This window comes from Pseudomonas sp. NPDC089534 (assembly GCF_044749305.1).
Classification (GTDB): domain Bacteria; phylum Pseudomonadota; class Gammaproteobacteria; order Pseudomonadales; family Pseudomonadaceae; genus Aquipseudomonas; species Aquipseudomonas ekonensis.
The window spans coordinates 1-45,145 of record NZ_JBIVHR010000050.1; the positions used below are offsets into that span (position 1 = coordinate 1).

The window sequence follows — 45,145 nt, forward strand, 5'->3', positions numbered from 1 at the left end:
CGGTCCACCAGCAGGCTGGCCGGGCGATGGAAGGGCCCGGCCCAGATGCACTCCCGTTTGATTTCCGGATCCAGGGCAAAGTACGAGCGGGACGGCTCGGGCAGGCCCAGCGCGATCGAATAACCGAAGTCCTCCCCGGCGAACCCCAGGCGCAGGCGTTTGACGCCCTGGCGCACCGTGGGCTCGATGGCCACCTCGCCGTTGCGCATGCGTCGGCTGAGGGTTTGCGGCCCGGCCCAGAAGGTCGAGTCCAGTCCGCCCTCGCGGGCCAGCGCGTTGACCACGCCACCCTGCGCGGTCTCCGCCAGCAGGCGCAGGGCCCGGTAGAGGTTGGACTTGCCGCTGCCGTTGGGGCCGGTGATGAGGTTCAGGCGGCCCAGCGGGATCACCAGTTTGTTGATTGAGCGGTAATTGGCCACCGCCAGGGTCTTGAGCATGGGCGTTTCCTTCTGCCGGGGCCGGCCAGTTTGCCTGAATGCCGTGTCGCCGTGTGCCTGCGCACGCTTCGTGCGGTAAAGCCGTGCAATGGTCAAAGGCTGTTCTAAGCTCTCAGTCGTATCGTCTCTGTCACGTCAGAAAAAGCCAAGGAGTCTGCATGGCGGGTCCCGGATATAAAGTGGCATTGGCCCTGAGCGCCGTCGCTTTGCTGAGCGCCTGCGGCGAGAAGAAAGCGTCCGAGGAGTACCTGCCCAGGGTGCTGGTGCTCGACGTGAAGTCCGCCGACTACGCTGCCGCCGTGACCCTCACCGGCGATGTGCAGGCGCGGGTGCAGACCCAACTGTCGTTCCGCGTCGGCGGCAAGATCATCCAGCGGCTGGTCGAGGTCGGCGACCGGGTCAGCGCCAAGCAGGTGCTGGCCCGCCTCGACCCCAAGGACCTGCAGACCAACGTCGACTCCGCCCAGGCCCAGGTGCTGGCCGAACAGGCGCGGGTGAAGCAGAGCGCGGCGGCCTTCGTGCGCCAGCAGAAACTGCTGCCCAAGGGCTACACCAGCCAGAGCGAATACGATTCGGCCCAGGCCGCCCTGCGCAGCAGCCAGAGCGCCTTGAGCGCCGCCCAGGCGCAGCTGGCCAACGCCAAGGACCAACTGAGCTACACCGCCCTGGTGGCCGATGCGCCGGGGGTCATCACCGAGCGCCAGGCCGAGGTCGGCCAGGTGGTGCAGGCGACGATGCCGATCTTCAGCCTGGCCCGTGACGGCGACCGCGATGCGGTGTTCAACGTCTACGAATCGCTGCTGGCCGAGCGGCCGTCGGACCGCTCGATCGTGGTGAGCCTGCTCGACGACCCGGCGGTCAAGACCACCGGCACCGTGCGCGAGATCACCCCGTCGGTGTCGGCGCAGTCCGGCACGGTGCAGGTCAAGATCGCCCTCGACGGCCTGCCGCCGGGCATGCAATTGGGCTCGGTGGTCAGCGCCACGGCCAAGGGCACCGGCAAGTCGGCGGTGGAGCTGCCGTGGTCGGCGCTGACCAAGAACGTCAGCGAACCCGCCGTGTGGCTGGTGGACGACAAGGGCGAGGCGCAATTGCACACGGTGACCGTGGGCCGCTACCTGACGGGCAAGGTCGTCGTCAGCGAAGGCCTCAAGGGCGGGGAGAAGGTCATCATCGCCGGCGGCCAGCTGCTGCACCCGGGCATGAAGGTCGAGATCGCCGACTACACCTACAAGGATCTGAAAATGGAAGCGCAGCCATGAAGCGCCTGGGACTGCTGTCCATCGGGTTACTGCTCGCCGCGTGTTCCAAGAGCGAAGCGCCGCCGGAGCCGGTGCGTCCGGTGCTGTCGGTCAAGGTGCGGGCGCTCAGCGAAGAGAGCCTGGGGCGGTTCGCCGGCAGCATCCAGGCGCGCTACGAGAGCAACACCGGCTTTCGCGTGGCGGGGCGCATCGCCAGCCGCAACGTCGATGTGGGCGCCGAGGTCGGCAAGGGCACGCTGCTGGCCACCCTCGACCCGTCCGATCAGCAGAACCAGCTGCGTTCGGCCCAGGGCGACCTGGCCAAGATCGAGGCGCAACTGATCAACGCCCAGGCCAACGCCCGTCGCCAGCAGGCGCTGTTCGACCGCGGGGTCGGCGCCCAGGCGCAGCTGGACATCGCCCAGACCGACCTGAAGACCACCCAGGCTTCGCTGGACCAGGCCCGGGCGGCGGTCAGCCAGAGCAAGGACCAGCTGGGCTACACCGAACTGCGGTCGGACCACAAGGCCGTGGTCACCGGCTGGAGCGCCGAGGCCGGCCAGGTGGTGACCGCCGGCCAGCAAGTGGTGACCCTGGCGCAGCCGGACATCAAGGAAGCGGTCATCGACCTGCCGGACACCCTGGTCGATCAGTTGCCCAAGGACGTGGTGTTCCAGGTGGCGGCCCAGCTCGACCCCGGCATCAACACCACGGCGGTGATCCGCGAGATCGAACCCCAGGCCCAGAGCGCCACCCGTACCCGCCGCGCGCGCCTGACCCTGGCCGAGACGCCGGCGGGCTTTCGCCTCGGCACGGCGATCAGCGTGACCTTGAAGAGCGCGATCAAGCCGCGCATCGAACTGCCGGCGGCGGCCTTGCAGGAGGTCGACGGCAAGCCGCGCATCTGGGTGATCAACCCCCAGGACAAGACCGTGGCGCCCCGCGACGTCAGCCTGCTCAGCCGCACCGACAGCACCGTGGTGCTGGACGGCGGGGTGCGTAACGGCGAGCGGGTCATCAGCGCCGGGGTCAACAGCCTCAAGCCCGGACAAACCGTGAAATTTGACGAGGACAGTCAATGAAAGGGTCTTTCAACCTCTCCGAATGGGCCCTCAAGCATCAGTCGTTCGTCTGGTACCTGATGTTCGTCGGGTTGCTGATGGGGGTGTTCTCGTACTTCAACCTGGGACGCGAGGAAGACCCGTCCTTCACCATCAAGACCATGGTGATCCAGACCCGGTGGCCCGGAGCGACCCAGGAGGAGACGCTCAAGCAGGTCACCGACCGCATCGAGAAGAAGCTCGAAGAGCTCGACTCCCTCGACTACGTGAAGAGCTACACCCGCCCCGGCGAATCCACGGTGTACGTGTACCTGCGCGACACCACCCAGGCCAAGGACATCCCGGAAATCTGGTACCAGGTGCGCAAGAAGATCGGCGACATCCGTGGCCAGTTTCCCCAGGGGATCCAGGGGCCGGGGTTCAACGATGAGTTCGGCGACGTGTACGGCTCGGTGTACGCCTTCACCGCCGACGGCCTGACGATGCGCCAGCTGCGCGACTACGTGGAGCAGGCGCGGGCCGAGATCCGCGGCGTGCCGGGGCTGGGCAAGATCGAGATGATCGGCCAGCAGGACGAAGTGCTGTACCTGAACTTCTCCACCCGCAAACTGGCGGCGCTGGGCATCGACCAGCGTCAGGTCGTGCAGAGCCTGCAGCAGCAGAACGCCGTGACGCCGGCCGGGGTCATCGAGGCCGGGCCCGAGCGGATCTCGGTGCGCACCTCGGGGCAGTTCGCCTCGGAAAAGGATCTGGCCGAGGTCAACCTCAAGCTCAACGACCGCTTCTACCGGCTGGCGGACATCGCCGACATCACCCGCGGCTACGTCGACCCGGCCACCCCGGAGTTCCGCTTCAACGGCACGCCGGCCATCGGCCTGGCCATCGCGATGCAGAAGGGCGGCAACGTCCAGGCGTTCGGCAAGGCCCTGCACGAGCGCATCAACGAAATCATCGCCGACCTGCCGGTGGGCGTCGGCGTGCACAACGTGTCCGACCAGGCGGTGGTGGTGGAGGAGGCCGTCGGCGGGTTCACCAGCGCGCTGTTCGAAGCCGTGGTGATCGTGCTGGTGGTCAGCTTCGTCAGCCTCGGGATGCGCGCCGGGCTGGTGGTGGCGTGCTCGATCCCCTTGGTGCTGGCGATGGTGTTCGTCTACATGGAGTACAGCGGCATCACCATGCAGCGGATCTCCCTCGGCGCGCTGATCATCGCCCTGGGCCTGCTGGTGGACGACGCGATGATCACGGTGGAGATGATGGTCACGCGCCTGGAGATGGGCGAGACCAAGGAGCAGGCGGCGACGTTCGCCTACACCTCCACGGCGTTCCCGATGCTCACCGGCACGCTGGTGACCGTGGCGGGCTTCGTGCCCATCGGCCTCAACGCCAGTTCCGCCGGCGAATACACCTACACCCTGTTTGCGGTGATCGCCGTGGCGATGCTGGTGTCGTGGGTGGTGGCGGTGCTGTTCGCGCCGGTGATCGGCGTGCACATCCTGAGCGCCAACGTGAAGCCCCATGAGGCGGAGCCAGGCCGCATCGGGCGCGCGTTCAACCATGGCCTGCTGTGGTGCATGCGCAACCGCTGGTGGGCCATCGCCATCACCGTGCTGTGCTTCGTCCTGTCGGTGGTCGGCATGCGCTTCGTGCAGAACCAGTTCTTCCCGTCCTCGGACCGCCCGGAAATCCTGGTGGACCTGAACCTGCCGCAGAACGCCTCCATCGACGAGACCCGCAAGGCGGTGGACAAGCTTGAGGCCACGCTCAAGGGCGACCCGGACATCGTGCGCTGGAGCACCTACATCGGCCAGGGCGCGATCCGGTTCTACCTGCCGTTGGACCAGCAGCTGCAGAACCCCTACTACGCCCAACTGGTGATCGTCAGCAAGGACTTCGAGTCCCGCGAGGCGCTGAGCCAGCGGATCCGCGACCGCCTGCGCAAGGACTTCGTCGGCATCGGCGGCTACGTGCAGGCCCTGGAGATGGGCCCGCCGGTGGGCCGGCCGATCCAGTACCGGGTCAGCGGCAAGGACATCGACCAGGTGCGCAAGCACGCCATCGACCTGGCCACCGAACTGGACAAGAACGAGCACATCGGCGAGATCATCTACGACTGGAACGAGCCGGGCAAAGTCCTGCGCATCGACATCGCCCAGGACAAGGCGCGTCAGCTCGGGCTGTCGTCCGAAGACGTGGCGAGCCTGATGAACAGCATCGTCAGCGGTTCGACGCTGACCCAGGTCGACGACGACATCTACCTGATCAACGTGGTCGGCCGGGCGGTGGACTCCGAGCGCGGCACGCCGGAAACCCTGCAGAACCTGCAGATCGTCACGCCCAACGGCACCTCGATCCCGCTGCTGGCGTTCGCCACCGTGCGCTACGAACTGGAGCAGCCGCTGGTGTGGCGCCGCGACCGCTTGCCGACCATCACCATCAAGGCGGCGCTGCGCGGCGACATCCAGCCCACGGACCTGGTGAAGGTGCTCAAGCCGTCCATCGACGCGTTCGCCGCCAAGCTGCCGCCGGGCTACCGGGTCGCCACCGGCGGTACGGTGGAGGAGAGCGGCAAGGCCCAGGGGCCGATCGCCAAGGTCATTCCGCTGATGCTGTTTCTGATGGCGACCTTCTTGATGATCCAGCTGCACAGCGTGCAGAAGCTGTTCCTGGTGGCCAGCGTCGCGCCGCTGGGGCTGATCGGCGTGGTGCTGGCGCTGGTGCCCACCGGCATCCCGATGGGCTTCGTGGCGATCCTGGGGATCCTGGCGCTGATCGGCATCATCATCCGCAACTCGGTGATCCTGGTGACCCAGATCGAGGAGTACGAGCAAAAGGGCTATACGCCGTGGGACGCGGTGGTGGAGGCCACCGAGCACCGGCGCCGGCCGATCCTGCTGACGGCGGCGGCCGCGAGCCTGGGCATGATCCCGATCGCCCGCGAGGTGTTCTGGGGGCCGATGGCCTACGCGATGATCGGCGGGATCATCGTGGCGACCTTGCTGACGTTGCTGTTCCTGCCGGCGCTGTATGTGGCCTGGTACAGGATCCGCGAGCCGAAGAAGGACGCGCAATAAAGCAAAAGGGCGGGCGCTGCGCGCCCGTCGCCGGCAGGCTGGCTCCCGCAGGGGGCGTCAGTGCCGTTCAACTGTGGGAGCCGGCCTGCCGGCGATGGCGTCCTACCCGATCTTGCGCCAGACGCTGGCCAGCCAGGGCTGTTGCTCCCGCGGCAGGCCCGCCGGCCGGTAGTAGTGCTCCAGCTCCGCGAACCCGGCGGCGGTCAGCAACCGGCGCCACGCTTCGAGGTCGTGGTACGAGCCGTAGCGCGGGCCGTTCCAGCCTTCGCGGTTGTCCCCGCGCGGGTTGGAGCTGAACAGCACGCCGCCCGGCTTGAGCGTGGCGTGCAGTTGCCCGAGCACGCGGGGCAGTTCCTGCAACGGCACATGGAACAGCACCGCGTTGGCGAAAATCCCGTCGAAGCGCCCGGCCGGCAGGTCGAGCTTGAGGAAGTCCTGCCGCCAGACTTCGCAGCCGCTGTCCTCCCGGGCCATCCGCGCAAACGCTTCCGAGCCGTCGAGGCCGATGGCGGTGTGGCCCAGGCGGGTGAAGGTCTGCAGGTCGCGGCCCGGGCCGCAGCCGAAGTCCAGAATGCTGAAGGGCGCCGGGCCCTGAATGTGGCGCAGCAGGGCGTCGATGTTCTGGCTGACGTCGTGGTCGCGGGTGCCTTCGCGAAAGTCTTCCGCCACCGAGTCGTAGTGGCCCAGGGTGGTGGAGGTGATCTGTTCCAGATCGGAGGGGGTCTGTTTCATGGTCGGCTGCGCAGGTCATTCGGATGCGACGACTATACGCCTGTGGCGAGGGAGCTTGCTCCCGCTGGGCTGCATGGCAGCCCCGACGGCCGGCCAACCGATACGCGGGGACATCGGCTGGCGATTGCTGCGCAATCGGGCGGGAGCAAGCTCCCTCGCCACAGAGAGGTGTCAGGCTTGCTTCGGTCAGCGCTTGTTCAAGCCCCGCGCCAAGCGGTCGCCGCCCAGCTGGATCACCGCCACCAGCGCCACCAGCAGCACGATCACCGTCAGCATGATCTGGCTGTCGAACCGCTGGTAGCCGTAGCGGTAGGCGATGTCGCCCAAGCCCCCGGCGCCGATGGCTCCGGCCATGGCCGAGGAGTTGATCATGGTCACCAGGGTGATGGTGAAGCCGCCGACGATCCCCGGCAGCGCCTCCGGCAGCAGCACGTGCCAGACGATGTGCCAGCGCCGGCAACCCATGGCCTGGGCCGCTTCGATCAGGCCGTGGTCGACCTCGCGCAGGCTCACCTCGGCGATCCGCGCGAAGAACGGCGTGGCGGCGATGGTCAGCGGCACGACCGCCGCCCACACGCCGTAGGTGGTGCCGACGATCAGCCGGGTGAACGGGATCAGCGCGACCATCAGGATCAGGAACGGGATCGAGCGGAACAGGTTGACGAACGCCCCCAGCGCCCGGTTCAGCGCCGGGGCCTGGTAGATGCCGCCCTTGTCGCTGGTGACCAGGATCACCGCCATCGGGATCCCCGCCACCAACGCGATCAGCGACGACACGCCGACCATCAGGAACGTGTCGATGAAGCCTTGCAGCAAACGGTCAAACCACATGGCCCAGCACCTCCACCCGTTGTGCCCATTGCCCGGCGCGGGCCTGCAACTGGGCGGCGTCCAGGGACGAACCGCTCACGGCCAGCAGCAGTTGCCCCAGCGCATGGCCCTGGATCCGCTCCACGCCGCCCTGCAGCAGCTTGACCCGCCCGCCGAGGGCGGCGAACAGCGCGGCCAGGTCCGGCTCGTCGGCGTCGCCGCCGGTGAACTGCAGACGCAACACCACAGCGGCCTCCGGTGACGGCGGCACGCCTTGCCCCAGGAGCTGCAAACGGCTTTGCAGCTCCTGGGGCAAGGCGTGCTGCAACGGTGCGAGCAGGGTCTGGCTGACCTCGTGCTGCGGGTCGCCGAACACTGCCCACACCGGCCCCTGTTCGACGATGCGCCCGTGCTCCAGCACCACGACGCGGTCGCAGATGTCGCGGATCACCGCCATTTCGTGGGTGATCAGGACGATGGTCAGGCCCAGGCGGGCGTTGATCTCGCGCAGCAGGCCGAGGATCGACTGGGTGGTTTCCGGGTCGAGCGCCGAGGTGGCCTCGTCGCACAGCAGGATGTCCGGGTCGTGCACCAGGGCCCGGGCGATGCCCACGCGCTGTTTCTGCCCGCCGGACAACTGCGCGGGATAAGCCGCGTGCTTGCCTTGCAGGCCCACCAGCTCCAGCAGTTCGCGCACCTTACTTTCGCGCTGTGCCTTCGGCACGCCGGCGACCTTGAGCGGCAGCTCGACGTTCTGCCACACGGTCTTGGCCGACATCAGGTTGAAGTGCTGGAAGATCATGCCGATCCGCCGGCGCAGGGCGACGAGGCGGTCCTCGTCGAACTCGCCGATGTCCACCTGATCGATCAGCACCCGTCCTGCGGTCGGCTGCTCCAGTCGGTTGATGGTGCGGATCAGCGACGACTTGCCGGCGCCGCTGCGGCCGATGATGCCGAACACCTCGCCGCGGCGGATCGACAGGTCGATGCCTTGCAGCGCCGCGACCGGGCCCTGGCGGCCTTCGTAGGTCTTGCCGACGCCGATGAAGCGCACATGGGCGCGGTTCAGCTCGGGGTGCAGTTCAGTGCGCTCGGCACTGGGTCGGGGCTCTGGAGTCTCCAGTCGCCGTTGGAGGGCGGCCGTCATGTCAGCTTTCCCAGCCGGCCTGGTACAGCTTGCCGTGGGCCTTGTCGAGCGCGGCGCGCACGGCGGGCGAGTGCTGGTAGATGTCGACGAACTTGATCAGGCGCGGGTCGGCCTTGCTCTTGGGCCGGATCACGAACTGGATCACGTATTCCTTGTGGTCGAGGCCGTCGAACAGCAGCGCGGAGCCGGCGTCGAAGGTCTTGGCCAGGCGGATGTAGGCCGGATAGCCCTGCACCAGGTCGGCGTCGTCATAGGCGCGCACCAGTTGCACGGCCTCGACCTGAAGGATCTTGATCTTTTTCGGGTTGGCGACGATGTCGTCCTCGGTGGCCTTGTAGCCGACGCCGGGCTTGAGCGTGATCAGGCCGGCCTTGGCCAGCAGCTGCAGGCCGCGCCCGCTGTTGATCGGGTCGTTGGCGATGGCGACGCTGGCGCCCTCGGGCAGCTCGGCGAAGCTCTTGTACTTCTTCGAGTAGAGGCCGACGTTGTTGATGATCCCCGGCGCGAACGGCACCAGGTCGAAGCCTGAGGCGGCCTTGGCGTTCTCCAGGAACGGGATGTGCTGGAAGTAGTTCACGTCGATGTCGCCGGCGGCGAGGCTGACGTTCGGTGCGATCCAGTCGGTGAACTCCACCAGCTCGACCTTCAGGCCTTGCTTGGAGGCCTCTTCGACGGCGGCTTCCAGGGGAATGGCGAAGGCGGCGGTGGTGCCGATCTTCAGCGGCGCATCGGCGGCGAACACCGCCGAGCTGAACAGGCCGAGGGCCAGGGCCAGTGCCTTGACCGGTTGGTGGAATAGGTTTTTTGTCATGGTGGGCATCCAGTCAAGGGTTATGGGTCATGCATGCTGCTGTGGCGAGGGAGCTTGCTCCCGCCGGGCTGCGCAGCAGCCCCGAATCTCTTTGGCTGCAGGGTTGCGGCGGCCGCGCAGCCGGACGGGAGCAAGCTCCCTCGCCACAGGTTCAACGGCGAAACGAGGATCCGGTGTGCTGCTGCGGCAATTGCGCCCCGGCGCGGAACAGCTTTTCCCGCAGGCTGCCGTCGTCGTAGGCGGTCTTGTACGACCCGCGCCGCTGCAGCTCCGGAATCACCAGATCGATGAAATCCACATAGCTTTCCGGGGTGACGATGCGGGTCAGGTTGAAGCCGTCCAGGCCGGTTTCGGCGATCCACGATTCCAGTTCGTCCGTCACCTGCTGCGGCGAGCCGACCACGGTGATGTAGCGCCCGCCGAGGGCGTGCTGCTCCAGCAACTTGCGCCGGGTCCAGTCGTTGTTCTGCAGGTTCTTGGTCGCGGACTGGATGGCGTTGCTCTTCACGTACTGGATCGGTTCGTCGAGGGCGTATTCGGAGAAGTCGATGCCGGTGGACGCCGAGAAATGCGCCACGCCGGCCTCGGCGCTGGCGTAGCTCAGGTACTCGGCGTGCTTGGCCCAGGCCGCCTCTTCGGTCTCGCCGACGATCACGTTCAGGCCCATGAACACCTTGATGTCCTCGGGGTTGCGCCCGGCCGCCACGGCGCTGGCGCGCACCTTGTCCACCTGGGCCTTGGTCGACGGCTTGTTCTGGCCGCTGATGAACACGCACTCGGCATGGCGCCCGGCGAACAGCAGGCCGCGGTCCGAGCTGCCGGCCTGGAACAGCACCGGCGTGCGCTGCGGCGACGGCTCGCACAGGTGATAGCCCTCGACCTGGTAGAACTCGCCCCGGTGCTCGACCTTGTGCACCTTGTCCGGGTGGGCGTAGATCCGCTGCTGCGGGTCGTTGACCACCGCGCCGTCTTCCCAGCTGCCTTCCCAGAGTTTGTAGAGGACTTCGAGGTACTCGTCGGCCTGGTCGTAGCGCCGGTCGTGCTCGGCCTGTTCGCGCAGGCCCATGGCCTTGGCGGCGCTGTCCAGGTAGCCGGTGACGATGTTCCAGCCCACCCGCCCGCGGCTCAGGTGGTCGAGGGTCGACAGGCGCCGGGCGAACAGGTACGGCGGCTCGTAGGTGAGGTTGGCGGTGAGGCCGAAGCCCAGGTGTTTGGTCACCGCGGCCATGGCCGAGACCAGCAGCAGCGGATCGTTGACCGGCAGTTGGATCGACTCCTTGAGCGTGACGTCCACCGACTGCTGATAGACGTCGTACACGCCGACGATGTCGGCGATGAACAGGCCGTCGAACAACCCTCGCTCCAGCAATTGCGCAAGCTCGGTCCAGTACTCGAGGGTGCTGTAGCGGGTCGAGGTGTCGCGCGGGTGCGTCCACAGGCCGTGGTTGATGTGGCCGATGCAGTTCATGTTGAACGCGTTGAGCAGAATCTTCTTTTTCCCGGCGGCCATCAGATCGTCCCCCGCAGCGGAGGCTTTTCGTCGTTGAGGTAATAGTTGCCCACCGCGTGGTACTTCCAGCGCACCGGGTCGTGCAGGGTGTGCACGCGGGCGTTGCGCCAGTGGCGGTCGAGGCCGTGTTCGCTCAGGGTGGCCTGGCTGCCGGCCAGCTCGAACAGGGTGCTGCCGGCGGCCAGGGAAATGTCGGTGCTGATCGCCCGGGCCTCGGCGACGGCGATCGACGCGGCGGCGACGGTGTCGGCGTTGCTGTCGGCCTGGGCGGCGTCGAGGACTTCACCCGCGCGCTCCAGCAGCGCTTCGGTGGCGTGCAGGCGGATGCTCAGGTGGCCGAAGCTCTTGAGGGTCAGCGGGTCTTCCGTGGCCTTGTCGATGCCCGAGTCGATCCACGGACGGGTCTTGCTGCGCACGAAGTGCAGCGCATCCTCGAAGGCGGCGCGGGCGATGCCGGTGTCGATGGCCGCATGGAGGATCTGCGCCAGCGGGCCGACCGTGGTCGGGCGTTCGAAGGCGGTCTGGAACGGCACCACGTCTTCGGCGGCGACGTACACGTCTTCGAACACCACCGAACCGCTGCCGGTGGTGCGCTGGCCGAAGCCGCTCCAGTCGTCGATCACCGTCAGGCCCTGGCTGTCGCGGTGGACGAACGCCAGTTGCTGCACGCCGCTTTCATCCACCACCAGGGTCGGGATGCGCTGGGCATAGATCGCGCCGGTGGCGTAGAACTTGCGGCCGTTGATGCGAAAGCCGTCGCCTTCGCGGGTCAGGCGGGTGACGCGGTCATGGGCGGTCTTGGTGCCCAGTTCCGCCAGCGCGTTGCCGAAGCGCCGGCCGGCCAGCGCCTCGGCGTACAGGCGTTGCTTCTGCGCAGGGCTGCCGTTCACCCGCAGCACTTCGAGGGCGTAGAAATGGTTCTGCGGAATCTGTCCGAGGGAGCCGTCGGCTTGGGCGATCAGGGCGATCACCTTGGCCAGGGTGACGTTGGAAACGCCGGCGCCGCCGTATTCCTTCGGCACGCTGATGCCCCACAGGCCGGAGCGGGAAAACACCTCCAGCTCCGCCAGCGGCAGGCGGCGTTCACGGTCGCGCAGGTGGCTGTCGCGCTTGAAGTCTTCGGCCAGGTCGCTGGCGACGATCAGGGCCTGTTCGTCGCTGGCGATGACCGCGACGGGATGGGAAAGGGTCATGTGCTTCTCCAGAGATCTGGTCAAAAGTGTGCTGGTCGTCAGATCCAGGAATGGCGGGCCGGCAGTTTGCCGTTGAGGCGATAGGCGCCGACCGCGTGGTATTTCCAGCGCACCGGGTCGTGCAGGGTGTGCACCCGGGCGTTGCGCCAGTGGCGGTCGAGGTTGAACTCGGCGAGGGTCGCGCGGCTGCCGGCCAGCTCGAACAGCTTTTCGCTGGCCAGCAGCGAAATCTCGGTGGTCAGCGCCTTGGCTTCGGCCACGGCGATCGAGGCGCGTGCGGCGGACTCGGCGGTGACCGGCGCGGCATGCACCTGATCCAGGACTTGCCCGGCCTTGCGCAGCAGCGCTTCGGCGGCGTGCAGTTCGATCTTCAGCTTGCCGATGTCGGCGATCACGTAGAGGTCATCGCTGGCGCGTTCGACCTTGGCCTCGATCCACGGGCGGGCGCGGGTCTTGACGAAGTCGATGGCGTCGTCGATGGCGCCGCGGGCGATGCCGGCGTCGATCGCGGCCTGGATCAGCTGCGACACCGCGCCCTGGGTGTTGGGCTTCTCGTTGATCTTCCAGTTGTCCACCACCAGGCCGGCTTCGACCCGCACGTTGTTCAAGAGGATCGTGCCGCTGGCGGTGGTGCGCTGGCCGAAGCCGGACCAGTCGTCGACGATGCGCAGGCCCGGCGTGCCGCGCCGGACGAAGGCCAGCACCTGCCGGCCGTCATCGTTGAGTGCCTTGACCGCGACCCAATGGGCGAACAGGGCGCCGGTGGAGTAGAACTTCTGGCCGTTGATGACGAAGTCGTCGCCGTCGGCGGTGATCCGCGCCTTCAGCTCCAGGGTGTCCTTGGTGCCGCGCTCGGGGCCTGCGTTGCCGATCCGCCAGCCTTCGAGCACGCTCTGGAACAGCTGGCGCTTCTGCGCCTCGGTGGCGCAGCCGAGCACCAGGTTGAGGATGCCGAACTGGTTTTGCGGGATCTGCCCCAACGCCGGGTCGGCCGCGGAAATGATCGCGAACACCTCGGCCAGGGTGACGAAGGACACTTGCGGCCCGCCGTATTCGCGGGGGATGGCGATGCTGCCCAAGCCGCTGCGGGTGAACTGTTCGATCTGGGTCCACGGCAGCTTGCGCTGGCGGTCGCGCCGGGCGGCGTCCACACGGGCGGCCTGGGCCAGTTCATGGGCGGCCTCGAGGGCCTGGGCGTCGTCGCGCAGGATGTGCGCGGGCAACAGCAACGGGGCGGTGTCCAGATCGGTCTGAACGTTTGCGTCTGCCAGACTGGACATCAGTGCCACTCCTTGGCTGCACGCAATGCCCTGGCGATCCGCACTGGGGTGATTGGGTTCCGGACCATGCTACCTACCTCACATCTCAAAAAAACGCCGCGAAATGCGGCGAACGAAAGAATGTCCGGTGGTCCGGTTCATATACCCTAAACGTGTATAAAAATTTTATGAACTAACTTTTAGCAATATGCATAGAAGGGGACATGGCCCGGTTGGTTAACAGGTTGCCGCAGCCGATCCGGAGCGTGCGGGGCGGGGCCCAGCGCGAGTTGTTGCCGACCCGGTCGAGAATGCAGTAGGTCACTTCCAGGCGCAGGTCCTCGCCGGCCTCGAGGATGACCGACGGCGGCACCCAGACCTGGATCGGGCGCCCGACATCGGCAGCGGCGAGCGGCGGCAGATCCATCCGGGCATCGCCCCAGCGCAGGGTGATGGCGTCACCCTCGGCCATGTTCAGGTAAGGCTTGACGGTCAGCGGCACGCCGCGCTTGACCTGGCCCGGGTTCACGCCCTGACGGAGGATGGTGTCGGGCAGCACGACTTGCGCCAGGTGCTGGTTTTCGTCGTTGCACAGCGGCGGAGGCTGTCCGCCGGGACAGTCCAGCTTCACCTCCACCGCCGCCGCGGCCGACAGCGCCGGGCCCTGGCCCACTTGCATGATCCGGTAATGGACATGGGTCGGGCCGTTGACGATGAAGCTCTCCGGCACCCGCAGCCTGACGGGCTCGCCGACTTCCTTGTCCGCGAGGGCACGGGAGGCGACGTAGCAGTCGTTCCAGAACAGCTCGACCAGGTCGCCGGCGTCCATGCCGGGGTACGGGGCGACCTCGACCAGCAAATGGGCGGCGGCGGCCAGGCCGATGCCGCCGTGGTGCGCCGACGTCAGGCTCGGCGCCGCCATTTCGGGGATGTGCGAAGTGAAGGGCATGGGGTTCTCTCCTTGAGACCTTGCAGCGAAGTCCGTTTCTGAAAGTGCGGGTGACTTGAATGCTCAGGTAATGAAACAGCGTGCGGCCGATAAGTTTTCGCATTGCCTTGGTGAAGTAACTGACCGCGGATGGAGACTAGATAAAAGTTCGCTGGAAGAGGTGTCAATAGAAGGGGTTGGCCAATTTAAAAATTACGGACTAATCAGAAAACTCCTACGCCAGCATCGCATTTTGCCTTGCTGATGGAGCGAATCTGGCCACAAGAATTAGCCATTTTGGCGGTTTCAATGCATGTCTGGCCGCATCCCTGCCGATAGGCGGGAAAGGGTTTCTGGCTCGGACAATTTGTTGCGGAACATACGCATGTACCGCATCGAAGTGATTTGTTTTGTTCTTCTGAAGACGGGGCAGGCGTGCAACTTCCATCCATGGAAGTTGGCGGTTGTTGCAAGGTCGGTGGGATCAGCCGTTGTTTCTGAACTTGCTGAGGAACTGCCGCGTGCGCTCTTCTTTCGGATCGGCGAACAGGGCCTTGGCCTCGCCTTGCTCGACGATCACGCCCTTGTCGAAGAACACCACACGGTTGGCCACGTCACGGGCGAAGGCCATTTCGTGGGTGACGATGACCATGGTGCGTTTTTCCTCGGCGAGGCCGCGGATGGTCGCCAGCACTTCGCCCACCAGTTCCGGGTCGAGGGCCGAGGTCGGCTCGTCGAACAGGATCACTTCCGGCTCCATCGCCAGCGCCCGGGCAATCGCCACGCGCTGTTGCTGGCCACCGGAAAGGCGCCGCGGATAGGCGTCTTCCTTGCCCGCCAGGCCGACCTTGGCCAGCAGTTTGCGGCCCAGGGCGACGGCCTCGGCGCGGGGCGTCTTCTTGACCACGGTCGGGCCTTCGATGACGTTCTCCAGGGCGGTGCGGTGGGGGAACAGGTTGAAGTTCTGGAACACGAAGCCCACGTGCTGGCGCAGGTTGCGCACCAGGCCTTGCTGCTGGTTCAGCGGGCGGCCGGTATCGATCTCGATGTCGCCGACCTTGATCCGGCCGCTGGTGGGTTGCTCAAGGAAGTTCAGGCAGCGCAGGAACGTGGTCTTGCCCGAGCCGCTGGGGCCGATGATCGCCACGACCTCGCCTTCCTTCACCTCCAGGTCGATGCCGTTGAGCACGGTCTGACCCTTGAACTGCTTTGTCAGTTTTTCCACGACAATCATGGGGATCAGGACTCCTGGTCGTGCCGGTTGACCCGCTCTTCCAGCTTGTTCTGCAGGTGCGACAGCACCGTGGCCAGAACCCAGTAGATCAGCGCGGCGGCAAGGTACATGGTGAACACTTCGAAGGTGCGGGCGGTGATCAGTTGCGCCTGGCGGAACAGCTCCGGCACCTGGATGGTGGCGGCCAGCGCGGTGTCCTTGACCAGCGAAATGAAGCTGTTGCCCAGCGGCGGCAACGCCGTGCGCATCGCCTGCGGCAGGATGGCCCGGCGCAGGGTCTGCGCGCGGGTCATGCCGATGCTGGCCGCCGCTTCCCACTGGCCGCGCTCGATCGAGCCGATGGCGGCGCGCAGGATCTCGCAGGCGTAGGCGGCCATGTTCAGCGAGAAGCCGATCAGGGCCGCCGGCAGCGGATCCAGTTCCACACCCAGTTGCGGCAAGCCGTAATAGATCACGAACAGCTGCACCAGCAACGGCGTGCCGCGAAAGAACGACACGTAGATGCGGGCCAGCCAGCTGACCGACTTGAAGCGCGACAGGCGCATCAGCGCCAGGCCGAAGCCCAGCAGCAGGCCGAAGAACATGCCGCCGAGGCTAAGGATGACCGTGTAGTACGCGCCCTTGAGCAGAAAGGGCGCGGAGTCCAGCGCGAGTTGGAAAGCTGCTTCCATTATTGGGTGACGTCAGCGTTGAAGTACTTTTCCGAGAGCTTCTTCAGCGTGCCGTCGGCGCGCAGGTCGTCGAGGGCCTTGTTCACCGCCGCCAGCAATTCCGGCTCGCCCTTGCGCAGCGCGATGCCCGATTCCTGACGGGAGAACGCCTGGCCTGCGGCCACGGTCTTCGGTGCCTTCTTGGCGTATTCCAGCGCAGCCAGACGGTCGATCAGGATGGCGTCGGTGCGGCCGTTGTTCAGGTCGGCGAACTTGGTCGGATCGTCGTCGTAGGTGCGCACGTCGGCGCCCGGCACGTTGGCCCGCACCCACTGCTCGTAGTTGGTGCCCAGGCCCACGCCGACCTTCTTGCCGGACAGGTCGGCGGCGGTCTTGATGTTGAGCGCCGCTTCCTTGTCCTTCAGCACCAGCGCCTGGATCCCGGACACGGTGTACGGCTCGGAGAAGTCGTATTTCTTCTTGCGCTCGTCGGAGATGGTCACCTGGTTGACCACGACGTCCAGACGCTTGGATTCCAGGGCCGCGAGGATGCCGTCCCACTTGGTCGGCTGGATCTTGGCCTTCACGCCCAGCTTCTGCGCCAGCGCTTCGGAGAGCTCGACCTCGAAGCCGGCCAGCTTGCCGTCGGGATCGACGAAGGAGAACGGTGGGTAGGTGCCTTCCAGGCCGACGTTGATGACGCCTTTGTCCTTGATCTGCTTCAGTTGCTCACCGGCGGCTGCGTGGCCGATCAGGCCGGCGCTCAGCGCCAGGCCCAGCGAACCCACCAGCAGGTTGCGACGTAGTGCGGAAAAATTCATGACATGCCCCTGTGTTTTCTTATGGAAGACGCTTAAGGAAAGTTGGCGAATCCGGGAATTGGACGACTGCGCTATCGTGCCCTAAAGCAGCTTATGCGTCTCCCGCGAAATTCGCCTGCGGGGAGACTATATGATTGCTCGCTTAGAATTGAAAATAATGGTTTTTATTTTTGTTATTTCCAATTTGAATATGTGCGCAGCCTCCTGCGGCGAGGGAGCCGGCCCCCTCGCCGCCGGACTTACAGGAAGTCCTTGTAGGCGAACAGCGCCGGCGCGCCGCCGGTGTGCAGGAAGATCACCGGACCGTCGTCGAAGCGCCCGCGGCCGATGCCGTCGAGCAGGCCGGCCATGGCCTTGCCGGTGTAGACCGGGTCGAGCAGCACGCCTTCCTGGCTGGCCAAGAGCTTCACCGCCGCCAGGGTGCCGGCGTTCGGTTCGCCGTAGCGCGGGCCGAAGTACTCGTCCCACAGGTGCACCTTGAAGCTGTCCGGCAATGCCACGCCCAGCAGGTCGGCGGTGCGTTCGGCCAGGCCCTGCACTTTCGGGCGTTGGTCCTCTTCGCTGCGCGAGACGGTCACGCCGATCACCGGCAGCGCCGGCAACGCTGCGTTCAGGGCCAGGGCCAGGCCGCTGTGGGTGCCGGCGCTGCCGGAGGCCAGCACCACGGCGGCGAAGCCCCGGCCGGTGTCCTTGATCTGCTCGGCCAGTTCCAGGCCGGCCCGTACGTAACCCAATGCGCCGAGGGCGTTGGAGCCGCCGATGGGCACCAGGTACGGCTTCTTGCCGTTGCTGCGCAGGCGCACCGCGAGGGACGCCAATTGTTCGTCGGCGTTGTCGAGGTTGTCGACCAGCTCGACCTTGGCGTCGAACAGATCCAGCAGCAGGCGGTTGCCGTTGCCGGTGTAGTTGCCGTCGTCGGTGCCCAGCGGATTTTCCAGCAGCGCCACGCAGCCCAGGCCCAGTCTGGCGGCGATCGCGGCGGTCTGGCGCACGTGGTTCGACTGCAGGGCGCCGGCGGTGATCAGGGTGTCGGCGCCCTGGGCGAGGGCGTCGGCGGCGAGGTATTCGAGCTTGCGCAGCTTGTTGCCGCCCATGGCCAGCGGGGTCAGGTCGTCGCGCTTGAAGTAGATGTCGCGGCCCAGCCAGGCGGAGAGGCGGTCGAGTTTTTCCAGGGGAGTAGGTTGGCCGAGCAGGTCGAGACGATGGAAGCGGTCCAGCTGTTGTTTGATCATGGGCCTGTACTGGCGGAGGAAGATCACAGGACTATAGGCATGGCGTTTTACCGGGGCAACCGCCAATCGCTTATAGCCAAACGTGCTTAGGCCAGCACTATCGGTTCTTAATTCGCGCTTGGGGCCATGCCGTAAAGTAGTCGCCGTTGAGGCGGCCCGACAGTCCGGCCGCCGGTGAGGAGTCTTTACCGTGAGCGAGCGTTCCAGCCATTGGCAACTGCAGACCATCGTCAGCCAACTGCGTACCGCGCGGGACCTGTGGCGTACCCGGAACGGCCGGGCCACCGGCGAACAGGGCGGGCGCGAACTGCCGTCCAGGGCGGCGATGGCGGAGATCCTCGAAGCCCTGTGCGGGGCGTTGTTCCCGATGCGCCTGGGGCCGGTGGACCTGCGTGAGGAAAGCGAAGACTTCTATGTCGGCCACACCCTCGACGTCGCCCTGAATGCCTTGCTCGTCCAGGCGCGGCTCGAGTTGCGCTACGTCGCCCGCCACAGCGCCCAGGCCGACACCGAGGTCGAGTCCCGCGCGATCCGGATCGTCCAGGACTTCGCCCTGGCCCTGCCGGGCCTGCGCAGCCTGCTCGACACCGACGTGCTGGCGGCCTACCACGGCGATCCGGCGGCGCGCAGCGTCGACGAGGTGCTGCTGTGCTACCCGGGCATCCTGGCGGTGATCCACCATCGCCTGGCCCATCACCTGTACCGCGCGGGCCTGCCGCTGCTGGCGCGGATCAGCTCGGAGATCGCCCACTCGGCCACCGGCATCGACATCCACCCCGGCGCGCAGATCGGCCCGAGCTTCTTCATCGACCACGGCACCGGCGTGGTGATCGGCGAAACCGCGATCATCGGCGAACGGGTGCGGATCTACCAGGCGGTGACCCTGGGCGCCAAGCGCTTCCCGGCGGACGAGGACGGCCAGTTGCAGAAGGGCCATCCGCGCCATCCGATCGTCGAGGACGACGTGGTGATCTACGCCGGGGCGACCATCCTGGGACGCATCACCATCGGCCAGGGCTCGACCATCGGCGGCAACGTGTGGCTGACCCGCAGCGTGCCGGCGGGCAGCAACCTGACCCAGGCCAACCTGCAGCACGACGACGGGACGCAGAAGTAAGCTTCAGGTTCCCTGTGGCGAGGGCGCTTGTCGAGTCGTCGCACCGTCCCGCCTAGGTGCGCGGCGCCCATGGCTTTTGGGGCCTGCTGCGCAGTCCAGCGGGAGCAAGCTCCCTCGCCACAAACCCTCCTTGAGCGGGCGCGCAAGAGCGACCGCTCGGCCTTGCGATTAGTCCTTAGCGTGCTATCCATGTTTAACTTGAACGTTCATTCAAGTTAAACCGGCAGTCCGCTGCCCGCTCACAACAGGAGGCTTGCCTTTGCTGAGTCCGATCATTTCAGCCACGTTCCACCCCTTCGAGGTGCACCGTCCATGAGTGCATCGTCCACCCCCGCCAGCGCCCCGGTGCGCATGAACCCGCCGGTGTTCTGGTTCGCCGCGACAGTCATCCTGCTGTTCGGCCTTGTCGTGATTTCCCTGCCGGAGGCGGCCGGCGCCTGGTTGCTGAAGGCCCAGGACTGGGCGGCCAACACGGTCGGCTGGTACTACATGCTGGCGATGACCCTGTATCTGGTCTTCGTGGTGGTCACCGCGCTGTCTGGCTACGGCAAGATCAAGCTCGGTGCCGACCACGACGAGCCCGAATTCAGTTACCTGTCCTGGGCCGGCATGCTGTTCGCCGCCGGGATCAGCATCACCCTGTTTTTCTTCTGCGTGTCGGAACCCCTGACCCACATGCTCCAGCCGCCCCAGGGCGAGGCCGGCACGGCGGACGCCGCGCGCCAGGCGATGCAGATCCTGTTCCTGCACTGGGGCCTGCACGGCTGGGGCGTGTTCGCGTTCGTCGGCATGGCGCTGGCGTACTTCGCCTACCGCCACAACCTGCCGCTGGCCCTGCGTTCGGCGCTGTATCCGCTGATCGGCAAACGCATCAACGGCCCCATCGGCTACGCGGTGGACGGCTTCGGCATCATCGCCACGGTGTTCGGCCTCGGCGCGGACATGGGCTTCGGCGTGCTGCACCTCAACTCCGGCCTGGACTACCTGTTCGGCATCGCCCACACCCAGTGGATCCAGGTCGGCCTGATCGTCCTGATGATGGGCGCGGCGATCACCGTCGCCGTGTCCGGGGTCGACAAGGGCGTGCGGGTGATGTCCGACATCAACATGCTGCTGGCCTGCGCGTTGCTGCTGTTCGTGCTGTTCGCCGGGCCCACCCAGCACCTGCTCAACACCCTGATCCAGAACCTGGGCGATTACCTCGGCGCGTTGCCGACCAAGAGCTTCGACCTCTACGCCTACGACAAGCCCAGCGACTGGCTCGGCGGCTGGACGGTGTTCTACTGGGCCTGGTGGATCGCCTGGTCGCCGTTCGTGGGCCTGTTCATCGCGCGGATTTCCCGTGGCCGCACCATCCGCGAATTCGTCTTCGGCGTACTGCTGATTCCGCTGGGCTTCACCCTGGCGTGGATGTCGATCTTCGGCAACAGCGCCATCGACCAGGTGCTCAGCCACGGCATGGACGCCCTCGGCCTGTCGGCCATCGAGGATCCGTCGATGACCCTCTACCTGCTGCTGGAGACTTACCCGTGGAGCAAGACCGTCATCGCGGTGACGGTGTTCATCAGCTTCGTGTTCTTCGTCACCTCCGCCGACTCCGGCACCGTGGTGCTCTCGACCCTGTCGGCCAGGGGCGGCAGCCCGGACGAAGACGGGCCGAAATGGCTGCGGGTGTTCTGGGGCGCGGTGACGGCGCTGATCACCAGTGCGCTGCTGTTCTCCGGCAGCATCGACGCGCTGAAGTCGGCGGTGGTGCTGACCTCGCTGCCGTTCTCGCTGATCCTGCTGCTGATGATGTGGGGGCTGCACAAGGCGTTCTATCTGGAGTCGCAGAAGCAGATCGCGCAATTGCATTCGCTGGCGCCGGTGTCCGGCTCGCGGCGCGGCAAGGGCGGCTGGCGGCAGCGCCTGAGCCAGGCGGTGCATTTCCCGTCGCGGGACGAGGTGTACCGGTTCATGGACAGCACCGTGAAGCCGGCCATCGAAGAAGTGACGGCGGTGTTCGCCGAGAAGGGGCTGCACGTGGTCACGCAGCCGGATCCGGCCCACGACAGCGTCAGCCTGGAGATCGGCCACGGCGAGCTGCATCCGTTCATCTACCAGGTGCAGATGCGCGGCTATTTCACGCCGTCGTTCGCCCGGGGCGGCATGGGCTCCAAGCAGCTCAACAACCGCCGCTACTACCGCGCCGAAGTGCACTTGAGCGAGGGCAGCCAGGACTATGACCTGGTCGGCTACACCAAGGAGCAGATCATCAACGACATCCTCGACCAGTACGAACGGCACATGCAGTTCCTGCACCTGGTGCGTTGAGCCCGGCGGGCGCCGGGGCGGCCTCAGGCCTCGGCGCTCAGCACCATGAACAGCACCATCGCCGCCACCGGCACGCCGAACACGGCGCTGCCGACCATCAGCTCGGTGCTCAGCGTCTGCTTGCCGTGCACCATGCCGACCGCGCCGTTGATCACCGTCAGCGCCAGCCACAGGGCGGCGAAGCCGTAGGCCAGGGTCTGGCGGGAAAAGCCGATGCGTTCGCCGATGTACAGCATCAGCGCCAGCAGGATCAGGCCGAAGGTGATGATGATGGTGGTGTGCATGGAGGGCTGCCTGTCGGTGTCGTTTCGCCTGGGCGGGGCCCATCGCCGGCAGGCCGGCTCCCACATCGGAACGCGTTCTTCTGCGGGAGCCGGCCTGCTGGCGATGGGGCCGCCGCGGGCCTGTTCAGAGCATAGTCAAACCAGCCCGCCGTTGGCCCGCAGGATCTGTCCGTTGACCCAGTCCGCCGCCGGGCTCGCCAGGAACGACACCACCCGGGCAATGTCCTCCGGCTGCCCCAGGCGCTCCAGCGGAGGCATCTTCGCGTAGGTCTGGATCTGCTCCTCGCTCTTGCCGTGCAGGAACAGCTCGGTGGCCACCGGCCCCGGCGCCACGGCGTTGACCGTGACGTTGCGCCCGCGCATTTCCTTGGCGAACACCTGGGTCAGCGATTCCACCGCCGCCTTGCTGGCGATGTACACCGCGTAGCCCGGCAGGTTGAGGCCGACGGTGCTGCTGGAGAAGTTGATGATCCGTCCGCCGTCGTTCAGCCGCGCCGCCGCCTCGCGCATTGTGTTGAAGGTGCCGCGGGCGTGGATGTTGAAGGTCTGCTCGAACAGCTCATCGCTGTGCTGCGCCAGCGGCAGCACTTTGAGGATGCCGGCGTTGTTCACCAGCACATCGACCTTGCCCAGGTGCGCTTCGGTCTCGTCGAACAGGCGCCGGACGTCGGCGGCGTCGGCCACGTCGCCCTGGATGGCCATGGCCCGGTGGCCGGCCTGGCGCAGCTCGACGACGAGCCGGGAGGCCTCGTCGGCGCTGTGGGCGTAATTGACGGCGACGGCGAAACCGTCCTCGGCCAACTGCTTGGCGATCACCGCGCCGATGCCGCGGGAGGCGCCGGTCACGAGGGCGACTTTCAAAGTGTGCTGGGTCATGGCTGTGTTCCTGTGTGCGGGGGAAGTGGGGGCCATTTCACCTGTTTGCCTGCGCTGGATAAATGCCGCAAAGTTGCCTTGACTGTTCAACATCCGCCAACAATCGAAGGCCGGGAGCCCGCCGTGGATCAAGTCAAAGCGATGAAGGCGTTCGTGCGGATCTACGAGCGCAGCAGCTTCACCCTGGCCGCCGCCGACCTGAACCTGCCCCGGGCCACCCTGACCCACACCCTCAACCAGTTCGAGGCCTGGCTCGGCACGCGCCTGCTGGAGCGCAGCACGCGCAAGGTGCGCCCGACCCTGGACGGCGAGGCCTACTACCAGCGTTGCGTGCAACTGCTCGCGGAACTGGAGGACGCCGAACTGGCGTTTCGCGGCGTGGCGCCGAAGGGGCGGCTGCGGGTCGACATGCAAGGCACGTTGGCCCGGCACTTCGTGATCCCGGCGTTGCCGCAGTTCATGGCGCGCTACCCGGACATCGAACTGTCGATCAGCGAGGCCGACCGCTTCGTCGACCTGATCGCCGAAGGCGTCGATTGCGTGCTGCGCGCCGGCACCCTCGGCGACTCGACGTTGATCGGCAAGCGCGTGGCCAGCCTGCGGCAGATCACCTGCGCCAGCCCCGCCTACCTGCGCAGGTTCGGCGAGCCCCGCAGCCTGGCCGAGCTGAAAGACCACCGCGCGGTGAACTATGTCTCGCGCAGCACCACCCGAGTGTTTCCCTTCGAGTTCATGGTCGACGGCGAACGCACGGAGGTCGCCATCGACGGGGCGGTCTCGGTGTCCGGCGCCGAGATCTACGCGGCCTCCGCCATCGCCGGCCTGGGCCTGATCCAGTGCCCGCACTACCGCATGCAGAGCCAGATCGACCAAGGCCTGATACGGGAAGTCCTGCCCGGCATGCCGCCGCCACCGATGCCGGTGTCGGTGCTGTACCCGCACAACCGGCACCTGTCGCCGCGGGTGCGGGTGTTCGTGGACTGGTTGAGCGAGGTCTTTGCGCAGGTTCCCCGTTAGGCCGTGGCCTTGAGGTGCCCCGGCGGGTCAGTCGAATCGGCGCTCCCGCCTTGTCTTGCAGCGGCCATCCATTCGGCATTCAACCCCAATCCCTGTGGGAGCCAGCCTGCTGGCGATGGCGTCATCCCAGCCGCCGCAGGGCAGGCTCAAGGCAGCCGCGCTGTCAGGTGCTTTCGCGCTCGATCACCGTGCAGCCCAGCAGGTTCAGGCGCTGCACGCTTTCGGCCGGCAGCACGCCCAGGCTCTCCAGCACCCGCGTCGCCGCCAGCACGCCGATCTCCAGCGCCGGCGGTTTTATGGTGCTCAGGCTCGGCAACAGCATGTCGGCGAAGGGGTAGTCGCCGAAGCCGAGCACGGCGCAGTCGGCGGGAATCTTCAGCCCGGCCCGCTGGCCGGCGAGCAGGCCGCCGGCGGCGAGGTTGTCGTTGGCGAAGATGATCGCGTCGGGGCGGGGCGAGGCGTTCATCAGCGCGTCCATCGCCTGCTTGCCGGCCTCGAACGGCGTGCGTTCGGCGTCCGGCGCGAACACCCAGGGCTCCAGCCCGGCCTCGCGCACGGTCGCGGCATAGCCGTCGCGCCGTTCCAGGGCGCTGAAGTCGCCCGGCGCGCTGTTCTGCACGAACGCGATGCGCCGGTAGCCCTTGCCGAGCAGGTGGTTCGCCGCGCTGACGCCGACTTCGAAGTGCGAGAAGCCGATCTGCATCGGTGCACGCTCCGGTTGGTAGTCCCAGGTCTCGATCAGGGGAATGTCCGCCTCGGCGAGCATCTTTTCCGTGCCGGCGGTGTGGAAATGGCTGGTCAGCACCAGCGCCGCCGGCGACCAGCCGAGAAAGGCGCGCACCGCGTTCTCTTCCTGTTCGGCGCTGAAATAGCTCGATGCCAGCAGCAACTGATAGCCGTGGCGGCTGAGGGTGTCGCTGAAGCCCTGGAGGGTGTCGGCGAAGATCGGCCCGGAGATGTTCGGGATCACCATGCCGACGATCTTGCCCCGCGCCGAGGCCAGCCCGCCGGCCACCAGGTTCGGCACATAGCCCAGTTCCGCGACCGCGGCGGCGATGCGTTCGCGGCGCTCGGGCGAAACCTGCTCCGGCTGGTTGAAGTAGCGCGACACGGTGATCGCCGACACCCCGGCCCGGCGCGCCACGGCGTTCAGCGTCACACGGCCGGCGCCACGGCGCTTGCGGGTTTTCTCTTGGCTCACGGCTCGATCCCTCTAAAAACCAAAAAGCATATAAACGTAATTTTTCAGTATTGGACGCTCTATATCGGGCTTGCCGATACTGCCGATGTTAGCGCTAACAACGCATCTTGTCCGCTACTCGCCCAAGCGAATGCCCAAGACACCGATTCAGGCGCTGCCGTCGCAGAACGGCAGCGGTTCAGGGCCATTTTCGAGCGGGCGACCATGCACAAGATTTCTGGGGCGACACACACACTGGCGCAGTCCGTCCGCACGGCGGGCTGGCTGTTCACCGGGCTGGCGGCACTGCCGCTGCCCACCGCTTTCGCGGCCGACGGCGACGGGCAGGAGCCGACGCTCAAGCCCGTCACGGTCACCGCCACCCGCCGCGAGGCGTCGCTGCAGCAGGTGCCGGTGGCGGTGTCGGTGATCGACGGCGAACAACTGGAGCGCGACAACCGCAACGGCGTGGCGGGCATCGTCCAGCAGGTGCCGTCGCTGAATTTCCGCACCGGCGCCTCGAACAAGGACACCTCGCTGTTCGTGCGCGGGGTGGGCACGATTTCCACCTCGCCGGGCGTCGAGCCGACGGTGGCCACGGTGATCGACGGCGTGGTCTACGCCCGGCCGGGCCAGGCCACCCTCGACCTGCTGGACCTTGCGCGCGTCGAAGTGCTGCGCGGTCCCCAGGGCACGCTGTTCGGCAAGAACGCCTCGGCCGGCGTGCTCAACATCACCAGCCAGGCGCCGACCCGCGAGACCCACGGCTACATCGACCAGGCCTACTACAGCGGCAACGAAAGCCGCACCCGCTTCGGCATCGGCGGCAGCCTGGTGCCGGACACGCTCAAGGGCTCGGTCAGCACGCTGTTCGGCACCTACGACGGCAACGTCGACAACAAACGCAACGGTCAGGAGGTCAACGGCTACAACCATCGCGGGGTGCGCGGCAAACTCGAGTTCACCCCGAACGACGACGTCACCTTCACCCTGATCGGCGACTACATGCAGTCCCACGACGACGGGCCCAACGGCGTGGTGACGAAAGCGCTGACCCCGGCCTTCGCCAACGCCTTGCGCCCGGTCGGCGCGAGCGACCACAACCGCGACATCAACACCGACACCCGCAGCCACGTCGAAGACATCAACAAAGGCCTCTCCGGCCAGCTCGACTGGCGCCTGGGCGACTACACCCTGACCTCGATCACCGCCTGGCGCGGCTGGGACAACACCCAGTACCAGGACGGCGACCGCCTCGGCACGGTGACGGCGGCGTTCCCCGGCACGGCGGACAAGGGCGACCTGGCCTTCGACCAGTATTCGCAGGAGCTGCGCCTGGCCTCGCCCAAAGGCGAATTCCTCGAATACGTCGGCGGCCTGTTCTACATGCACGGCAAGGACGAAGAGACTTACCGGCGCACGCTCACCACAACGACCCGCACCGACCGCGGCGTCGCCGACTACGGCACCACCAGCGACAGCTACGCGGTGTTCGGCGAGACCACGCTCAACTTCACGCCGGACTTTCGCGGCATCGCCGGCCTGCGCTACACCCACGACGATCTGGAGTACGACCACCGCCGGGTGTCCACTTCCGCAACGGCGGTCAGCGGCATCCAGCCGGGGACCGGCAGCTCCGGTTCGGTGGACGAGGACGGCTGGTCGGGCCGGCTCGGCGTGCAGTACGACCTGAGCGACGCCGTCACCACCTACCTGACCTACTCGCGCGGCTACAAGGGCCCGGCGTACAACGTGTTCTTCAACATGCAGCCGCGCGACACCGAAGCGCTCAAGCCGGAAACCTCCAACACCTGGGAGGCCGGGATCAAGGCCACGTCGTGGAACAACCGCCTGACCACCAACCTGGCGGTGTTCCACAGCGACTACGACAACTACCAGGCCAACTTCTTCGACACCGTCGCGGGCCAGGTGGTGACGCGCCTGATCAACGCCGGCAGCGTCAGCACCGAAGGCGTCGAGCTCGACTACGCCTTGCAGGCGACCCGGCAACTGAAGCTGTCCGGGGCATTTGCCTACACCCGTGCGCGCATCGACGAATTCGCCTGCCCGGCGGGCGCGGCGGCCTCGTGCAACGTCAACGGCAAGCCGCTGCCGTTCAGCCCGGACTGGAAAAGCTACGTGCGCGCCGACTACACCATCCCGCTGGACAACGGCCTGGATATCGAACTGGGCACCGACTACAGCTGGCAGAGCGAAGTGCAGTACGACATCAGCCAGAACGCCGACACGAAGCAGGGCGCCTACGGGATCTGGAACGCCAGCGTCGCCCTGGCCGACTACGCCAGCGGCTGGCGCGTGGCCCTGCTGGGCAAGAACCTCACCGACAAGTCCTACTCGCCGCTGCTCGCCAGCGGCGGCAACTACATCTACCGCGCCGTGCCCCGCGACGACGAGCGCTACTTCGGCGTGCAGCTGCGCAAGGATTTCTGACATGGGCAGACAGTTGAGCCTCGGCGCATTCCTCATGGCCACCGGACACCACGTCGCCGCCTGGCGGCATCCCGAGGTGCCGGCCGATGCCGGCCTGGATTTCGCCCGCTACAAGCATCTGGCGCAGATCGCCGAGGCGGCGAAGTTCGATGCGCTGTTCGTCGCCGACAGCGTGGCCGCTCCGACCCAGCCCATCGCCAGCCGCATGGCGCGCTCGGACCATTTCGAGCCGCTGACGCTGCTGTCGGCCCTGAGCGCGGTCACCGAGCGCATCGGCCTGATCGCCACCGCCACCACCAGCTACAACGAGCCGTACCACGTGGCGCGCAAGTTCGCCTCGCTCGATCACCTGTCCGGCGGCCGGGCGGGCTGGAACCTGGTGACCTCGGACAACGCCGCCGAAGCGCTGAACTTCGGCCGCGACGAACACCTCGGCCATGCCGAACGCTACCGCCGCGCCCGTGAGTTCCATCAGGTGGTCACCGGGCTCTGGGACAGCTGGCAGGACGACGCCTTCCTGCGCGACAAGGCCAGCGGCGCGTACTACGACCCGGCCAAGCTGCATGTGCTGGATCACGTCGGCGAGCATTTCCGGGTCAAGGGCCCCCTGAACGTGGCGCGCTCGCCCCAGGGGCAGCCGGTGATCGTGCAGGCGGGCTCATCGGAGGCCGGGCGCGAACTGGCGGCGCAGACCGCCGACGTGGTGTTCACCGCGCAGGCCTCGCTGGCGCACGCCCAGGCGTTCTACGCCGACCTCAAGGGCCGTCTGGCCCGGTACGGGCGCAGCGCCGATTCGCTGAAAATCATGCCGGGTGTGTTCGTCGTGGTCGGGCAGACGGAAGCGCACGCGCAGGAAAAATGTGAAACGTTTCAGCAATTGGTCGAACCCGAGGTGGGCGTGGCCTTGCTTGGGCGTATGCTGGGCAACTTCGATTTGTCGAAGTACCCGCTGGACGGACCGTTGCCTGAACTGCCGCTGACCGACAGCGGCCAGCGCAGCCGCCAGGCGCTGCTGACGGAACTGGCCGGCCGGGAGCGGCTGACGCTCGCCGAACTGGGCCGCCGGGTCGCCGGCGGACGGGGCCATTACAGCCTGGTCGGGACGGCTTCGCAGATCGCCGACCGCCTGCAGGAATGGTTCGAGCAGGGCGCGGCGGACGGCTTCAACGTGCTGGTGCCGCACCTGCCGGGAGGGCTTGAGGATTTCGCCCGCGGCGTGGTGCCGGAACTGCAGCGGCGCGGGCTGTTCAGAACCGAGTACGGGGGCCGGACCCTGCGTGAGCACCTGGGCCTGGCCCGGCCCGGCAATCGATTCGCGTAGAGATTGTGTGGCGAGGGAGCTTGCTCCCGCCGGGTGCACCGGCGGTCGCTGCGCAACCGAGCGGGAGCAAGCTCCCTCGCCACAGGAAATGTCCGACCGACAATGGCTGAAACTCAAGCAAGAGAGGATTCGATGACTTACACCGCTGCCGAAAACCGCTACGACGCCATCCCTTACCGCCGCGTGGGCCGCAGCGGCCTGGTGCTGCCGGCGCTGTCCCTGGGCCTGTGGCACAACTTCGGCGACAGCACGCCGATCGACACCCAGCGCGCCTTGCTGCGCACGGCGTTCGACCTGGGGATCAACCACTTCGACCTGGCCAACAACTACGGCCCGCCCTACGGCAGCGCCGAGATCAACTTCGGCCGCCTGCTGCGCGAAGACTTCAAGGGCTACCGCGACGAACTGATCATCTCCAGCAAGGCCGGCTGGGACATGTGGCCGGGCCCTTACGGGCAGGGCGGCGGCTCGCGCAAGTACGTGCTGGCCAGCCTCGACCAGAGCCTGCAACGGCTGGGCGTGGACTACGTGGACATCTTCTATTCGCACCGCTTCGATCCGGACACCCCGCTGGAGGAGACCGCCGGCGCCCTCGCCACCGCCGTGCAGCAGGGCAAGGCGCTGTACGTCGGCATCTCGTCGTATTCCGGGGTGAAGACCCGCGAAATCGCCGCGCTGCTCAAGGAATGGAAAGTGCCGCTGCTGATCCACCAGCCGGCCTACAACCTGCTCAACCGCTGGGTGGAAAAGGACCTGCTCGACACCACCGACGAACTCGGCACCGGGGTGATCGCCTTCACCCCGCTGGCGCAGGGCCTGCTGACCGACAAGTACCTCAACGGCGTGCCGGCCGATGCGCGGGTCAACCGTCCGGGCGGCGGTTCGCTGCAGGCCTCGCACCTGTCCGAGGCCAACATCGCCCATGTGCGGGCGCTGAACGAAATCGCCCGGCGTCGCGGCCAGAGCCTGGCGCAACTGGCGCTGGCCTGGACGCTGCGCGACCCGCGGGTGACCTCGGCCCTGATCGGCGCGAGCCGGCCTGAGCAGATCATCGAGAACGTCGGGGCGCTGAAGAACCTGAGCTTCAGCGCCGAAGAGCTGGCGGAAATCGACCGGTTCGCCCAGGAGGGCGGGATCAATCTGTGGGAGAAGCCGTCGACGGCCGAGTAAGCGTCAGGCGCCGGATCCTGCGGCGCCTGTCACACCGTCATCGCCAGCAGGCTGGCTCCCACAGGTTTTCCTGGTGTCCGCAGGATCCATATGCGCCGCAAGACCCTGTGGGAGCTGGCTTGCCAGCGATGAGGCCGGCACTGCCGACATCTTTGGTGACAGACCCGCCGCCATCGCCGGCAAGCCGGCTCCCACAGGTATCCCTGGTGTCCGCAGGATCCATATGCACCGCAAGACCCTGTGGGAGCTGCGGTGCGACGACTCGACTTGCCAGCGATGGGGCCGTCGCCGGCGACGCAGCCGTCAGCGAAAGAACGGCACATCCCCCAGCACCGTCGCCCGCTGCATCACCCGCCGGGCCGGGCGGTAGTCGTCCACCGCGTAATGCTGGGTCACGCGGTTGTCCCAGAACGCGATGTCATCCTTCTGCCAACGCCAGCGGATCGTGAACTCCGGACGGGTGGCGTGGGCGAACAGGAACTTGAGGATCGCCTCGCTTTCGGTCTCCGACAGTTCATTGATCTTCGAGGTGAAGCCTTCGTTGACGAACAGCGAGCGGCGCCCGCTCACCGGGTGGGTGCGGATCACCGGGTGCGACAGCGGCGGGTTCTTGCGCCGCGCCTCTTCCCACTGCGCCAGCGCTTCGGGCGTGTTGCCGTAGCGTTCCAGCGGAAACGAGCGGGTGAAATCGTGGGTGGCGGTCAGCCCTTCGAGCAGGGCCTTCATCGGCGCCGACAGCGCTTCGTAGGCCGCGATGCCGCTGGCCCACAGGGTGTCGCCGCCGTACTCCGGCAGGAGCTTGGCGCTGAGCACCGCGCCCATCGCCGGGGTCGGCAGGAAGGTCACGTCGGTGTGCCAGATCGCGTTGTCGCGCACGTCGGTGACGGCGGTGTCGAGGATCAGCACCTCGGGCTGTTCCGGCACGTTGGGGTAGATCGGGTGGATGTGCAGGTCACCGAAGTACGCCGCGAAGCGTGCCTGTTGCGCAGGCTCGATGGGCTGGTCGCGGAAGAACAGCACCTGGTGCTTGAGCAGCGCCTGGCCGATGGCGTCGCGCTGCTCCTGGCTCAAGGGCTGGCTGATGTCGACGCCGCTGATCTGCGCGCCGAGGGCCGGGCTTAAGGGAACGATGTTCAGGTCGCTCATGGTGCTCTCATCAATGTTCGGGGTGGGGGCGGTTCAAGCGGTGGGAGCGCCTGTCTGCGGTGCCTGGACTGGCGCCATCGCCAGCAGGCGGGCTCCCACGAGGAAAAGTCAGTGGGCCTGGCCGTGCCACGGCACCAGTCTGCGTTGCAGGGCGCGCAGGCCCATTTCCATGGCGAAGGCGATCAGGGCGATGACCAGGATCCCCAGCACCACCACGTCGGTCACCAGGAACTGCGCCGCCGACTGCACCATGAAACCCAGCCCGCTGGTGGCGGCGATCAGTTCGGCGGCGACCAGGGTCGACCAGCCCACGCCGAGGCCGATGCGGATGCCGGTGAGGATGTCCGGCAGGGCGCTGGGCAGGATCACGTGGCGGATCAGTTGCCCGCGGGTGGCGCCCAGCGACTGGGCCGCCCGCAGCTTGGCCGGGTCGACCGTGCGCACGCCGGTGGCGGTGGCGATCGCGATGGGGGCGAAGATCGCCAGGTAGATCAGCAGCACTTTCGACACCTCGCCGATGCCGCACCAGATCACGATCAGCGGCAGGTAGGCGAGCGGCGGGATCGGCCGGTAGAACTCGATCAGCGGATCGAGCACACCGCGGGCGATGCGGTTGGCGCCGATGGCGATGCCCACCGGCACGGCGGTCAGGATGGCGAAGCCCAGGCCCAGGCCGATGCGGCCGAGGCTCGCGCCCAGGTGCTGCCACAGGGTCGAGTCCATGTAGCCGCTGGTGGCCAGCAACCAGCCCTTTTGCAGCACGGCGGCGGGCGGCGGCAGGAACAGCGGTTCGATCAGGCCGGTGGCGGTCACCGCCCACCAGGCCAGCAGCAGGGCGAGCAGGGTCAGCACACTGATCCAACGGGTGCTCAGGCTGCGCCGCGCCGCAACGGCGGTCGAGGGTTTGGCGGGTTTCACCGTGGCGGCGGAAACGTCGTAGCTGCTCATGCGCGCTCCTGTAGCCGGACGGCGTTGCGTTGGGAGAACACTTTGCCGAGCACGTGTTCGCGGGTTTCGATGAAGCGCGGGTCGGACTTGATCGACCGCGCCGGTTCGCCGGCGGCGTAGCGCTGGCCGAAGTCCAGGTGCAAGCGTTCGACGATCTGGCCGGGGTTGGGCGCCAGCAGGATCAGGTCGGTGGCGAGGAACACCGCCTCTTCGATGTCGTGGGTGATCAGGAACACCGGTTTGGCGGTGCGTTGCCAGACCTGCAGCAACAGCTCCTGCATCTGTTCGCGGGTGAACGCGTCGAGGGCGCCGAAGGGTTCGTCCATCAGCAGCACGCGCGGATCGGCGGCCAAGGCACGGGCCAGGCCGACGCGCTGCTTCTGGCCGCCGGAGAGCTGCCAGACGCGGCGGCTCTCGAAGCCGGCCAGATCCACCAGGGCGAGCATTTCCCGGGCGCGCTGTTCGCGTTTGTCCTTGGCGGCGCCGGCCAGTTCGAGGCCGAAGGCGACGTTGGCCAACACGTCCTGCCAGGGCAGCAGGGCGTCGTCCTGGAACACCACGCCGCGTTCGGCGCCCGGTCCCTTGACCGGCACGCCGTCGAGGGTGATGCGCCCGGCGCTGGGGTCGACGAAACCGGCGATCAGGTTCAACAGCGAGGTCTTGCCGCTGCCGGACGGGCCGAGGGCCACCAGCAGTTGCCGGGGGCCGAGGGTCAGGGAAACATCCGACAACACCGGTTCCGGGCTGCCGGGGTACTGTGCGCTGATGCGCTCCAGCGAAAGCAAGGCCATCGCGGTCGACTCCCGATCAGTTGGTGATGTACTTGGCGCTGACGTAAGGGGCGTAGTCCGGCAGCACGGCCTCGACCTTGCCTTGCTCCTTGAGGAACACGGCGGTGTCGGTGATGGCCTTGGTGGTCGGCGCGCCGAGGTCGTTGACCTGATCCGCCGCCAGCGGGTAGACGTTGCCTTGCAGCAGCAGCGGAATGTCGCTGGCCTTGGCGCCGGACAGCTTCACCAGCTTGTCGATGTTGCTCGGGTCGGCGAGCCAGGCTTTCGGGTCCTTGCGGTAGTCGGCGTAGGCGTCGAGGGTTACCTTGGCGAACGCGGTGACGATCTCCGGATGCTTCTGCGCGAAGTCCTTGCGCACGATCCACGCATCGAAGGTCGGCGCGCCGAACTTGGCCAGCTCGCCGGAGGTGATCAGCACCTTGCCGTTTTCCTTGGCCACGCCCAGGGCCGGATCCCAGACGTAGGTGGCGTCGATGTCACCGCGTTTCCACGCGGCGATGATCGCCGGCGGCGCGAGGTTGAGCACGGTGACTTTCGACGGGTCGATGTTCCAGTGCTTCAGGGCGGCCAGCAGGCTGTAGTGGCCGGTGGAGACGAACGGCACGGCGATTTTCTTGCCGACCAGGTCCTGCGGCGTCTTGATGCCGGCGCCGTCGCGGGCGACCAGCGCTTCGGCGGCGCCGATCTGGGTGGCGATGAGGAAGGTCTCGACCGGCACCTTGCGGGTGACCGCCGCGGTCAGGGGGCTGGAGCCGAGGTAGCCGATCTGCACGTCGCCGGAGGCGATGGCGGCGATGATGTCGGCGCCGTTGTCGAACTTGCGCCAACTGATGTCGGCCTTGGTGGCTTTCTCATAGGCGCCGTCGGCCTGGGCGACTTTCGCCGGGTCGACGGTGGTCTGGTAGGCGACGGTGAGGTCGGCGGCCTGGGCCAGGAAACTGGCGGCGGCCAGGGAGGCCACAGCCAGCAGGCGAAGCGGGGTATTCAGTTTCATGGGAGAGCTCCTTGTCAGGCCACCGGTCGTCGGCGTGAAAGGAGACTAAATGATCTAAGAATCTAAAAATAAATAACTTTTTAGAATTAACTTATGAGCGGAAAAATCTAAAGCCCTGTGGGGAGGGAGCTTGCTCCCGCTGGGCCGCGGAGCGGCCCCAAACTTTAGGCTGCTGTGCAGCCGGGCGGGCGCAAGCTCCCTCGCCACAGGGTCGGCTAGTTGCTGATCGCCAGGATGCTCGCCTGGTAGGCACCCACGAACACATCGAAATCACCGACCTCGTTCTGTTCCAGCTCCGCCTGCTGCTCCAGCGACGAGCGCGCCAGCGCTTCGAACCGGGCCTGTTCCTCGGCGGCCAGCGGCTCGCTGCGGAAGAAGTCGGCATGGGCCTGGCTCTGGCGCAGGGAGAACTGCGCGAAGCTTTCCTTGTGCGCGGCCATCGCCGCCAGCACCTGGGCCGACGGGGTCAGCGACGGGTCGCTGACCTTGGCCCGCTGCGCATCGAGCGCCTTGGCGTGGGCATCGCCGCCCTGGCTGCGGTCGAGCATCGCCGCCAGCGGCGCGATGTGCTCCAGCAGTTCGGCCGCCCATTGCTTCATGTCCACCGGTTGGCCGTCACGCTGCAATTGCAGTCCGGGACGCCGGCCTTCCTTGACCACGCTGAGGAAGTTCGAGGTGGCGTTGCCGCAACTGGTGCCGGTCAGCAGCGGGCTGTCGTTGAGCGCGCAGTACAGCAGGAACGCGTCGAGGAAACGCGCCTCGGTGACGTCGATGCCCATCGGCAGGAACGGGTTGATGTCCAGGCAGCGCACTTCGACGTACTGGATGCCGCGGGCCATCAGCGCCTGGATCGGCCGTTCGCCGGTGTAGGTCACGCGTTTGGGGCGGATGTTGGAGTAGTACTCGTTTTCGATCTGCAGGATGTTGGTGTTCAGCTGCACCCACTCGCCGTCCTGGTGCGTGCCGATCTCGACGTACGGCGCATACGGCGTGGCGACGGCCTTGCGCAGGCTGTCGGTGTAGCTGGACAGGTCGTTGTAGCACGGCGTCAGGCCGGCCTGGGCGTTGCTCTGGTAACCCAGGTCGCTCATGCGCAGGCTGGTGGCGTAGGGCAGGTACAGGGTGTCCGGATCCAACTGTTCGAGCTGGTGCGGGCGGCCGCGCAGGAAGCCTGCGTCCAGCGCCGGCGAAGCGCCGAACAGGTACATCAGCAGCCAGCTGTAGCGGCGGAAGTTGCGGATCAGGGCGATGTAGGACGCGGACTGGAAGTCGCGGTCGCTGCCTTCGAAGCCCTCGGCCTGCTTGAGCAGCGGCCAGAGCCCTTCCGGCAGGGAAAAATTGTAGTGGATCCCGGCGATGCACTGCATGGTCTTGCCGTAGCGCAGCGCCAGGCCCTGACGGTAGACGTACTTGAGCCGACCGATGTTGGAGGTGCCGTAGTACGCGATCGGGATGTCTTCCTCGGCCGGCAGCGGGCACGGCATCGACGGGCTCCACAGGTACTCGTTGCCGAGCTTGCTGTAGGCGAAGCGGTGGATGCGCTCCAGGCTGGCCAAGGTGTCGGCCGGGTCGGGCAGGGCAGGCGTGATGAACTCCAGCAGCGACTCGGAGTAGTCGGTGGTGATCTGTTCGTTGGTCAGCGCGGAACCCAGGGCCTCGGGGTGCGGCGTCTGCGCCAGGCGGCCCTCGCCGGTCACGCGCAGGCATTCGCGTTCGATGCCGTGCAGGCACCGCTCGAGCAGGGAGAGGTTGGCGCGCTCGCCGAGCAGGGCCAGGCGGCGGTTGAGAAGTTCGCTCAATTTGGATTCCTTCACGCGTCAGTCGCCCCAATATGGGGGTGGGCAGGACGGTCTACAAGGGTGAAGTTGAAACTGGCGTTTTCGCCTGGTTTTCGGGCCATGAAAGCCCCTTTGGAAACGCCGACTCCAGTCCCTGAATCTGGCTGATGCACGCGCACGGAAAATTTCGGCGCTGCGGTCACAGCGCCGAAATTAACTCAAATCGGTGACGGCTAGCTACAGGACAGCGAACGTGCCTTGCGCTTTTGCGACCAGCTTGTCGCCCTGCATGACGTCGGCCTCGACCACCAGCGTGCGCCGGCCCGGGTGGATCACCCGGGCCGTGCACAGCACCTCGCCGTCGGACACGGCGCGGATGTAGTTGATCTTGCACTCGATGGTCGCGCTCTGCTGGTCGAAGCCGTGGGTGCTGGAGCAGGCCAGCCCCATGGCGATGTCCACCAGGCTGAACAGCGCGCCGCCGTGCAGCTTGCCGCCGCGGTTGCGCAACTGCGGCTCCAGCGCCAGGGCGACTTGCGCCACCCCGGTCTCCAGGCTGTGCAGACGGCAGCCCAGCAGCTTGAAGAACGCGCTCTCGACGAGCCCGGCCGGAATGTCCATCACTTCTTCTTCAACTGCTTGGCGTTGGCGAACAGGGACGCCATGGCGTTGTTGGCCGGTGCGGCGGTGGCGGTTTCCTTGCGCGGCGCGTTGTTCGAGCCCTGGCGCGGCGCCGAACCCGGACGCGAGCCGCGGGCGCCGTCGATCTTCTCGCCCGGCGTGTCGCTCATGCGCATCGACAGGCCGACGCGTTTGCGCGGGATGTCGACTTCCATGACCTTGACCTTCACCACGTCGCCGGCCTTCACCGCTTCGCGCGGATCCTTGATGAACTTCTCCGACAGGGCCGAGATGTGCACCAGGCCGTCCTGGTGCACGCCGATGTCGACGAACGCACCGAACGCCGTGACGTTGGTCACCACGCCTTCGAGGATCATCCCCGGCTGCAGGTCCTTGAGGTCCTCGACGCCTTCCTGGAACTCGGCGGTCTTGAACTCGGGACGCGGGTCGCGGCCCGGCTTGTCCAGTTCCTGGAGGATGTCGGTGACGGTCGGCAGGCCGAAGGTCTCGTCGGTGAACTTCTTCGGATCCAGGCGCTTGAGGAACCCGGTGTCGCCGATCAGCGAGCGGATGTCGCGGTCGGTCTCGGCGGCGATGCGCTTGACCAGCGGATAGGCTTCCGGGTGCACGGCCGAAGCGTCCAGCGGGTTGTCGCCGTTCATCACGCGCAGGAAGCCGGCGGCCTGCTCGAAGGTCTTCTCGCCCAGGCGGGCGACTTTCTTCAGCGCCGCGCGGGTCTTGAACGCGCCGTGCTCGTCACGGTGGGCGACGATGTTCTGCGCCAGGGTGGCGTTGAGGCCGGAGATGCGCGCCAGCAGGGCCACGGACGCGGTGTTCACGTCCACGCCCACGGCGTTCACGCAGTCCTCGACCACGGCGTCCAGGCTGCGCGCCAGCTTCAGCTGCGACACGTCGTGCTGGTACTGGCCGACGCCGATGGATTTCGGATCGATCTTCACCAGTTCCGCCAGCGGATCCTGGAGGCGGCGGGCGATGGACACCGCACCGCGGATCGACACGTCCAGGTCCGGGAATTCCTTCGCGGCCAGTTCCGACGCGGAGTACACCGATGCGCCGGCCTCGGACACCATGACCTTGGTCATCTTCATGGCCGGGTATTTCTTGATCAGCTCGATGGCCAGCTTGTCGGTCTCGCGGCTGGCGGTGCCGTTGCCGATGGCGATCAGGTCGACCGAGTGCTTGGCGCACAGGGCCGCCAGGATGGCCAGGGTCTGGTCCCACTTGTTGTGCGGCACGTGCGGGTAGACCGTGGCGTGGTCCAGCAGCTTGCCGGTGGCGTCGACCACCGCGACCTTGCAGCCGGTGCGCAGGCCCGGGTCCAGGCCCAGGGTCGCGCGCGGGCCGGCCGGGGCGGCCAGCAGCAGGTCGTGCAGGTTGTGGGCGAACACGTTGATCGCTTCGGTTTCGGCGCCGTCGCGCAGCTCGCCGAGCAGGTCGGTCTCAAGGTGCGTGTAGAGCTTGACCTTCCAGGTCCAGCGCACCACTTCGCCCAGCCACTTGTCGGCGGGACGGTTCTGGTTCTGGATGCCGACGTGCTGGCCGATCATGCCTTCGCACGGATGCAGGGTGCCCGGCAGCTCTTCGCCGACCTTCAGGGCCGAGCTGAGGATGCCTTCGTTGCGGCCGCGGAAGATCGCCAGGGCGCGGTGCGACGGCATGCTCTTGAGCGGTTCGTCGTGTTCGAAGTAGTCGCGGAACTTGGCGCCTTCCTCTTCCTTGCCGGCGATCACGCGGGCGCTGATCGTGGCTTCCTGCTTGAGGAAGGTGCGCAGTTTCTCCAGCAGGCCGGCGTCTTCGGCGAAGCGCTCCATGAGGATGTACTTGGCGCCCTCCAGGGCGGCCTTGGCGTCGGCGACGCCCTTGTCGGCGTCGATGAAGCGGGCGGCTTCGGCTTCCGGCGCCAGCGACGGGTCGTTGAACAGGCCGTCGGCCAGCTCGCCGAGGCCGGCTTCCAGGGCGATCTGGCCCTTGGTGCGGCGCTTCTGCTTGTACGGCAGGTACAGGTCTTCGAGGCGGGTCTTGGTGTCGGCGAGCTTGATGTCGCGTTCGAGGGCGGGGGTGAGCTTGCCCTGCTCCTGGATGCTGGCGAGGATGCTGACGCGCCGTTCGTCGAGTTCGCGCAGGTAGCGCAGGCGCTCTTCCAGATGACGCAACTGGGTGTCATCGAGGCTGCCGGTCACTTCTTTCCGGTAACGGGCGATGAAGGGAACGGTAGAGCCTTCATCGAGTAGCGCGACGGCCGCTTCGACCTGTTGCGGGCGTACACCGAGTTCCTCGGCGATGCGGCTGTTGATGCTGTCCATAAAACCACCTGACAAATTGTGAAAGCAGGCCCGCAGGCGTGAAAAAAGGCCCGGAGCCTGGTTGAGCGGCCTGGCGCTTGCCGCTGCCTGGGCCAAGGGAGCAGTCCATTGACCCGTGAAACCGAACGATTACTGCGGTGGGCATGAAAAATAGGAAGTGGCCACCAACGGTAACGATTCAGACGTTGCCTGGCACAAAAGGCCGCGCATTATAACCGGCGTTCTGTCATTCGGGGGCGTCGAGCCGTGTAGGCGCAAGCCCCGGTTTTCTGGCAGTGAAGGAAAAATCTGCTAACAATGCACACGGTGCGTATAACGGCAGCTACGCCATAATGCGCGCCGAGCTAAAAGGAGCATCCAATGAGCAGCACTGCACAAACTGCTGAAGGCGAAAAAATTCTCATCGTTGACGACGATCCGGGGCTGAGCAGCCTGCTGGAACGCTTTTTCGTCAGCAAGGGCTACCGTGCCCGCGCCGTACCGAACACCGAGCAGATGGACCGTCTGCTGTCCCGCGAAGTGTTCAACCTGGTCGTCCTCGACCTGATGCTGCCGGGCGAAGACGGCCTGACCGCGTGCCGTCGCCTGCGCGCAGCGAACAATCAGATTCCGATCATCATGCTCACCGCCAAGGGCGACGAGCTGAGCCGCATCAAGGGCCTGGAACTGGGCGCCGACGATTACCTGGCCAAGCCGTTCAACCCCGACGAGCTGATGGCCCGCGTCAAGGCGGTGCTGCGCCGTCAGGCGCCGGCCGTGCCGGGCGCACCGGGCAGCGAGGACGAAAGCGTCACCTTCGGCGATTACGTGCTGTCCCTGGCCACCCGCGAACTCAAGCGCGGTGACGAAGTGCACATGCTGACCACCGGCGAGTTCGCGGTGCTCAAGGCGCTGGTGATGAACGCACGCCAGCCGCTGACACGCGACAAGCTGATGAACCTGGCCCGTGGCCGGGAATGGGATGCCCTGGAGCGCTCCATCGACGTGCAGATTTCCCGTCTGCGCCGGATGATCGAGCCGGATCCGTCCAAACCGCGCTACATCCAGACCGTCTGGGGCGTGGGTTATGTGTTCGTGCCGGACGGCAACTCCACCAAGTGACCGGTGTTCTGCAGAAGCGGGTCTGACGGGCGATCGCCCACAGACTCGCCCTCCGCAATATGCGAGCATGGCTCGCTCCTGCAAGCGTGTAGCGGCTATCCATGAAAACCCCCGTCTGGTTCCCCCAAAGTTTCTTCTCCCGCACCCTGTGGCTGGTGCTCATCGTCGTGCTGTTCTCCAAGGCCCTGACCCTGGTTTACCTGCTGATGAACGAGGACGTGCTGGTGGACCGCCAATACAGCCACGGCGTCGCCCTGACGCTGCGCGCCTATTGGGCGGCCGACGAGGAGAACCGCACGAAGATCGCCGATGCCGCGACCTTGATCCGGGTGGTGGGCGCCGGCGTGCCGGAAGGCGAGCACCACTGGCCGTACAGCGAGATCTACCAGCGCCAGATGCAGGCGGAACTGGGGGCCGACACCGAAGTGCGCCTGCGCATGCATTCGCCGCCGGCCTTGTGGGTGCGCGCGCCGAGCCTCGGCGACGGCTGGCTGAAGGTGCCGCTGTACCCGCACCCGCTGCGCGGCCAGAAGATCTGGAACGTGCTCGGCTGGTTCCTCGCCATCGGACTGTTGTCCACCGCGTCGGCGTGGATCTTCGTCAGCCAGCTCAACCAGCCGCTGAAGCGCCTGGTCTATGCGGCCCGGCAACTCGGACAGGGCCGCAGCGTGCGCCTGCCGATCAGCGACACCCCCAGCGAGATGACCGAGGTGTACCGCGCCTTCAACCAGATGGCCGAAGACGTGGAGCAGGCCGGCCGCGAGCGCGAGCTGATGCTGGCCGGGGTTTCCCATGACCTGCGCACACCGCTCACCCGGCTGCGCCTGTCGCTGGAGCTGATGGGCGACCGCACCGACCTGACCAACGACATGGTGCGCGACATCGAAGACATGGACGCGATCCTCGACCAGTTCCTGGCCTTCATCCGTGACGGACGGGACGAGACGGTGGAGGAGGTGGACCTGAGCGACCTGGTGCGCGAGGTGGCGGCGCCGTACAACCAGAACGAAGAGAAGGTGCGCCTGCGCCTGGAGCCGATCCAGCCGTTCCCGCTGCGTCGGGTGTCGATGAAACGCTTGCTCAACAACCTGATCGGCAACGCGCTGAACCATGCCGGCAGCGGCGTGGAAGTGGCGGCCTACGTGTCCGGCGACACCAGCGCCCCGTATGTGGTGCTGAGCGTGATGGACCGCGGGGCGGGGATCGACCCGGCGGAGCTGGAGGCGATCTTCAACCCGTTCACCCGCGGCGACCGCGCACGGGGCGGCAAGGGCACCGGGCTGGGCCTGGCGATCGTCAAGCGGATCGCTTCGATGCACGGCGGCAACGTGGAGCTGCGCAACCGCTCCGGCGGCGGGCTGGAGGCGCGGGTGCGGTTGCCGCTGGGGCTGATGCTGCCGCGGGATGCGGTCTGACAGGCCAGTCGTTCCGTGGGGCTGACGGCCTCATCGCGAGCAGGCTCGCTCCCACATTGATCCGAGTCGTTCACCGCTAATGCGAACGGCGCGGAACCTGTGGGAGCGAGCCTGCTCGCGATGGCGGCCTTGCGGCCGCCTCTTCTGTGAAGGTCAGCCCTTGCCCTTGGTGCGGGTCATGTTCGGCCCGCCGTTCTTCTCGAGGTGCTCGATGATGATCCCCGCCACGTTCTTGCCGGTGGTGGTCTCGATCCCCTCCAGGCCGGGCGAGGAGTTCACTTCCATCACCAGCGGCCCGTGATTGGAGCGCAGGATGTCCACGCCCGCCACCGTCAGCCCCATCACCTTGGCGGCCCGCAGGGCGGTCATGCGCTCTTCGGGAGTGATCTTGATCAGGCTGGCGCTGCCGCCGCGGTGCAGGTTGGAGCGGAACTCCCCCGGCTTGGCCTGGCGCTTCATCGCCGCGATCACCTTGTCGCCGACCACGAAGCAGCGGATGTCCGCGCCGCCTGCCTCCTTGATGTATTCCTGCACCATGATGTTCTGCTTCAGGCCCATGAAGGCCTCGATCACGGACTCGGCGGCGGTCGCGGTTTCGCACAGCACCACGCCGATGCCCTGGGTGCCTTCCAGTACCTTGATCACCAGCGGGGCGCCGTTGACCATGTCGATCAGGTCGGGAATGTCGTCCGGCGAGTGGGCGAACCCGGTCACCGGCAGGCCGATGCCCCGGCGCGACAGCAGTTGCAATGAACGCAGCTTGTCCCGCGAGCGGGCGATGGCCACCGATTCGTTGAGCGGAAACACCCCCATCATCTCGAACTGGCGCAACACCGCGCAGCCGTAGAACGTCACCGACGCGCCGATCCGCGGGATCACCGCATCGAAGCCTTCCAGCGGCTTGCCGCGGTAGTGGATCTGCGGCTTGTGGCTGGCGATGTTCATGTAGGCGCGCAAGGTGTCGATCACCACCATTTCATGCCCGCGTTCGGTTCCGGCTTCGACCAGACGGCGGGTGGAATACAGACGCGGGTTCCGCGACAGCACAGCGATCTTCATGCAACACCTGTGGAGGAGGTAGATACCGGGAACACCGGCTTGTCTTGTACATACTTGACGCCCGGACTGACCACCAGCTGGCCGTCGATCAGGGCTTTGGAACCGAGCAGCAGGCGATAGCGCATGGACTTGCGGCAGGCGAGGGTGAATTCGACCGGCCAGACCCGGTCGCCCAGGGCCAGGGTGGTGCTGATCACGTAGCGCACCTGGGCCTGGCCGTTGGAGCTCTTGATGGTTTTGCGGGTGACCAGCGGCGCCTCGCAGCGCCGGTGGCGCAATTGCACCACCGTGCCCAGGTGCGCGGTGAAGCGCACCCACTTCTCGCCGTCGCGCTCGAACGGCTCGATGTCGGTGGCGTGGAGGCTGGAGGTGCTGGCGCCGGTGTCGATCTTCGCCCGCAGGCCCGCCACTCCCAGATCCGGGAGCGCCACCCACTCGCGCAGACCGACGACGGTCAAATGGTCAAATGTCTTCAAAAAAATGCTCAGCCGGTGAGACCGTCCGGCCCGGGGGCCGCAATGGCGGTATTCACGCAGAATAAGGGTTAAAAGGCGACAGATATCTGCGGGCCGGATTGTAATCCCGGACGGCGCCGTTCATGGCACGACAGAAACGGTAGTACAGTTCACCAATATTTCAGAATGAGGAAAATCCATGGCACAAAAAAGCGAAGAGGACGACAAGGTCCGTCTCGACAAATGGCTGTGGGCGGCACGTTTCTACAAGACCCGTGCGCTGGCCAAGGCGGCCATCGAGAGCGGCAAGGTGCATTGTCGGGGGGAGCGTTGCAAGCCTGGCAAAGAGCCACGCATCGGCGATGAATTCGAGATCCGCACCGGCTTCGACGAGCGCACGGTGGTGGTTCAGGCGCTGTCGATCGTGCGCCGTGGCGCGCCCGAGGCACAGGCGCTGTATGCCGAGACCGACGCCAGCGTCGCCAAGCGCGAAGCGGCTGCGGCGATGCGCAAGGCCGGCGCGCTGGGGGTGAGCACCGACGGCAAGCCGAGCAAGAAACAGCGGCGCGACCTGTTCAAGTTTCGTGGGAACAGCAGCGGCGAATAGCGCCGCTGTTTCTGTGGCTTCAGGGCAGGCCCGGTCGAACGCTGTTCGATCAGTGCGGGAGCGAGCCTGCCCGCAATCGAGTTGAGGACAACGCGTTATCAGACGCCGCGCACCACACTCATCCGCGACACCACGGGCAACTTGCCCAGCAGGTCGAAGACCGGCGCCGTCGCCTTCAGCCAGAAGTTCGCGGCATGGTGCGCGAACGGTGTGCAGTAGCCCCAGCCCAGCGCCCACACGGCCAGCAGCAGGCCGCCGATGTAGTCGTCCTGGCCCCAATGCGCGCCGGCCACCAGCCGCGGCAGCATGAACAGCAGCGCCAGGCCCCAGACCGTCAGGCGCTGGCCGGTGGTGCGGCTGAACACGCCCATGAACAGCGCCCAGATCAGCAGCACCGAAGCGTGGTCACCGGGGAAACTCTGGCTCGAGCGGTCCTTCAGCTCCCAGGTCTTTTCCAGGTGCGGGAAGAAATCGCTGATGTGCACCGCGCCCTCCAGCACCATCGACGGGCTGCTGTGCTGCCAGCCCATGTGGTCGGCGAACTTGGAGAACAGGGCGCGGATGACCACCATCAGCAGCAGGATCGAGAAGAAACCGAAGAAGGCGCGGCGCACGTCGGTGGCCTTGAAGACCCAGTCGCCCTTGATCAGCAGCGTCAGGAGGATCAGGCCGACCACGATGTCGAAAGGGCGCAGACTTGCAATTGCCCAGATGTGGAGCCATATGGGGTTGCTGGCCAATGGCGCGTTGAGTGAGCGGAACAGCCACTCGTCGAAAACCGAACACAGCATCTGGCCCGTGGGCCATAACCAGAAAGCCAGCAGTGCCAACGGCACCGCGTTGCACAGAACCAGCCGGCCGAGGTTCCACCTTGATTGGAACAAACCCGGATTGTTCATAAAATGCCTCCCGTGGCAGAACGAGCGCACCAAAAAGGGTGCCAAGAAGCGCAAATTTTCATCTCTTGTAACCATTTTGTCATCTTATTCAGATACCGAGCCCATGACCGATTTCCCGGATACCGACTACACCCAACGCTTCATCTTCGATGACAGCGACACCCGCGGCGAACTGGTGGCGCTGGAGCGCAGCTACGCCGAAGTCCTCGCCAAGCACCCCTACCCGGAGCCGGTCGCGCAACTGCTGGGCGAACTGATGGCGGCCGCCTCGCTGCTGGTGGGCACCCTGAAGTTCGACGGTCTGCTGATCCTTCAGGCCCGTTCCGAAGGCCCGGTGCCGCTGCTGATGATCGAGTGCTCCAGCGAGCGCGAGATCCGTGGCCTGGCCCGTTACCACGCCGATCAGATCGCGCCGAACGCGTCCCTCGCCGACCTGATGCCCAACGGCGTGCTGGCCCTGACCGTCGACCCGACCGCCGGCCAGCGCTATCAGGGCATCGTCGACCTCGACGGCGAGACCCTGTCCGACTGCTTCACCAACTACTTCGTCATGTCCCAACAGGTCGGCACCCGCTTCAAGCTGTACGCCGACGGCCGCCGCGCCCGTGGCCTGCTGCTGCAGCAGTTGCCGGCCGACCGCCTGAAGGACGAAGAGGAGCGCGCCGCGAGCTGGCAGCACATCACCGCGCTGGCCAGCACCCTGACCGCCGACGAACTGTTGAGCCTGGACAACGAAACCGTGCTCCATCGCCTCTACCATGAAGAGCAGGTGCGCCTGTTCGACGTGCAGAAACTGCGTTTCCGCTGCAGCTGCTCCCGGGAGCGTTCGGGCAATGCGCTGGTCAGCCTGGGCCTGGAGGATGCGCAGCAGTTGGTGGCCGAACACGGCGGCCAGGTCGAGATCGATTGCCAGTTCTGCAACGAGCGTTACCTGTTCGACGCGGCGGATATCGCTCAATTGTTCGCCGGCGCGGGTGTCGAGACACCGTCAGATACCCGGCACTAAAACGGTTCAGCGCAGGTAAATTCACTGCCTGATGACGGAATAACGCCGTTACGACGGGAGGGCCCTACTCTTTTTGGGCTTTTCTGGCATAATCCGGCGCACTTTTTTCGCGGTAGTAGAGCACGACTTTCTACT

At 66.4% G+C, this 45,145-nt stretch carries 39 protein-coding genes; 13 read left to right on the top strand and 26 right to left on the bottom strand.

Translation table 11 applies throughout. From position 1 onward, the window contains the following. Positions 1 to 437, bottom strand: a 437-nt coding sequence (locus ACIP0B_RS16515; protein ID WP_400833740.1) for an AAA family ATPase, incomplete at its 3' end; no start/stop codon positions are given. A 158-nt stretch (positions 438 to 595) separates the two neighbouring features. Between ACIP0B_RS16515 and ACIP0B_RS16520 the strand changes: the two genes are divergently transcribed. The 3 genes from ACIP0B_RS16520 to ACIP0B_RS16530 are packed head-to-tail and all read left to right on the top strand — an operon-like array spanning position 596 to position 5,810. Beyond that, positions 596 to 1,699, top strand: coding sequence for an efflux RND transporter periplasmic adaptor subunit (locus tag ACIP0B_RS16520; protein ID WP_400833742.1), 1,104 nt, complete (start codon positions 596 to 598; stop codon positions 1,697 to 1,699). After that, the gene (locus ACIP0B_RS16525; protein WP_400833745.1) at positions 1,696 to 2,760 is read left to right on the top strand and encodes an efflux RND transporter periplasmic adaptor subunit; all 1,065 of its coding nucleotides are present in this window, start codon (positions 1,696 to 1,698) and stop codon (positions 2,758 to 2,760) included. Before ACIP0B_RS16520 ends, ACIP0B_RS16525 begins: the two co-directional genes overlap by 4 nt. Next, positions 2,757 to 5,810, top strand: a complete 3,054-nt coding sequence (locus ACIP0B_RS16530; protein WP_400833747.1) for an efflux RND transporter permease subunit — start codon at positions 2,757 to 2,759, stop codon at positions 5,808 to 5,810. Before ACIP0B_RS16525 ends, ACIP0B_RS16530 begins: the two co-directional genes overlap by 4 nt. A gap of 102 nt (positions 5,811 to 5,912) precedes the next feature. On the opposite strand, the gene ACIP0B_RS16535 is transcribed toward ACIP0B_RS16530, so the two are convergent. The 12 genes from ACIP0B_RS16535 to ACIP0B_RS16590 form a co-directional block, all read right to left on the bottom strand. Continuing rightward, on the bottom strand, positions 5,913 to 6,542 hold the full coding sequence (locus tag ACIP0B_RS16535; RefSeq protein WP_400833749.1) for a class I SAM-dependent methyltransferase: 630 nt from the start codon (positions 6,540 to 6,542) through the stop codon (positions 5,913 to 5,915). Between the two features lie 186 nt (positions 6,543 to 6,728). Beyond that, complete coding sequence (locus ACIP0B_RS16540; protein ID WP_085639460.1) at positions 6,729 to 7,373, bottom strand: methionine ABC transporter permease; 645 nt, start codon at positions 7,371 to 7,373, stop codon at positions 6,729 to 6,731. Beyond that, positions 7,363 to 8,499 (bottom strand): methionine ABC transporter ATP-binding protein, encoded by a 1,137-nt coding sequence (locus ACIP0B_RS16545; RefSeq protein WP_400833752.1) that lies wholly within the window; start codon positions 8,497 to 8,499, stop codon positions 7,363 to 7,365. Before ACIP0B_RS16545 ends, ACIP0B_RS16540 begins: the two co-directional genes overlap by 11 nt. 1 nt (position 8,500) lies before the next feature. Continuing rightward, complete coding sequence (locus ACIP0B_RS16550) at positions 8,501 to 9,310, bottom strand: MetQ/NlpA family ABC transporter substrate-binding protein (protein ID WP_400833755.1); 810 nt, start codon at positions 9,308 to 9,310, stop codon at positions 8,501 to 8,503. A gap of 151 nt (positions 9,311 to 9,461) precedes the next feature. Further along, entirely contained in the window at positions 9,462 to 10,820 is a 1,359-nt protein-coding gene (locus ACIP0B_RS16555; protein ID WP_400833758.1) for an LLM class flavin-dependent oxidoreductase, read from the bottom strand. After that, complete coding sequence (locus tag ACIP0B_RS16560) at positions 10,820 to 12,013, bottom strand: SfnB family sulfur acquisition oxidoreductase (protein WP_400833760.1); 1,194 nt, start codon at positions 12,011 to 12,013, stop codon at positions 10,820 to 10,822. The genes ACIP0B_RS16555 and ACIP0B_RS16560 overlap by 1 nt, the downstream gene beginning before the upstream one ends. Before the next feature lie 38 nt (positions 12,014 to 12,051). After that, the gene (locus tag ACIP0B_RS16565; protein WP_400833763.1) at positions 12,052 to 13,293 is read right to left on the bottom strand and encodes an SfnB family sulfur acquisition oxidoreductase; all 1,242 of its coding nucleotides are present in this window, start codon (positions 13,291 to 13,293) and stop codon (positions 12,052 to 12,054) included. 172 nt (positions 13,294 to 13,465) lie between these two features. Continuing rightward, complete coding sequence (locus tag ACIP0B_RS16570; protein WP_400833765.1) at positions 13,466 to 14,221, bottom strand: hypothetical protein; 756 nt, start codon at positions 14,219 to 14,221, stop codon at positions 13,466 to 13,468. A 463-nt stretch (positions 14,222 to 14,684) separates the two neighbouring features. After that, positions 14,685 to 15,434, bottom strand: a complete 750-nt coding sequence (gene tcyN / locus ACIP0B_RS16575) for an L-cystine ABC transporter ATP-binding protein TcyN (protein ID WP_400833768.1) — start codon at positions 15,432 to 15,434, stop codon at positions 14,685 to 14,687. Between the two features lie 5 nt (positions 15,435 to 15,439). Further along, complete coding sequence (gene tcyL / locus ACIP0B_RS16580; RefSeq protein ID WP_085582000.1) at positions 15,440 to 16,105, bottom strand: cystine ABC transporter permease; 666 nt, start codon at positions 16,103 to 16,105, stop codon at positions 15,440 to 15,442. Next, positions 16,105 to 16,905: a cystine ABC transporter substrate-binding protein gene (tcyJ, locus tag ACIP0B_RS16585; RefSeq protein WP_400833771.1), complete on the bottom strand. Its 801-nt coding sequence runs from the start codon at positions 16,903 to 16,905 to the stop codon at positions 16,105 to 16,107. The genes tcyL and tcyJ overlap by 1 nt, the downstream gene beginning before the upstream one ends. Positions 16,906 to 17,144: 239 nt before the next feature. Then, the gene (locus tag ACIP0B_RS16590; RefSeq protein WP_400833773.1) at positions 17,145 to 18,137 is read right to left on the bottom strand and encodes a D-cysteine desulfhydrase; all 993 of its coding nucleotides are present in this window, start codon (positions 18,135 to 18,137) and stop codon (positions 17,145 to 17,147) included. A gap of 190 nt (positions 18,138 to 18,327) precedes the next feature. Between ACIP0B_RS16590 and epsC the strand changes: the two genes are divergently transcribed. Continuing rightward, positions 18,328 to 19,254, top strand: a complete 927-nt coding sequence (gene epsC / locus ACIP0B_RS16595; RefSeq protein ID WP_217894121.1) for a serine O-acetyltransferase EpsC — start codon at positions 18,328 to 18,330, stop codon at positions 19,252 to 19,254. 351 nt (positions 19,255 to 19,605) lie between these two features. Continuing rightward, positions 19,606 to 21,567 (top strand): choline transporter BetT, encoded by a 1,962-nt coding sequence (gene betT, locus ACIP0B_RS16600; protein WP_400833816.1) that lies wholly within the window; start codon positions 19,606 to 19,608, stop codon positions 21,565 to 21,567. Positions 21,568 to 21,590: 23 nt separating this feature from the next. On the opposite strand, the gene ACIP0B_RS16605 is transcribed toward betT, so the two are convergent. Together ACIP0B_RS16605 and ACIP0B_RS16610 are read right to left on the bottom strand one after the other, a co-directional pair. Further along, positions 21,591 to 21,851 (bottom strand): hypothetical protein, encoded by a 261-nt coding sequence (locus ACIP0B_RS16605; protein ID WP_085581990.1) that lies wholly within the window; start codon positions 21,849 to 21,851, stop codon positions 21,591 to 21,593. Positions 21,852 to 21,986: 135 nt separating this feature from the next. Next, the gene (locus ACIP0B_RS16610) at positions 21,987 to 22,727 is read right to left on the bottom strand and encodes an SDR family oxidoreductase (protein ID WP_400833776.1); all 741 of its coding nucleotides are present in this window, start codon (positions 22,725 to 22,727) and stop codon (positions 21,987 to 21,989) included. 123 nt (positions 22,728 to 22,850) lie between these two features. Between ACIP0B_RS16610 and ACIP0B_RS16615 the strand changes: the two genes are divergently transcribed. Then, on the top strand, positions 22,851 to 23,744 hold the full coding sequence (locus ACIP0B_RS16615) for a LysR substrate-binding domain-containing protein (protein WP_400833778.1): 894 nt from the start codon (positions 22,851 to 22,853) through the stop codon (positions 23,742 to 23,744). 163 nt (positions 23,745 to 23,907) lie between these two features. Here the strand turns inward: ACIP0B_RS16615 and ACIP0B_RS16620 are convergent, their stop codons facing one another. After that, positions 23,908 to 24,945, bottom strand: coding sequence for a LacI family DNA-binding transcriptional regulator (locus ACIP0B_RS16620; RefSeq protein WP_400833781.1), 1,038 nt, complete (start codon positions 24,943 to 24,945; stop codon positions 23,908 to 23,910). Between the two features lie 204 nt (positions 24,946 to 25,149). On the opposite strand from ACIP0B_RS16620, the gene ACIP0B_RS16625 reads away from it, so the two are divergent. From ACIP0B_RS16625 to mgrA, 3 genes are all read left to right on the top strand, one after another. Continuing rightward, on the top strand, positions 25,150 to 27,375 hold the full coding sequence (locus ACIP0B_RS16625) for a TonB-dependent receptor (protein ID WP_400833782.1): 2,226 nt from the start codon (positions 25,150 to 25,152) through the stop codon (positions 27,373 to 27,375). A gap of 1 nt (position 27,376) precedes the next feature. Next, positions 27,377 to 28,696, top strand: a complete 1,320-nt coding sequence (locus ACIP0B_RS16630; protein WP_400833784.1) for an LLM class flavin-dependent oxidoreductase — start codon at positions 27,377 to 27,379, stop codon at positions 28,694 to 28,696. Between the two features lie 132 nt (positions 28,697 to 28,828). Beyond that, complete coding sequence (mgrA, locus tag ACIP0B_RS16635; protein ID WP_217894118.1) at positions 28,829 to 29,866, top strand: L-glyceraldehyde 3-phosphate reductase; 1,038 nt, start codon at positions 28,829 to 28,831, stop codon at positions 29,864 to 29,866. A gap of 303 nt (positions 29,867 to 30,169) precedes the next feature. Here mgrA and tauD read toward each other — a convergent pair whose 3' ends face one another. From tauD to ACIP0B_RS16670, 7 genes are all read right to left on the bottom strand, one after another. Next, on the bottom strand, positions 30,170 to 31,012 hold the full coding sequence (tauD, locus tag ACIP0B_RS16640; RefSeq protein ID WP_400833787.1) for a taurine dioxygenase: 843 nt from the start codon (positions 31,010 to 31,012) through the stop codon (positions 30,170 to 30,172). Positions 31,013 to 31,120: 108 nt separating this feature from the next. Continuing rightward, positions 31,121 to 31,960, bottom strand: a complete 840-nt coding sequence (gene tauC / locus ACIP0B_RS16645; RefSeq protein WP_400833788.1) for a taurine ABC transporter permease TauC — start codon at positions 31,958 to 31,960, stop codon at positions 31,121 to 31,123. Beyond that, positions 31,957 to 32,751: a taurine ABC transporter ATP-binding subunit gene (tauB, locus tag ACIP0B_RS16650; RefSeq protein WP_400833791.1), complete on the bottom strand. Its 795-nt coding sequence runs from the start codon at positions 32,749 to 32,751 to the stop codon at positions 31,957 to 31,959. The genes tauC and tauB overlap by 4 nt, the downstream gene beginning before the upstream one ends. A 16-nt stretch (positions 32,752 to 32,767) precedes the next feature. Then, on the bottom strand, positions 32,768 to 33,745 hold the full coding sequence (tauA, locus tag ACIP0B_RS16655; RefSeq protein ID WP_400833793.1) for a taurine ABC transporter substrate-binding protein: 978 nt from the start codon (positions 33,743 to 33,745) through the stop codon (positions 32,768 to 32,770). Between the two features lie 215 nt (positions 33,746 to 33,960). Further along, on the bottom strand, positions 33,961 to 35,544 hold the full coding sequence (gene gshA / locus ACIP0B_RS16660; protein ID WP_400833796.1) for a glutamate--cysteine ligase: 1,584 nt from the start codon (positions 35,542 to 35,544) through the stop codon (positions 33,961 to 33,963). A gap of 216 nt (positions 35,545 to 35,760) precedes the next feature. Continuing rightward, positions 35,761 to 36,144 (bottom strand): PaaI family thioesterase, encoded by a 384-nt coding sequence (locus tag ACIP0B_RS16665; protein WP_400833798.1) that lies wholly within the window; start codon positions 36,142 to 36,144, stop codon positions 35,761 to 35,763. Further along, on the bottom strand, positions 36,144 to 38,468 hold the full coding sequence (locus tag ACIP0B_RS16670; protein ID WP_400833800.1) for a Tex family protein: 2,325 nt from the start codon (positions 38,466 to 38,468) through the stop codon (positions 36,144 to 36,146). The genes ACIP0B_RS16665 and ACIP0B_RS16670 overlap by 1 nt, the downstream gene beginning before the upstream one ends. A 360-nt stretch (positions 38,469 to 38,828) precedes the next feature. Between ACIP0B_RS16670 and ompR the strand changes: the two genes are divergently transcribed. After that, positions 38,829 to 39,569 carry a two-component system response regulator OmpR gene (ompR, locus tag ACIP0B_RS16675; RefSeq protein ID WP_400833804.1) on the top strand — a complete coding sequence of 247 codons (741 nt, stop codon included), beginning with the start codon at positions 38,829 to 38,831 and terminating at the stop codon, positions 39,567 to 39,569. A 101-nt stretch (positions 39,570 to 39,670) separates the two neighbouring features. Further along, positions 39,671 to 40,984, top strand: a complete 1,314-nt coding sequence (locus ACIP0B_RS16680) for an ATP-binding protein (RefSeq protein ID WP_400833807.1) — start codon at positions 39,671 to 39,673, stop codon at positions 40,982 to 40,984. 153 nt (positions 40,985 to 41,137) lie between these two features. Here ACIP0B_RS16680 and rimK read toward each other — a convergent pair whose 3' ends face one another. Further along, entirely contained in the window at positions 41,138 to 42,043 is a 906-nt protein-coding gene (rimK, locus tag ACIP0B_RS16685; RefSeq protein ID WP_065257794.1) for a 30S ribosomal protein S6--L-glutamate ligase, read from the bottom strand. Continuing rightward, positions 42,040 to 42,486 (bottom strand): ATP-dependent zinc protease, encoded by a 447-nt coding sequence (locus tag ACIP0B_RS16690; RefSeq protein WP_170930020.1) that lies wholly within the window; start codon positions 42,484 to 42,486, stop codon positions 42,040 to 42,042. Before ACIP0B_RS16690 ends, rimK begins: the two co-directional genes overlap by 4 nt. A gap of 211 nt (positions 42,487 to 42,697) precedes the next feature. On the opposite strand from ACIP0B_RS16690, the gene ACIP0B_RS16695 reads away from it, so the two are divergent. Then, complete coding sequence (locus ACIP0B_RS16695; protein ID WP_400833810.1) at positions 42,698 to 43,105, top strand: RNA-binding S4 domain-containing protein; 408 nt, start codon at positions 42,698 to 42,700, stop codon at positions 43,103 to 43,105. Between the two features lie 98 nt (positions 43,106 to 43,203). Here ACIP0B_RS16695 and ACIP0B_RS16700 read toward each other — a convergent pair whose 3' ends face one another. Beyond that, positions 43,204 to 44,004, bottom strand: a complete 801-nt coding sequence (locus ACIP0B_RS16700) for a phosphatase PAP2 family protein (RefSeq protein WP_400833813.1) — start codon at positions 44,002 to 44,004, stop codon at positions 43,204 to 43,206. A gap of 103 nt (positions 44,005 to 44,107) precedes the next feature. On the opposite strand from ACIP0B_RS16700, the gene hslO reads away from it, so the two are divergent. Then, entirely contained in the window at positions 44,108 to 45,010 is a 903-nt protein-coding gene (gene hslO, locus ACIP0B_RS16705; protein WP_085581958.1) for an Hsp33 family molecular chaperone HslO, read from the top strand. Positions 45,011 to 45,145: the final 135 nt, after the last annotated feature.

Coding starts and splice junctions, on each gene's coding strand:
- ACIP0B_RS16520 (WP_400833742.1), top strand. CDS start 596: ATGGCGGGTCCCGGATATAAAGTGGCATTGGCCCTGAGCGCCGTCGCT.
- ACIP0B_RS16525 (WP_400833745.1), top strand. CDS start 1,696: ATGAAGCGCCTGGGACTGCTGTCCATCGGGTTACTGCTCGCCGCGTGT.
- ACIP0B_RS16530 (WP_400833747.1), top strand. CDS start 2,757: ATGAAAGGGTCTTTCAACCTCTCCGAATGGGCCCTCAAGCATCAGTCG.
- ACIP0B_RS16535 (WP_400833749.1), bottom strand. CDS start 6,542: ATGAAACAGACCCCCTCCGATCTGGAACAGATCACCTCCACCACCCTG.
- ACIP0B_RS16540 (WP_085639460.1), bottom strand. CDS start 7,373: ATGTGGTTTGACCGTTTGCTGCAAGGCTTCATCGACACGTTCCTGATG.
- ACIP0B_RS16545 (WP_400833752.1), bottom strand. CDS start 8,499: ATGACGGCCGCCCTCCAACGGCGACTGGAGACTCCAGAGCCCCGACCC.
- ACIP0B_RS16550 (WP_400833755.1), bottom strand. CDS start 9,310: ATGACAAAAAACCTATTCCACCAACCGGTCAAGGCACTGGCCCTGGCC.
- ACIP0B_RS16555 (WP_400833758.1), bottom strand. CDS start 10,820: ATGGCCGCCGGGAAAAAGAAGATTCTGCTCAACGCGTTCAACATGAAC.
- ACIP0B_RS16560 (WP_400833760.1), bottom strand. CDS start 12,013: ATGACCCTTTCCCATCCCGTCGCGGTCATCGCCAGCGACGAACAGGCC.
- ACIP0B_RS16565 (WP_400833763.1), bottom strand. CDS start 13,293: ATGTCCAGTCTGGCAGACGCAAACGTTCAGACCGATCTGGACACCGCC.
- ACIP0B_RS16570 (WP_400833765.1), bottom strand. CDS start 14,221: ATGCCCTTCACTTCGCACATCCCCGAAATGGCGGCGCCGAGCCTGACG.
- tcyN (WP_400833768.1), bottom strand. CDS start 15,434: ATGATTGTCGTGGAAAAACTGACAAAGCAGTTCAAGGGTCAGACCGTG.
- tcyL (WP_085582000.1), bottom strand. CDS start 16,105: ATGGAAGCAGCTTTCCAACTCGCGCTGGACTCCGCGCCCTTTCTGCTC.
- tcyJ (WP_400833771.1), bottom strand. CDS start 16,905: ATGAATTTTTCCGCACTACGTCGCAACCTGCTGGTGGGTTCGCTGGGC.
- ACIP0B_RS16590 (WP_400833773.1), bottom strand. CDS start 18,137: ATGATCAAACAACAGCTGGACCGCTTCCATCGTCTCGACCTGCTCGGC.
- betT (WP_400833816.1), top strand. CDS start 19,606: ATGAACCCGCCGGTGTTCTGGTTCGCCGCGACAGTCATCCTGCTGTTC.
- ACIP0B_RS16605 (WP_085581990.1), bottom strand. CDS start 21,851: ATGCACACCACCATCATCATCACCTTCGGCCTGATCCTGCTGGCGCTG.
- ACIP0B_RS16610 (WP_400833776.1), bottom strand. CDS start 22,727: ATGACCCAGCACACTTTGAAAGTCGCCCTCGTGACCGGCGCCTCCCGC.
- ACIP0B_RS16625 (WP_400833782.1), top strand. CDS start 25,150: ATGCACAAGATTTCTGGGGCGACACACACACTGGCGCAGTCCGTCCGC.
- ACIP0B_RS16630 (WP_400833784.1), top strand. CDS start 27,377: ATGGGCAGACAGTTGAGCCTCGGCGCATTCCTCATGGCCACCGGACAC.
- mgrA (WP_217894118.1), top strand. CDS start 28,829: ATGACTTACACCGCTGCCGAAAACCGCTACGACGCCATCCCTTACCGC.
- tauD (WP_400833787.1), bottom strand. CDS start 31,012: ATGAGCGACCTGAACATCGTTCCCTTAAGCCCGGCCCTCGGCGCGCAG.
- tauC (WP_400833788.1), bottom strand. CDS start 31,960: ATGAGCAGCTACGACGTTTCCGCCGCCACGGTGAAACCCGCCAAACCC.
- tauB (WP_400833791.1), bottom strand. CDS start 32,751: ATGGCCTTGCTTTCGCTGGAGCGCATCAGCGCACAGTACCCCGGCAGC.
- tauA (WP_400833793.1), bottom strand. CDS start 33,745: ATGAAACTGAATACCCCGCTTCGCCTGCTGGCTGTGGCCTCCCTGGCC.
- ACIP0B_RS16665 (WP_400833798.1), bottom strand. CDS start 36,144: ATGGACATTCCGGCCGGGCTCGTCGAGAGCGCGTTCTTCAAGCTGCTG.
- ACIP0B_RS16670 (WP_400833800.1), bottom strand. CDS start 38,468: ATGGACAGCATCAACAGCCGCATCGCCGAGGAACTCGGTGTACGCCCG.
- ompR (WP_400833804.1), top strand. CDS start 38,829: ATGAGCAGCACTGCACAAACTGCTGAAGGCGAAAAAATTCTCATCGTT.
- ACIP0B_RS16680 (WP_400833807.1), top strand. CDS start 39,671: ATGAAAACCCCCGTCTGGTTCCCCCAAAGTTTCTTCTCCCGCACCCTG.
- rimK (WP_065257794.1), bottom strand. CDS start 42,043: ATGAAGATCGCTGTGCTGTCGCGGAACCCGCGTCTGTATTCCACCCGC.
- ACIP0B_RS16695 (WP_400833810.1), top strand. CDS start 42,698: ATGGCACAAAAAAGCGAAGAGGACGACAAGGTCCGTCTCGACAAATGG.
- ACIP0B_RS16700 (WP_400833813.1), bottom strand. CDS start 44,004: ATGAACAATCCGGGTTTGTTCCAATCAAGGTGGAACCTCGGCCGGCTG.
- hslO (WP_085581958.1), top strand. CDS start 44,108: ATGACCGATTTCCCGGATACCGACTACACCCAACGCTTCATCTTCGAT.